This is a genomic window from Accumulibacter sp., assembly GCF_029255145.1.
GTDB lineage: Bacteria > Pseudomonadota > Gammaproteobacteria > Burkholderiales > Rhodocyclaceae > Accumulibacter.
This window is the reverse complement of record NZ_JAPUVQ010000100.1, coordinates 1-52,295: the sequence shown is the minus strand read 5'-3', so window position 1 is coordinate 52,295 and position 52,295 is coordinate 1. Positions and strand designations below refer to the sequence as shown.

Sequence of the window (52,295 nt, the reverse complement as noted above, 5' to 3'; positions counted from 1 at the left end):
TCCTTGCACTCCTAGCGACGCTTGGTCTATGCCATACGAAAATTATGGCCTTCGAAATAAAGTGCTACTCGCAATTCCGGAATTCTACCTACATTCCCGGCCGGGATCAGGAAATCTGAATTTATGTCAATGGCGCGTTACGTTGAGAGCATTGGTATCGGAGCCGGCGCCCGGCTCGGTCACTGCCATCGACTGGACGCGCAGCCTGCCGGCAGCGATCTCCGGCAGGTATCTTGCCTTCTGCGCCGAACTGCCGCTGCGCAGCAGCGTTCCCATGTTATACATCTGGCCATGCACCGCGGCGGCGTTGCCGCCGCTGCGATTGATCTCTTCCATGATCACGCTCGCCGCCGTCAGACCCAGGCCCGAGCCGCCGTACTCCTCGGGGATCATCGCCGACAGCCAGCCGCCGTCGATCAGCGCATCGGCAAAAGCCTCGGGATACGCGCGCTGCTCGTCGAGCTTGCGGAAGTACTCGTCCGGAAACCGGCGGCAGAGGTCGCGAACGGCATCGCGGATTTCCTGGTGTTCGTCTGGCGTGTCGAGCATGGCGTTCGGTTCGTATCCTTGGCTGTGTTCGGGCGGCAAGCGGCAGCGGTGCGCGCACGCTTGGCAAGCGTAGCAGGGCCTTGCCGTTTTACAAGTCGCTGACGATCGCTGGCTCTTCGCCTGGTGGCTGCCGGGCCGCCCCGGCTCGTGCCGGCTCCGTGCCGCGCGCCGCCACCGTATGCCATCTGCCCCATCTGCCCCATCACCGCACCCAGCCAGGGTGCCGACGCCGCGCAAGCAGCTGCCGCCTTCGTCGCACGCTGGCAATCCGCCGACGGTTCGGAACTGGCGAACTATCAGTTCTTCGTCAGCGACCTCTGCCAGCTGCTCAAGGTGCCCGCGCCCGACCCGGTGCGCGACGACACCCGCGACAACGCCAAGCCAGTCGGCGCTGGCGATCGACCACCCGGCAAGCGGGGGCGCTGCGCTGGTGTCCCGGTAAGCGTGACGCGCTGCCCTAGCAGATCGCCGCCGTCGCCAGCGCGCTGGCGGCAGCGCCCGCGCCACTGGCGGAATCCGACCTCGCCAAGCGCTTGATCGGTAAGCGAGCGTGGAAGAAGTGCCTATCGCAGATCGTCGCCACGCTGGAAGCGCTCGGGCGCGTCCGCCGCCAGGGAACGCTGCTGCTCAGCGCCGGCCAACCGCGCAGGACCAACCGGCACCCGCGCCGACGCGGGTAGCCCGGCGCGATCGTTCCGGCGTCGCGTTGGCGTACGCCCCTCACCGCGCGCGACACCCGATCCAGCGGATCGAGGGCGCCCGACGCCAACCTTGCCAGCGCCTCTACTGCAGCGCACCGGGTGACAGCGGCTTGCCGACCGGCAGCGGGCGGATGCCGACGGGCAGCTTGAATTCGGCGCCAGGGGTCAGGCTCTGCTCGCGCACGGAACCGGGTGATTTGGCCGTGCCGCGCAGCGGGGAGTTGTTCGGCAAGCTGAAGCCCAGGTGGTCAACATCGATCAGCGCCGACCGGTCGACCAAGCGGTTGCCGTCGTAACGGCCCGGCGCTTGCGGGACGAAAACACCTTGTCCGACCAGCAGGTTGTTGAGTGCCCAGACTTCGGTTCCCGGCGGCATCTTGTCGGCCCAGACCCGCAAGAAGCGACCGCCGGACCAATTGTTGATCAGCGTGTTGTGCGCCAGGTAGAGCGCATTGTCGGGCCAGCGCTGGCCTTCGGCGCCATAGGACACGAGATCCTGATTATCGGTCTTGTCACTCTGGCCGATGACGTTGCCGATCACCCAGGCGACGCCGCCGTTCGGGAACTCGAGTTCGTACGAAGCCCGGCCGTCGACCCCGTCGACGAGCATGTTGTAGAGGATCATGCTTTCCCGCGCACGCGACTTGATCAGGTGACCGCGAAAACCCTGCTGAAAGCGGCTGCCCTTGATGCTCAGCCTGGCGATCGTGCCGGCGTAAAGCAGGTGGTGCAGCGCACCGGCGTGCGTCGGCGCTTCGCCGAATTCGCTGTCCTCGACCTCGAGCACCGCGTCCGCGGCGTTGCCGGCCAGGATGCCCGTCTCGTTGTTGAAGAAGGCGCAGCGGACGACGCGCAAGTGACCATTCTCGAAGCGGATCCCGGCCCCATTGCCGTCCGGCACGCGCACTCCGCGGAACTCGATATTCTCGATCAGCATGTCTGCATGGCGCACCACCCACAGCGCCTTGCCCTCGGCGCTGTCGCCGTCGGCGATCAGAAGCGGACGCTGGCCGCTGCCCCTGATCGTCAGCCGGGCTTGCGTCCACACCACCGCTTGCTGCCTGTACTCGCCGGGCCGGATCTCGACGGTGTCGCCGTCGCGGGCGATACGCGCCGCCTCCTGGATGCTCCGGATCTGCTCCTGCGGACCGACGACGATGGTCTTGCCGCTGGCCGCAGCCGCCGGTGTCTTCTTCTCCAGGCTCCTGGTCTGCATCGCGCGCTTGGCTGCGGCCGGATCGTCGGCCGTTCCGGCTGCGCCAGCCGGGGCGTCTGCCGGCGTCGGGACCACCTCCAGCTGCCCGCGTTCGTTGCGGCGAATGGTGCCCAGTTCGGCGGGTGCCGAAGGCAGCTGATCGGCCAGCACGGCCATGGCCAGAGTGGCGAGACAACCCAGGGTCAGCGGGGTGGCAAGGCGGCGTCGGTAGCTCATTTCTTCCTCGGATCAAGAAGGCCGGGACTGGCCATGACTGGTGTTGACTGATCGAGCTGCCGCCAATGATCTCGGCGACGGCCATTCGGCGCGCTTGCCTGGCGCCTTCACAGCTTCGGGCTCGCCTCCCGGAAGCTACCCAATCGCGACCTGAGACGCAAGCGCTACGACAGCTCGACCTGCGCGCCGAGCTCGATCACCCGGTTGGGCGGAATCTTGAAGAAAGCGGTCGCCGGATCGGCGTTGCGGAACATCCAGGTAAACAGCACCTGCCGCCACTGGGCCATCCGCGAGCGCCGGGAAATCGGCATCGTGACGACCGTCTCGCGACCAAGGAAGAACGAGGTTTCCATCATCTCGAAGACCAGTCCGTGCCCGGCGCATTGTTCCATGGCTCGCGGCAGGTCGGGTTCGTCCTTGAAGCCGTAACGGACAAACACGCGATTGAAGCCTGCGGTCAGCGTTTCGACCCGTACGCGCTCGCTTTCGGCGATGCGCGGCACGTCTTCGACGTCGACATGCATCAGTACCACCCGCTCGTGCAGGACCTTGTTGTGATACAGGTTGTGCAACAGCGCCCGCGGTACCCCGTCGGGGGTGGCCGTGAGGAAGACCCCGGTGCCACCGACGCGGTGCGGTCCGCCGGTGGTCAGACTGGCAATGAACGCTTCGAGCGGGACCGTATCCTGCTTCAGCTTTTCGTAGAGCAGCCGGCGACCGAGCTTCCAGGTCGACAGCAGGAGATAGACCGACAAGCCCAGGGTCAGCGGGAACCAGCCGCCGTCGAGGACCTTGATCACGTTGGCCGAAAAGAAGGCAAAGTCCACCGCCACGAAGAACACCAGGAACAGCGCGGCGCGCGGCCAACTCCACTTCCACATCGCGTGCACCACGACGAAGGCAAGGATGGTATCGATCATCATCGTCAGGGTGACCGCAATGCCGTAGGCGGAAGCGAGATTCGACGACGAGCGAAAACCGAGCACGACGATGATCACCGCTCCGAGCAGCAGCCAGTTGATGTTCGGGACGTAGATCTGGCCTTTTTCGCGCTCGGAGGTGAAGTTGACCCGGATCCTCGGGCAATAGCCCAGCTGCATGGCCTGGCTGGTCAGCGAAAACGCACCGGAAATCACCGCCTGCGAGGCGATCACGGTGGCAACCGTGGACAACACCACCAGCGGTATCCGGAACACGTCACTCGGCACCATCAGAAAGAAGGGGTTCTCGACCGCTGTCGGGTCGGCCAGAAGCAGTGCTCCCTGCCCAAGGTAGTTGAGGTACAGCAGCGGAAACACGCAAGCAAACCAGGCCCACTTGATCGACCGGCGGCCAAAATGACCCATGTCCGCGTACAGCGCTTCGCCACCGGTGATCGCCAGCACCACCGAACCCAGCGCCAGAAAGGCCAGTCCCTGATGTTCGAAGATGAAGCTCAGCGCATACCAGGGATTGATCGCCAGCAGCACAGCAGGATGCTGGATCACATGCCACAGGCCGAGCGCCCCGAGGGTGGCGAACCAGAACAGCATCACCGGGCCGAAGAGCGCACCGACCGCCGCCGTGCCGTGCCGCTGAAAAACGAAAAGCGCCACCAGGATGGTGATCGTGATCGGCAGGACATAGGGATCGAACAGCGGGGTGACGACTTTCAGCCCCTCGATCGCCGCCAGGACCGACATCGCCGGCGTGATCACCGCGTCACCATAGAAGAGAGCGGCGCCGAAGATACCCAGCGCCGACATCATCCAGAGCACGCGCGGCGAAGCATTCGCGGTGCGCAAGGCCAGTGCGGTCAGCGCCATGATGCCGCCCTCGCCCTTGTTGTCGGCGCGGGTGATGAACAGCACGTATTTCAGCGAAACGGTAATGGTCAGCGCCCAGAACACCAGCGACAGAATGCCCAGAACACTGTCGGCATCGATCGGCAGCGGATGATGACCGCCGAAGACTTCCTTCATGGTGTACAGCGGACTGGTGCCGATGTCACCGAAGACCACTCCCATGGCCGCCAGCGCGGTCGCCGCCAGGCCCGACTTGTCGCCGTGTGGCGCATTCTCTGCACTCATCACCCCCCCTTGAGCAGCGTTGCCATCGCATCGTGCTCATCGTTCCCGACCCGACAGCGGATCCGCCCCTCGCCGCCGCCCTCCCGACTGCCGCAACGCAGCAGCGAAGGCGCGATTCTAGGCCCAATGCGGCGCTGCAACAAGGACAAAAGTCGACCGGACCTGCATTTCGAATTCTCTGCCACAGCATTGATCAGAAAAGGATTTCAAGCTGTTTCACGGGTAACAAACGACACCCGATAAACACCCATCGTCGGTGCCACAGTGTTAAACTCGCGCCCCTTATTTGTGTGCTAACTACCATTCGGGAGGCGACACCTTGAGCGAAGAAAACAAGCGGCTTGCACCAGAAGCACTGCAACAGGGCCTCGCCGACGTTCACCTTTCGGAGGTGCGTTCGCTGCTCTCGCTGCAGAAGCGCGTCGAAGAACTCGTCGAACCGCTGGTCCGCGAACAGGACTCCGCGGACCTCGATGAAGCCAGCATCGAGATTCGGCAGCAGTATCGCAGGGAACTTCGCCAGAAGTTCAAGCTGATGCCGCCCATGGAAGTCGCCTACATCCTCGAGTCGCTGGACCCCAATGAGCGCCTGGTGGTCTGGGATGAAGTCAAGGAAGGCGCCGACCCGATCCTGGCGATACTCTCGGACGACGTGCTCGAGGAACTGATCGACGACAGCCACTATCGCAACGAGAAGACGACGATCACCGCTTTTGAACTGCGTGACGGCCGTCTGAGCCAGATCGCGGTCAGCGGCCCGGATGATCTGCAGAACGTTAAGCCGATCTGGGTGGACCTGATCGCGCCGACGAAGAAGATCCGCACCTGGATCGGCAAGCGCTTCGACGTCGACTTGCCTGATCCCGGCAGCCTGACCGACCTCGAAGCAAGCGCGCGATTCTATGTTGACGACGAGGGACACACGCACCTGCACTCCGACTTCCTGCTCGACACCAAGGAGGAGTCGCGTAACGTCCCGGTCGCCCTGATCCTTCAGAACGATGTCTTGTTTACCATCCGTACCGAGGAGCTGCCGGTGTTTCGCTTGCAGCGGGCGCGGGCGCGCACCCGGCCCGGTTACGTGACCGATGGCAAGGACGTCCTGCTCGACCTCTATGCAGCCGACGTCGAGTACTCGGCCAACGCACTGGAGGATGTCTACGCCGAACTGGAGCGTGTCGGCCGGCAGGTGTTGCGCTCGCACATCACCGACCAGGAAGCGACCGAGATCCTGAGCGCGATTTCAGAAGCGGAGGACCTCAACGGCCGCACCCGGCGCAACGTGCTGGACACACGCCGGGCGCTGTCATTCCTGCTGCGTGGCCGCTTCCTTTCGGACTCGCAGCTGGCTGAAGGACGCGAGATTCTGCGCGACATCGAATCCCTGGACGGCCATACCGCGTTCCTCTTCAACAAGATCAACTTCCTGATGGACGCAACCGACAGCGCGATCAACATCAACCAGAACAAGGACATCAAGCGCCTGACGGTGCTCAGCGTGATTTTCATGCCGATCAACGTCCTGGCCGGCATGGGCGGCATGTCCGAGTTCTCGATGATGACCGAGGGCATTCCCTGGCAGCTCGCCTACTCGGCTTTCGTCGTCGGCATGGTCCTGGTCGGCAGCTTCATGTACTTCGGCGTGAAATATTTCGAGAAACGCAGAATTCAGAGCAACCGGGCAGCGCACCGCCGGACTGCCTGACGACCGCCCGGCTGCCCCGCCGAGGCCGCTCACCAGGCCTTGAAGACGCCATCGGCGGCGGCCACAGTCGCTGCCACATCGTCCTCGCCATGAGCAGCCGAAACGAAGCCCGCTTCAAAGGCTGACGGGGCGAAATAATGGCCGGCGTCGAGCATGCCGTGGAAGAAGCGCTTGAATGCCTGCTGGTCGCAAGCCATCGCCTCGGCGTAGTTCTCCGGGCACTCGGAACGGAAATACAGCCCGAACATGCCGCCCATCGCTTGCGCCGAAAACGGTACCCCATGTTTGCGCGCCGCCGCCAGCAGCCCATCGGTCAGCTGCCGGGTACGCTGCGCCAGGCGCTCGTAGAAGCCCGCCGCGCGCACCAGCCGAAGCGTCGCCAGGCCGGCGGCGACGGCCACCGGATTGCCGGACAAGGTCCCGGCCTGGTACACCGGCCCCAGCGGCGAGATCCTGGCCATGATTTCGCGGCGGCCGCCAAAGGCGCCAACCGGCATGCCGCCGCCGATTACCTTGCCGAGCGTCGTGAGATCCGGCCCAATCCCATAGATCCCTTGTGCGCCCTGGGCATCGACGCGAAAACCGCTCATCACCTCATCGAAAATCAGCACCGTGCCGTGCCGATCGCATTGTTCGCGCAGGGCCTGCAGGAAAGCGGCCTTGGGGGCGATCAGGTTCATGTTGCCGGCCACCGGTTCGACGATCACGGCGGCGATCTTCGCGCCGTGCTCGGCAAACGCCGCCTCGAGTCCGGGGATATCGTTATAGTCGAGAACCATGGTGTGTTTGGCGATGTCGGCGGGCACGCCAGCCGAACTGGGATTGCCGAGGGTGAGCATTCCCGAGCCGGCCTTGACCAGCAGACTGTCGGAATGACCGTGGTAACAGCCCTCGAACTTGATCAGCAGGTCGCGACCGGTATGGCCGCGCGCCAGGCGGATGGCACTCATCGTCGCCTCGGTCCCTGAACTGACCAGGCGCACCATCTCCAGCGAGGGCAACAGCTCGCAGAGCAGGTCGGCGAGTTCCACCTCGCTCTCGGTCGGCGCGCCGAATGAAAGCCCTCTGACCGCTGCGTCGCGAACGGCGGCAATCACCGCGGGATGGGCGTGGCCGAGAATCAGCGGCCCCCACGAGCCGACGTAATCGATGTAGGTCGTGCCGTCGGCGTCGGTGACGCGAGCACCCGTACCCTCGACGAAGAAGCGCGGCGTGCCGCCGACCGACCGAAACGCCCGTACCGGCGAGTTGACGCCACCCGGAATGTGTACCTGGGCGCGCTCAAAAAGTTGCTGATTGCGGGAGATCACGAGCACTTTCCTCGAATAGTTGTTGATAGGCGGCGGCTCGCGAGGCCACATCGGGAGCCGCGAACAGGTCGCTGACCACGGCCAGCAGGTCGGCGCCGGCAATCAGCAAGGGCGCCGCGTTCTCGACCGTGATACCGCCGATGGCGCAGGCCGGCAATTGCAGTTCAGCGCGGCAGCGGGCGAATAGCGACAACGGCGCACGCACGGCCAGCGGTTTGGTCGACGACGGATGCATCGCCCCGAATGCCACGTAGTCGGCACCGGCGACAGCAGCGCCACGGGCACGCTCGAAGTCGTCGTAGCACGACGCACCGAGTAGCGCGCCCGCGGGCAGCGCCCGTCGTGCCGCCGCGAGTTCGCCGTCGGCAGCGCCGAGGTGCACCCCGTCGGCATCGACCGCCAGTGCCAGAGCGAGATCGTCGTTGATCAGCAAGCGGGCACTGAACTGCCTGCAAAGGCTGCGCAAGGCGCGGGCGGTTTCGGCTCGGCGGGCAGCGTCCCGACCTTTGTCGCGAAACTGAACGAGTACCGTACCGCCCATCAAGGCAGCCCGCACCCGCTCCAGCAAGATGTTGGGCGCCAGACAGTCCGGCGTGATCGCGTACAGGCCACGCAGGCTGCGGACGGCGGCTTCAGCCATCGAGACGGCCACCACGCGCGCGGCGCATCTGGAAGAAACGATCGGGCAGATGTTGCCCCATTCCCGCACGGAACCCGGCAGCCAGTGCCAGCCAGGTGTACTCCTGGGCAGCGCGGGTCGCATCGCTCACCGGCAAGCCGATGGCCAGTTGCGCAGCCAGCGCCGACGCCAGGGTGCAGCCCGAACCATGGTAGGTGGCGGGCAGGCGGTCCCAGGCATCGCTACGAACCAGGCCGCCGCCGGCTCCGCCGTACAGGCGGTTGACCACCCGCGGCGAGCTGTCGTGCGTTCCGGTCAGCAACACGTAGGCGCAGCCGAACGACAGCAGGCGTTGCGCGCAATCGGCCAAGGTCGGATGGTCATCGTCATCAGCGTCGTCAACAGTGGCCAGTCGGCGCGCTTCGAGAGTATTCGGTGTCAGCACGGTGGTCAGCGGCAGCAGTATCTCGCGCAGGCCGGAAATCATCTCCTGATCGGCCAGTTCGTCGCCGCGTCCGGAGGCCAGCACCGGGTCGAGCACCAGCGGCACACCGGGATAATCGGCGAGGATCTCGGCGATTACCGCGAGGTTCTCGACGCTGCCCAGCAGACCAATCTTGAACGCCGCAACCGGCATGTCCTCCAGCAGAGTCCGCGCCTGATCCTCGACCCAGTCAGCATCGATCGCCAGGACGCTGGCGACGCCCACGGTATCCTGTACGGTCAACGCCGTGGTCACCGACAGCGGATGACAGCCGAGTGCGGCGATGGTCATCAGGTCGGCTTGCAGACCGGCGCCTCCAGACGGATCGCAGGCGGCGAAGGTCAGCACCATCGGCGGCGGCAATCGGGCGAGGTATTGGTTCATCAGCAACAGGCCGCTGTCCGGGAAGGTTTCCGTCAAGCAAAGAAAGTCTTGGCAGCAAGAGATGGGTTTGGCTAGAATCTAGCGGCTTTTAACCGATTCTAACCGAAAACAGACGGCAACCATGAACGCAGCGAACGAGCGCCAATACCGCACCTGGATGTGCCTTACCTGTGGCTTCATTTATGACGAAGCCGCTGGCCTGCCGGACGAGGGAATAGCCCCGGGCACACCCTGGCATGACATCCCGATCAACTGGACCTGCCCCGAATGCGGCGCGCGCAAGGAAGACTTCGAAATGGTCGAAATCTGAAGACAATGCGGTATAGTAGTGTCAGCAGGAAATCCTGCTGGATCAGGGACATTCGCAGAACAATAACCTGACACACCCTGGAGGAGACATTTGGCTGAAGCTGCAAACTTGCGCGGCGTCAAGGTCATGGTTATCGATGACAGCAATACCATCCGGCGCAGCGCGGAGATTTTCCTCGTTCAGGCCGGCTGCCAGGTTCTGCTGGCCGAAGATGGTTTTGACGCTTTGGCAAAAATCTCCGATCACCAGCCAGCCGTCATTTTCTGCGACATCGTCATGCCGCGACTCGACGGCTATCAGACTTGCGCGCTGATCAAGAAGAACCAGCGTTTCCGATCCACGCCGGTAATCATGCTGTCGTCAAAGGATGGCCTGTTTGACCGCGCCCGCGGCCGCATGGTCGGCTCGGACCAGTACCTGACCAAGCCTTTTACCAAAGACAGTCTCCTGCAGACGGTCGCCACCTTTGCGCCACCGCCAGCCTGAGGAAGCCAGCCCCGATGACCATCAAGAAAATCCTCGTCGTTGACGATTCGCCGACCGAACGTCACGTCATGAAGGCCTTGCTTACCAGCAGCGGTTATGAGGTGCTTACCGCGGAAAGCGGTGAAGAAGGCATCGCCACGGCCAAGCGCGAGCTACCGGACCTGATCCTGATGGACGTCGTCATGCCCGGCCTCAACGGCTACCAGGCGACCCGCACCTTGACTCGCGACGAAGCCACGCGGAACATCCCGGTCATCGTCTGCACCACCAAGGGACAGGAAACAGACAAGATCTGGGGCTTGCGCCAGGGCGCCCAGGATTATCTGGTCAAACCGGTCAACGGCCAGGAGCTGCTGGCCAAAATCGCAGCGCTGTGAACCGGTAGCAAGGGCATGACCAAGAAAATCAGCCTGCACGACTTTCAGTCGTACCTGGCGGCACGGCTGGCGGGTACCGGCAACCAGAGCGCGGCGGGGCTGCTCGGCATTCAGGCCGGGGCAAACGACTACTGGCTTCTTGACCTGGCGGACTCGGGCGAAATTGTCCCGCTCACCCCTCTGACCACCGTCCCGCTGACCAGGCCGTGGTTTGCCGGCATCGCCAACATTCGCGGCAACCTGTATTCGGCGGTCGACTTCTCGGCCTTTCTCGGCAAGGAAGCGACCCCGCAGAATGCCAGTTCGCGGCTGCTGTTGATCGGTACCCGCCATGGTAGCAACGCCGCCCTGCTGGTCACCCGCATGATCGGTCTGCGCAATGTCGAGGCCTTGAATTGCGAAGCGCCAGATCCGACGGCACCCGCCTGGGCACCTGAAGCGTACACCGACAACGAAGGACGTCGCTGGAAGAAACTCAAGGTGCGCGAGCTGCTGGCTGACGAAGCGTTCATGGACATTGGCGTGTGAGCCCCCGGCCCCGGACAGACGCTCGACGGCAACCAGTCACCCCGTAGATCCCGAGTAACCGGAGAAGCAAAATGACGTTCAAATCCAAGCTGCCGGGCTTCTTGTCCCGTACGACGGACCCGGCAGGTGAGACGTTGGTGGCTCGCACAATCATGGATCCAGACGAGCCGGAGAGCGACGGGGCGCCCCCGTTTGCCCCGCCTCTGCTCAGCCGTTATCCGGTTGCGAAACAACTACAGATTCTCGGTGGAGCGCTTCTGCTGATCATGCTGATCATCGCCATTGTCATTTACCGGGACGACCGCAAGTCGGCCTACGGCACTGCCTACATCGCCGCCACCGGAGACATGGGGATGCTGTCACAGCGGCTGGCGAAGGCGTCCAGCCTGGCCTTGCTCGGCAACCCGACGGCTTTCAAGCAACTGAGGGACTCGCGAGACAGCTTCGCAACGCAGCTTGACCGGCTGACCAACGGCGGCGAACTGGCCGGTACGGACGTCCCGGCCTCACCGGGCAGCGTCGAGCCACAATTGCTGGCCCTGACGCAAACCTGGGAGAAGACCGACAAGAACGCCGCTCGCCTGCTGGAAATGGAGAAGAACCTGATCTCACTCGGCAAGGACGTCGCCTCGATCAACGACAAGAACCCGCAACTGCTGGAACTCGCGGGACAGATCGCCGCGCTCAAGCTGCAGAGCAGCGCCGGCATTCGCGAGATTGCCGCCGCCAACCAGCTGGTCATGCTCACCCAGCGGATTGCAAAGAATGCCAATTCGCTGCTCGTCGGCGACGCCATCGACTCGGAAGTAGCCTTCTTGCTGGGCAAGGATACGAACACTTTTCGTGACACGCTGAAAGCGCTGACCAAGGGCAGCGAAGCGCAGCGGATCGCCGCGACGACCGACCCCGATACCCGACAGAAGCTCACCGAACTGGATGCCAGCTTCGCCGAGTACCACACCGCGGTAGGTGCCATCCTCGGCAACCTGCAGCGGCTGGTGATTGCCAAGCAGGCGGGTTCTCAGATCTTTCGCGACAGCGAACAACTGCTAGAGGCAACCGACCAGCTGACCCAGGCCTACCAGGGCACGGTCATGAAACGCACCGGCTACGGCTTCGCGCTGGCCGGTCTGATCCTGCTGGCCATCGCCCTGTTGCTGCTGCTGGCGAGAACCTATCTCGCGGAGAGCCGCCGCCAGGCCGAAACGGCCGAGCGCAGCCGGCGCGAGACGGAACTGGTCAACCGCCAGAATCAGGATGCGATCCTGCGTCTGATGAACGAACTCGGCGACCTCGCCGACGGCGACCTGACCGTCACCGCCACCGTTTCGGAAGACATCACAGGCGCCATCGCCGACTCGATCAACTACACCATCGAGGAACTCCGTCTCCTGGTCGGGCGCATCAACGACGCCGCCAACCGGGTAACCGTCGCCACCGGAATCGCCCAGCAGACATCCACCGAACTGCTCTCGGCGGCCGAGCGCCAGACCGCCGAAATCAAGTCGGCGGGCCAGTCGGTCCTGGCCATGTCGAGTTCGATGACCAACGTCTCGACCGACGCCAGGCAGTCGGCAACGGTTGCCCGCCAATCCCTGGCGGCAGCCGCCAAGGGAACACAAGCCGTCGAGGACTCGATCAAGGGCATGAACAAGATCCGCGACCAGATCCAGGAGACCTCGAAGCGAATCAAGCGGCTCGGCGAATCCTCGCAGGAAATCGGTGAAATCGTCGAGTTGATCTCGGACATCACCGAGCAAACCAACGTGCTGGCGCTGAATGCGGCCATTCAGGCGGCCTCGGCCGGCGAGGCCGGGCGCGGCTTCACGGTCGTCGCCGAGGAGGTACAGCGACTCGCTGAACGTTCTGGCGAAGCGACCAAGCAGATCGGTGCGATCGTCAGGACCATCCAGACCGACACTCAGGACACCGTCTCGGCGATGGAAGAGTCGACCCGTGGCGTGGTCGAGGGCGCCCGGCTTTCCGACGCGGCGGGGCAGGCTCTGGCCGAGATTGGTCAGGTGTCGAGCGAACTGACGGCGCTGATCGAAACCATCGCTGGCGCCACGCGTCAGCAATCGGAATCAGCGACCAGAGTGGCCCGCAAGATGCAGGAAATACTACTGGTCACCGGCCAGACCACGGCGGGCACCCAGAAGACGGCGACGGCAATTGGCGAGCTGGCCGGTCTGGCCACGGAGCTAAAGGGTTCGGTCGCCGGCTTCAAGGTGACCTGAACAGCCGCGGCTAGAGAGTGACCTGGAGAGGCCTTCCCGGATGAATGCACCGACGAACTTCGATATCGGCCCGCTGACCTGGGTCAAGAGCGAGATCGACCTCGCGCTGGAGCGCGCCGACAAAGCGCTGCAAGAGTTCGCCGCGAGCGCGATCGACGACAGCGTCGATCGCACCCAGGTCAGGTTCTGCCGCACCCACCTCCACCAGGTGCAGGGAGCACTGACCATCGTCGGTCTTGATGGCGTCACCCAGTATGCCGAAGCGCTGGAGTCGCTGCTTGAGGAGGTCGAACAGCAGCGCCTGCCGGCCACGCCCGAGGTCATTGACCTGGCGCGCCGCGCGATGGCCGATCTGCGCCACTATCTGGACGATCTGCTTGGCGGCCAGCCAAATCAGCCGCTACGGCTTTTGCCCCTCTACCGTGCGCTGCAGACGGCACGTGGGCAAGAACGTGTCACCCCGACGGACCTCTTTTTCCCCAACCTCCAGGTCCAGCCACCGCGTCGCGCTGGCGGTACGCCGAAGATCGGCCACGGCGAGCTTCAGCGGCGCCTGCGTCAGCAGCGGGCGCATTTCCAGCGCGGCCTGCTGTCGTGGTTGCGCGCTCCGCAAGACGGCGCCGGGGTGCCGGAAATGCTGGACGCCGTCAAGCGCATCGAAGCCATCCAGGAGCTGCCTTCGGCCCGCTCGTTCTGGTGGGTAGCGACCGCCTTCCTGTCGGCCCTCGCTGAACGCGTGCTGGCACCGGACGCCGATGCCCGGCAACTATGCACGCGCATCGACCTGCAGATACGCCGCCTGCTTGAAGGCTCGAACAACGTCGCCGAACGCCTGATGCGCGATGCGCTGTATCTCGTCGCCAGCGCCGACAGCGACCATCGTGCCGTGCGCCGCGTCAAGGAAGCGTACCAGTTGACGGCCCTGATGCCCGAGACCTCACCAGAGGCGCCGGTCGCGGTGGAGGCCGTCCGCCGCCGCTTGCGTGAGACCATTGCCGCCACCGAGGAATCCTGGAACAGGTTCTGCGCCGGCACGACACAGGCCCTGCCAAGCTTCCAGACCAATACCGTTGCGCTGTCGGCGGTGGTCGAGGACCTGGGTCACGCGGACTATCAGCGCCTCGTGCAGGCGATCGCCGAGGTGGCCAGCTTCCTCACCCGCACGCCGTCGGGACAAACGGAAGCGCTGGCCATGGAAACGGCCACCGCGATCCTCCTTGCGCAACACGCGCAGGGCAACATCCAGTACCTGGACAGCAGCTTCACGCATCAGGTCGAGGTGATGGTCGACCGGATTCGTGCATGCCTTGGCGGAAATCCACCGCCACCGGAGTCCGAACTGCCCTTGCTCGACGAAATGTCACGGCAGGTGCAGGAAAAACTGCTAATCAGCCAGGTTGCCAGGGAGATTCAGAGCAACCTGACGCAAATCGAACAGGTCCTTGATGGCTTTTTCCGTGATGTCGACAAGCAAACCGATCTGGACGGCCTGGAAAACCCGATCCGCCAGGTGATTGGTGCGCTGACGATGATGCGCCACGATGCAGCGGTTGCCGTTCTGCAACGGTGCGCGCAAGACATCAGAACCTTCGCGACACCGGACTACAAGCGGCAAGAGGCTGACTTCGAGCGCCTTGCCGAGCAGTTGTCGCTGATCGGATTCTTTGTCGACGCGCTGCAACACGGTGCGACCGACTTCGCGGCGTTCGTCGACAACATGCAGTCCGGCACCGCCCGGACATCGATCGGCAAGCCTCCGGCGGCCAGCGTGGAGAGGGAACTTGACCAGCGCAAACGAGCGCTGCACGCCTCGCTGGCGGACTTCAGGGTGCGAGCCGACGATGCACGCCTGCGCCAGGAAGTGCAGCACGGTCTCATGGCGCTGCAGAAGGACGCCGACCTGGTTGGCGACAAAGCGCTCGGCGAGCAGAGCAAACAGCTGCTCGCGACGCTGCTGGCCGGTGGCGATGCAAGCCGCCAGATCGATCAGACGATGGCCGTGCTCGTGCCGCGGGCGCCCGAGACACCGCAACCGTCGGCAGAAACGATCCAGCTCTCGCAGGCCAGCAGCGAAGAACTCGACGCAGAAATCCTCGAGATCTTCATCGAGGAAGCGGCCGAGGTCCTGGCGAGCATGAGTCGAAATTTCCAGCTGCTGCAATCGCAGCCGCACGACGTCGAGGTGCTGACCGCGCTGCGCCGCTCGGTGCATACGCTCAAGGGCAGCGGCCGGATGGTCGGCCTCAAGGATCTGGGCGAAGCGGCCTGGTCGGTCGAGCAACTGCTCAACCTCTGGCTGCGCCAGGAGCACGAGGTCACGCCAGCGATCCTCGAACTGCTCGGCCAGGCATGCGCCGTTTTTGTCGCCTGGGTGGAGTACCTGAAAACCGGCCACGGGCAGGCACCGGATGCAGCGGGCTTGATCGAGCTCGCCGAGGCGCTCAGACGCGGCAGCGAGAGCGTCGTCGACTTGCCGCTCGCAACCGAACAGGCGGCTGCGCAGGCCAGCGCCGCTGACTATGCAACCCGCATCGCCGAGACCGAGACGAAAACCGAAGGCGATGCTTCCGAGACCTTCGTGCGGCTGTCGATCGCACCAGCACTGGCCGAAATCTTCAACGAGGAAGCCGGGGGACACCTGGCTACCCTGCAGAGCGGGCTGCTGATCCTCGAAGCTGATCCCGCCGCCCCCACTGCACACGAAATGTATCGCGCCGCCCACACCCTGGGCGGCATCGCCGGAACGGTCGGCATAGAGGCCGTCAACCGACTCGGCGTAGCCCTCGAACGCGCGCTGTTACGGCGCAATCACACCGCCCATCCCAATCATCCAGAAGCGCTCGAAACCGTCCGCCAGGCAATTGCCGCCCTCGCCGTGATGCTGCATGACATCGCCGCCGACCAGCAACCCGAAGCAAGGCACTCACTGGTCGAGGCGCTTGAGGCACTGTACCCGGAGCAATTCGTCGAGCAGCCGGCGGCGCTCGCCGACGCCGACGACGAGCAAGAGCCGCTTGCGTCACAACCGTCGCTGCCGACCGCCGCGTCTTCACCGGCAGCAGTGCCGGCCGCCGGCGGGGTGGCGATCGCCATTCCGGAAATGCAGGACGAACTCGACGAGCAACTGCTGCCCCTGTTTCTGGAGGAAGCACTCGACCTCACCCAGAGCATCGCGACGCAATTGCGCTCGTGGCGCAACAACCCTTCCGACACCGACGTCGTTCGTCGCCTGGCGCGCCTGTTTCATACCCTAAAGGGCAGCGCTCGAATGGCCGGAGCGATGAACCTTGGCGAACTGACGCACGCCATCGAAACGCGCATGGCTGAAGCGCAGCAGGCGGGTGGCGCGCCGCTCGAACTGATTGACGATCTCGACAACGCCTTCGACGTCATCGTGCAGATCGTCGAACACCTGCAGCGCGGCGAGTCTGCGGACGCACCGGTCGAGGTATCCGACGCGACCGCTTCCGATCTGGCGGTGGAGCGCACGGGCGACGTCGACGCCCTCGGCACGGCCGCTGATCAGGGCGCCCCGCCGGCCCAGCCGGAGCAACACGACGCAGACGCCGAAGGCGCCGGACAGCGCGCGCTGCTGCGTGTACGCGCCGACCTGATCGATCGCCTGGTCAACGAAGCCGGCGAATTGTCGATTGCGCGTTCCCGGATCGAAGGCGAGATGCGCGCCATCAAGGGTTCCTTGCTCGACCTGACCGAGAACGTAATCCGCCTGCGCCGGCAGTTGCGCGATATTGAACTGCAGGCCGAATTGCAGATGCAGTCGCGCACCGCGCTCGCCGATGATCGCCGCCAGGCCGACTTCGATCCCCTGGAATTCGATCGCTTCACGCGTTTTCAGGAGCTGACACGGATGATGGCCGAGTCGGTCAACGACGTGGCTACCGTACAGCAGAATCTGTTGAAGAATCTGGACGACGCCAACGCCGCGATCCTCGCCCAGTCTCGTCTGAACCGCGAAGTTCAGCAGGAGCTGATGTCGGTACGCATGGTGCCGTTCGCCAGCATCGCCGATCGTCTCTACCGGATCGTTCGGCAGGCCGGCAAGGAGCTTGGCAAGCGCGCCAATCTGGAAATCAGCGGTGCTCAGTTGCAGCTCGACCGAACCGTTCTCGACAAGATGCTGGCACCGCTTGAACACATGCTCCGTAACGCCATTGCGCACGGACTGGAAGACGCCCCGGTTCGTCTGGCCAAGGGCAAGCCGGAAATTGGCGAACTGTCGCTGACGCTGACCCAGGAGGGCAACGAGGTCATTGTCTCTTTTGCCGACGATGGCGCCGGCCTCGACCTGCAACGGTTGCGCGAACGAGGCCTGGCGGCCGGCCTGCTGACCAGGAACGAAGCCGCCGACGAAGCGCAGGTGATCGAGATGATTTTCGCCCCCGGGATCTCGACCGCCAGCGGCGTGTCGCGCCTGGCTGGCCGGGGAATCGGCATGGACGTCCTAAAGAGCGCGGTGACCAGCCTTGGCGGGCGGATCGAAGTTCTCTCTCGCCCCGACCAGGGGACCACCTTCCGCCTCTACCTGCCGCTGACTCTAGCAGTAACCAAAGCCTTGCTGGTTCGCTCTGGCCACCGCCAGTACGCAATCCCCGCAGCGATGATCGAGCAGGTGCTGGATCTCAAGGAAAAGGGGCTGACCCGAATCCGCGAGGCGGGAGTCGCCGTATGGACCAACAACCAGTATCCATTCCACTACCTGCCGCACCTTCTCGGTGACCCGCGGGCACTACCGGAAAGACACCACCAGTACTGGGTCCTGCTGCTGCGCAGCGGTACCCGCCGAATTGCCGTGCAGGTCGATGAGGTCCTGGGCAATCAGGAAATCGTGGTCAAGAACATCGGACCACAACTGGCCCGGGTCATCGGCGTGGCCGGCGCAACCGTTCTCGGCAATGGGCAGGTCCTGCTGATCCTGAATCCGGTTGCTCTGGGTAGTCGCCCACGCACCGCACCGACGGTCTCGCCGGTGCCGACGGTGCGCCAGGCGACGGCGGCCGACACGGTCACCGCCACCCTGCCGACGGTGATGATCGTCGACGACTCGCTGACCGTGCGCAAGATCACCAGTCGCCTGCTGGCGCGCGAACGATACCAGGTGATGACCGCCAAGGACGGCGTCGATGCGCTGGAACAACTGGTCGCAGTGATCCCCGACGTGCTGCTGGTAGACATCGAGATGCCGCGCATGGACGGCTTCGAGTTCACCAGGAACGTGCGCGCGGACAAACGCCTGCACCGTGTTCCGATCATCATGATCACCTCGCGCACCGCCGACAAGCACCGTCAGTACGCGCAGGAACTTGGCGTCAACAACTACCTGGGCAAGCCGTATCAGGAAGATGAACTGCTACGGCTGGTAGCGGAACACGTCAGGGCGCAGCGAGGCGCTTGACGACGGCGTAGCGTTGCAGGGTTCGCAGCCTCGCCTGCTGATGATCGACCAGCGGTGCTGGTGTGTCGCGCCCGATACGCACCCCGGAGGCGAGTTGCTCGGACACGCTCATGCGCCATGGAGCGTGAATGAACTTGTCGGGAACCCTGGCCAGTTCCGGCAGATAGCGGCGGATGAACCTGCCGGCGGGGTCGAAGCGCTCAGACTGCGTCACCGGGTTGAAGATGCGAAAGTATGGTTGCGCATCGCAGCCCGTTGACGCCACCCATTGCCAACCGCCGTTATTGGCCGACAGATCGAAATCGTTGAGCTGACGCGCGAAGTAGGCTTCGCCGCGCCGCCAGTCGATGCCGAGATCCTTGATCAGGAATGAGGCGGCGAGCATGCGCAGGCGGTTATGCATGTAACCGCTACGGTTTAGCTGGCGCATCGCCGCGTCGACCAGCGGGTAGCCGGTGCGTCCGTCACACCAGGCGGAGAAGACCTCGTCCGCCGCCGGCCCCTGCTCCCAGTCGATGGCATCGTACGCCGGCTTGAAGGCGCGCTCGGTAACATGTGGAAAACGATCGAGAATCATGAAGTAGAAGTCGCGCCAGATCAGCTCGGAAAGCCAGCTTGCCGCCCCCCCGCCGGGCACGCTCAGGGCGCCGGCGGCGAGGACCTTGGCCACCAGATTGCGAATCGACACGGTTCCGAAGCGCAGGTGAACCGACAGATAGGACACCCCCTTGACGGCCGGAAAATCACGCTGCTCGCGGTAGCGCGAAAGGCGTCCCAGGAAGTCGGCCAGCAGTTGCCGACCGCCCGACATCCCGGGCACGATACCGAGCGCTCGCAGGTCGGTCGCGGCAAAGCCGAGTTCCGCCAACCCCGGAACGCCCTTGGCGGCCGGTACCGTTGCCAGTGTCCCTGACCGCCCTTCGTACGGCCGCCAGTCGTCCTCACCGAGCCGCTTCAGCCACGCCTTCTGGTACGGCGTGAAGACGGTATACGGACGTCCGGCCCCGGTCAGCACCTCTGCGCCATCAAGCGTCGCCTGATCCTTGAAGGACTCGAAGGCGATTCCATCTGCCGCCAGCGCTGCGCTGACCACTGCATCGCGTCGCTTGGCCAGTGGCTCGTAATCGCGATTGGCGAACACCGCCGCTACGCCAAGTGCCTTCGCCAGTGCGGGAAGCTCTCTGGCCGCCCAACCCTGGCGTACCAGCAAGGCACCACCACGCCGGCGTAGCGCGGCATCCAGCTCGACCAACGATTCGCGAATGAATTCCACCCGGCGATCGCTGCGGCTCTCCAGCCCATCGAGGATCTCGTGATCGAAGACGAAGGCACAATAGACCCGCCGCGCGCGTCGCTGCGCCTCGCCAAGCGCGGCGTGATCGAAATCACGCAGATCGCGCCGAAACCAGACCAGAATCGAATCAACCATGGATTAGCTTTGTGTCCTTTGCCGCCGCCGATTAAAATGAGACCATGCAGAGTATCAACCTCACCGACCATTTTCTCATTGCCATGCCGGCAATGGCCGATCCGTATTTCGCCAGGACGCTGGTCTATATCGCCGAGCACAACGAGCGCGGCGCCTTGGGGGTAATCGTCAATCGGCCGATCGACATGAGCCTGGGGACGCTGCTCGACAAGATCGAAGTGCCCCTCGAGGCCGAGGGCTTTGCCAACCTCCCGGTCCTTTTCGGTGGCCCGGTGCAGACCGATCGTGGCTTCGTGCTGCACCGGCCAGTCGGCCACTGGCAGTCGACGCTGGTGGTCAACCGGCACGTCGGACTGACCAGCTCGCGCGACATCCTGCAGGCGGTCGCCCAGCGTGGACAGCCACACGATGTGATGGTCACTCTGGGCTACTCGGGCTGGTCGGCCGGCCAGCTCGAACACGAACTGGCACAGAACGCCTGGCTGACGGTAGCGGCGGAACTGCCGATTCTCTTCGAACTGCCCTACGAAGAGAGGCTGGCGTCGGCGCTCGACCTACTTGGCGTGAACCTGACCAATCTTGCCGATCAGGTCGGCCATGCGTGAGCCGGCCGGAAATCCGGCCGGCTCAGTCCTCGCTTTCGACTTCGGAGAAAAGCGCATCGGTGTCGCGGTCGGCGACTGGCAACTGCGGCAGGCCCACCCCTTGACCACCATCCACGGTGAAGCCAACGTCGCGCGCTTCGCCGCCATCGCCGCTCTGGTCCAGGAATGGCAAGCGAAGACGCTGGTCGTCGGACGGCCCCTGACGCTCGACGGCGCGGCACACGCCATGACCGCTCGCTGCGAGCGCTTCGCCAGGCAACTGCACGGCCGCTTCGGACTCGGTGTCGATTATGCCGAAGAGCGTCTTTCCTCGAGCGAAGCGCAGGAACGACTGCGGGCCTCGGGACACAGCTCCCGCAGCGCCAGAAAGCACCTGGACGCCGTCGCTGCGCAATTGATCCTGCAGAGCTATTTTGACAGCCAACCCGCAACCCAACCCGCAAGAGCTGATGACCGCCCAACCGACCCCCGCCATTGAACTCCCCGACGCCAACGCCCAATGTATCGAACTCGCCGCACTGATCCGTCCGCGGCTTCGCCCGGATACCGTCCTGGTCGGTATTCATAGCGGTGGCGTCTGGGTCGCCCGGCGACTGCGTGAGCTGCTGCAGCTGCGCAACGAAATCGGCCTGATCGACGTCTCCTTCTACCGCGACGATTACGGCGAGAAAGGTCTTCACCCGCGAGTCAAGCCGACGTCGATTCCCTTCGATGTCGAAGGCCGGCCACTGATCCTGGTAGACGATGTGCTGTACACCGGCCGGACGACGCGCGCGGCGATCAACGAACTGTTCGACTATGGCCGCCCGGCCAGCATCCAGCTCGCGGTTCTTGCCGATCGCGGCCAGCGTCAGCTGCCGATCTGCGCCGACTTCTGCACCTGGCGAGTCGATCTCGAGCCGTCGCAGGAACTGGAACTCTCGGTGCCTGCCAGCGGCCAGCTACAGTGGAGTCTCGCCGAGCATGCGTAACCCCCAACTCAACGCCAATGGCGAACTGACCCACCTGCTGTCGATCGAGGGACTGCCGCGCGCGGTGCTCACGCAAATCCTGGACACCGCGTCGAGCTTTATCGAGGTGTCCGACCGCGACGTCAAGAAAGTACCCTTGTTGCGCGGCAAGAGCGTCTTCAACGTCTTCTTCGAGAATTCCACCCGCACCCGAACGACCTTTGAAATCGCCGCCAAGCGCCTGTCGGCGGACGTCATCAACCTCGACGTGACGCGTTCCTCGACCGCCAAGGGAGAGACCCTGCTCGACACCGTCGACAACCTCGTTGCCATGCACGCCGACATGTTTGTCGTGCGGCACGCGGCCAGCGGTGCCCCGCACCTGATCGCCGACCATCTGCGCCGCGTCGGACGCAACGACGTGCATGTGGTCAACGCCGGCGACGGACGGCACGCACACCCGACGCAGGGTCTGCTCGACATGTACACCATCCGGCATTACAAGAAGGAGTTCACCAGTCTGGTGGTCGCCGTGGTCGGCGACATCCTGCACTCACGCGTCGCGCGCTCGGACATCAACGCCCTGGGCACGCTCGGCGCCGCCGAAATCCGCGCTGTTGGCCCGCAGACCCTGCTGCCGACGGCGATCGAAAGAATGGGCGTGCGGGTCTGCCATGACCTGCGCGAAGGACTCCGCGACTGCGATGTAGTTATCATGCTGCGCCTGCAGAACGAGCGTATGAACGGTGCACTGCTGCCTTCGGCGCGCGAATACTTCCACTGTTACGGACTGACGCCGGCGATGCTGGCGCTGGCCAGACCGGACGCCATAGTGATGCACCCCGGGCCGATGAATCGCGGCGTCGAAATCGACTCGGATGTCGCCGACGGACCGCAAGCGGTGATCCTGCCGCAGGTGACCTTCGGGATTGCCGTGCGCATGGCGGTGATGGGCATCCTGGCCGGGAACTGAGCGATGAACAAGCAAAACCTGCAGATCCAGAATGCCCGGCTGGTCGATCCCGCCAGCGGCCTCGATGCCCACCTCGACCTGTTCCTTGCCGACGGACGTATCGCCGCGGTCGGCCAGCCACCTGCGGGCTTCTCGGCCGACCGCAGCATCGACGCGGCCGGGCTGATCGTCTGTCCCGGGCTGGTCGATCTATCCACCCGCCTGGGCAGCATCGAGCCGGAGCTCGGCGCCGCGGTATCTGGCGGCGTCACTTCGCTGGCCTGCCCGCCGGACACCAAACCGCCACTCGACGAACCGGGACTGGTCGAGCGTCTGGTCCGGCGTAGCGAAACACTGGGTCTGGCACGCGTCTATCCGATCGGCGCGCTGACCCAGGAACTGGCCGGCCAGCGACTCGCCGAAATGAACAGCCTGGCGCGTGCCGGCTGCATCGGTTTTTCGCAGGCCAACCAGTCGATCGATACGCAGTTGCTGCTGCGCGCCATGCGGTACGCCGCCACTTTCGGCTACGCGGTTCGTCTGCGGCCGCAAGATCAGTTTCTCGCTCGTGGCGGCGTCGCCCACGATGGCGAGGTCGCCGCCAGACTGGGGCTGACCGGCGTGCCGGTATCGGCCGAAACCGTCGCCACCGCGACCGCCCTTCTCCTGGCGTCCGAAACCGGCGTCCGCCTGCACCTTTCCCGCCTGTCGTCGGCCGCCGGCGTCGCCTTGGTCCGCCAGGCCAAGCATTCGGGCATGCAGGTCAGCTGCGACGTGTCGATCCACCACCTGCACCTTTCCGAGATGGACGTCGGCTACTTCGACAGCAACGCCCGCTTCGATCCGCCACTGCGCGCTTCAAGCGATCGCGATGCGCTCCGCGCAGCCGCCCGGGAAGGACTGGCGGCGATTTGTTCGGACCATACGCCGGTCGACGCCGACGGCAAGCAGGTGCCGTTTGCCGAAGCCCTGCCCGGCGCCACCGGCCTTGAGCTGTTACTGCCCCTGACACTGCTGTGGGCCGAGCAATCTGAGCTGCCACTGGCCACCGCGCTGGCCCGCGTGACCTGTGATCCGGCAGCCATCCTCGGCATCGACGCCGGTTCCCTGCGCATCGGCAGTCCGGCCGACGTCTGCGTCTTCGACCCCGCCGAATCGTGGCGGGTCACCGCGGAGTCCCTGCGTAGCCAAGGAAAGAATACCCCCTACCTGGGTTACGAAGTGAGCGGCAGGGTGCGCATGACGCTGGTCGGCGGGCGAATCGTTTTCGAGGCCTGAAAACGGCGCATCTCCCTGCCCGCCCAGTACCACGTCGAAAGCGGAAAATCATCGGCGTAGACGCGGCGCTTGCTCACTCCCCGAGCAGGCGCCGTGGCGCGTCGGCAGGCGCGCCACTCACCGCCAGAACCTTGCGTCGCGCCTTCTGGCCGCTTTTCAGCACCACCGCCGACCTCGGCAGAGCGAGCCGCTGGGCGACAAATTCGATCAGGGCCGCATTCGCGCGACCGTCGATCGCTGGCGCCGCGAGGCGGATCTTGAGCGCATCGCCGTGTTCGCCAGCAACTTCCGTTTTCTTCGCAGCGGGCTGGACGTACACCGTCAGGATGATAGAAGCGGCCGCTTCGCGCAGCCAGTCGGCCACCGCTTACAGGAACATCAGCAGCAGTTGCGCGAGGACGATGGCGATCAGCGGCGACAAGTCTATCGCACCGACGGTCGGAACCACGCGCTGAATCGGGCGCAGGAAGGGCCGCGTAAGCTGCGCAACGGGCTGACTCAAGGGCGAGTACGGACTGACCCACGACAGGACCGCCTGCACCAGTAGCGCACCGATCAGCAAGTAGATGCTGAAGCGCAAGGTCGCCAGCAGCGCTGACCACAACAGGAGCGGCAGCAGCGACGCCGCCGGCCAGGCTTCCATGCTGCCTTGAACTGACGTGGCGGCGACCGTGAGGATCAGTTGCAGCAGATACGCTGGCAAGAGGCTCGCCAAGTCCAGGCCGAACAGCCCCGGCAGCGCCTTGCGCAGGGGCTTGACCAGCCAGTTGGTCAAGTCGACCACGAAGGTGCCGACCTGATTGTTGAAGGACACACGAAAAGCCTGCATGTAGAAGCGCAGCAGCAGCGCGAAGGTCAGAAAACCGGTCAACGCCTGCAGCAGGAACAAACCCGCCTGGGCGACCATCAACTGTCCTTTCCGAGCAACTCGCCGAGTTCGCGGCTGCGCGTATTCGCAGCCAGTACGCCGGCGATGAAGCCCACGCGCACACCCAGTTCCTCCATGGTGCGCAGGGCCGCTTCGGTGGTCCCCCCTTTGGAAGTGACGCGTTCGCGCAGTACCGCCGCCGCCTCGTCCGACTGTACCGCCAGCTTGGCGGCGCCGAGCACCGTTTCGATCGATAGCTGACGGGCCTGGGCGGGGGTCAGGTTAAGGTCGATGGCAGCCTGCTGCAGCGCCTCGATGAACAGGAATACGTAGGCCGGGCCACTCCCGGAGATGGCTGTCACCGCGTCCATCTGCGCCTCATCGGCGACCCACAGCGTACTGCCGACAGCCTGCAGGATGCGCTCGGCACCGAGGCGTTCGGCCATCGACACCGCCGGCAGGGCACATAGACCGGTGATCCCGCAGCCGATCAGCGCCGGCGTATTGGGCATCGCCCGGACGATCTTGCCGTAACCGCCCAGCCAGCGCGAAATGTCGCTCAGGCGCAGGCCGGCCGCAATGCTGATGATCAGTTGCTGCTTGAGACGCGCCGGCAGCGACTCGCAGGCGTCGCGCATCTGCTGTGGTTTCACCGACAGCAGCAGCGCATCGCAGTCCAGCGCCGCGGCTGTCGGCGCCTCATAGCAGCGCACCCCGTACACCAGCCGCAGCTTGGCGCGTCCCTGCGCGCCAAGCTCGATGACCGCGATGTCGGCCGTCGCAAAACCGGTCTTCACCAAGCCACCGATCAGGGCGTTGGCCATATTGCCGCCGCCCAGGAAAGTAATTCTCATGCTCTGTTTCTCTCGCCAAAAATCGCTGTACCGACGCGCACCACCGTCGACCCCTCGGCAATTGCTGCCTCCAGGTCATGCGACATGCCCATCGAAAGTGTATCAAGCAATAGGCCATCGGCCTGCAGTTGTTCGGAAAGTTCCCGTAGACGGCGAAACGGGCGCCGCTGCTCACGAAAATCGTCGGCGGGCGCCGGAATGGTCATCAGGCCGCGCAGGCGCAGCTTCGGCAGAACGGCAACCGCTTGCGCCAGCGCTGGCGCTTCGGCAAGTGAAACGCCACCCTTGCTGGCCTCGCAGCTGACATTCACCTGCAGGCAGACCGACAGCGGCGGCAGCGACGCCGGGCGTTGCTCGGAGAGGCGTTCGGCGACCCGCAAGCGATCGACGGAGTGCACCCAGCTGAAAGTCTCGGCCAGCACCCGCGTCTTGTTGCTTTGCAGGGAGCCGATGAAATGCCAGTCCAGCCCCAGCGTCCGCAGCTCGACCACTTTTTCCAGGGCCTCCTGGACAAAGCTCTCGCCAAAGGCCCTCTGTCCGGCCGTCGCCGCGTCGCGAACGCGGGCTGCGGGCCAGGTCTTGCTGACCGCGAGCAGAAGAACGTCAGCGGGATCCCGTCCGTACAGCCGCGCCGCGCGGGCGATTCGCACGAGAACGGCTTGCAGCTTGGCGGGAAGTGTGGTCATAATCAGGCGTTGCGCAGGTTGCCGAGAGTATAGCACCGCGCCCCGCCCCCGCCCTAGGACCGAACCGGATGGACATCACCGAACTGCTGGCCTTCAGTGTCAAGAACAAGGCTTCCGACCTCCACCTGTCGTCGGGCCTGCCACCGATGATCCGGGTAAATGGCGACGTGCGCCGCATCAACCTGCCAGCAATGGAGCACAAGGACGTCCATGCCATGGTGTACGACATCATGAGCGACGGCCAGCGCAAGCAGTACGAAGACACCAGGGAGTGCGATTTCTCGTTCGAGATCCCCAATCTGGCGCGCTTCCGGGTCAACGCCTTCGTCCAGAATCGCGGGGCCAGTGCGGTCTTCCGAACAATTCCTTCGAAGGTGCTGACGCTTGAAGAGCTCAACTGCCCGAAGATCTTCAAGGACATCTCGGAGTATCCCCGCGGCATTGTGCTGGTCACCGGCCCGACCGGCTCGGGCAAGTCGACCACCCTGGCGGCGATGGTCAATCACGTCAATGAGAACATGTACGGTCACATCCTCACCGTCGAGGACCCGATCGAATTCGTCCACCAGTCGAAAAAGAGCCTGATCAACCAGCGCGAAATCGGCACCCACACGCTGTCGTTCCAGAACGCCCTGCGCTCGGCGCTGCGCGAGGATCCGGACGTCATCCTGGTCGGCGAACTGCGTGATCTCGAAACAATACGCCTAGCGCTGACCGGCGCCGAGACCGGCCACCTGGTGTTCGCTACCCTGCACACCTCCAGCGCCGCCAAGACCATCGACCGGGTCATCGACGTGTTCCCGGCGGCCGAGAAAGAAATGGTTCGATCGATGCTTTCCGAGTCACTGCGCGCGGTGATTTCGCAAACACTGCTCAAGACCAAGGATGGTCTCGGACGCATAGCCGCTCACGAGATCATGATCGGCACCCCGGCAATCCGCAACCTGATCCGCGAGAACAAGGTTGCCCAGATGTACTCCGCGCTGCAGACAGGACAGCAGCATGGCATGCAGACGCTCGACCAGACGCTGGTGGAGCTCGTCAAGCGCAACATGGTGTCGGTCGCCGAAGCCCGCAGCAAGGCTGCCAGCAAGGACGCCTTCCCCGGCATCTAGACTCGCCCGGCGAGCAGGAGAAACAGCATGGAGCACGATCAAGCGCTAAAGTTCATGCACGAACTGCTACGCCTGATGACCCAGAGGAACGGTTCCGACCTCTTCATCACCGCGCATTTTCCGCCGGCGATCAAGATCGACGGGAAAGTCATGCCGGTATCGAACCAGCCGCTGTTGCCGCAGCACTCGGCCGAGTTGGCGCGCTCGATCATGAACGACCGGCAAGCCACCGAGTTCGAGGAAAAGAAGGAGTGCAACTTTGCCATCTCGCCTTCCGGGATCGGCCGCTTCCGCGTCAACGCAATGGTGCAGCAGGGTCGTGTCGCGGTGGTCTGCCGGACGATCAACCTGCTGGTGCCAACGCTCGACGATCTCGCTTTGCCGCCGGTCCTCAAGGACATTGCCCTGACCAGCCGCGGCCTGGTCATTTTCGTTGGCGGCACCGGTACCGGCAAGACCACCTCGCTGGCCGCGCTGGTCGATCACCGCAACCGTAACAGTCACGGCCACATCATCACCATCGAGGACCCGATCGAATTCGTTCATGAACACAAGAAGTGCATCATCACCCAACGCGAAATCGGCGTCGACACGGACTCCTGGGAAGTGGCGCTGAAGAACACCCTGCGGCAGGCACCAAACGTGATCATGATGGGCGAAATCCGCGACCGGGCGACCATGGATTACGCCGTCGCCTTTGCCGAAACCGGGCATCTGTGCCTGGCCACCCTGCATGCCAACAGCAGCAACCAGGCGATCGACCGAATCATCAACTTCTTCCCCGAGGAACGCCGCCACCAGTTGCTGATGGACCTCTCGCTGAACCTGCGGGCGCTGGTCTCGCAGCGCCTGCTGCCGAAGAAGGACGGCAAGGGACGAGTGCCGGCGATCGAGGTACTGCTCAATTCGCCGCTGATCTCGGACCTCATCTTCAAGGGCCAGGTGCAGGAAATCAAGGATGTGATGAAGCGCTCTCGCGAACTCGGAATGCAGACTTTCGACCAGGCTCTGTTTGATCTCTACGAAGCGGGTCAGATCACCTACCCGGACGCACTGCGCAATGCCGATTCGCTCAACGACCTGAGGCTGCAGATCAAGCTGCACGGCAAGGAGTCGCACGACAGGGACCTCAGCGCCGGCATCGGCCACCTGGGCATCGTCTAGCGGGCGACCGAGCCTCCAGCCGCCAAGCTGAGCCGGCCGGCCGTGACGGTGACGGCGCGCAACTACGAAGCGTCGGCCGCAGCCTTGCCGCGGTTGCTGCCGGCGACCATTCTGAATTCGTAGAGACGGCAATCAAGAGCGCCGTTGAACAGAGGCGTCTTCTTGCTAGGGGTCAGGCGGACCAGTTTCGGCAGGCGACTGTCGGCGCTGATCAGGAAGCAGTTCCAGCCAGCAAAGCGGCGCTTCAGGGCATGTCCCAGCAAGGGATAGAAAGCCGCCAGCTCGTCATCGCTGGACACGCGCTCGCCGTAAGGCGGATTGCTGACCAGCACGCCATGCGCAGCCGGCGCGTCGATCTCGAGCAAATCACCGGAGCCCAGCTTGACTGCCGGCAGCAGCCCAGCGCGATCGAGGTTGGCCAGCGCGGCGCGAACCGCTACCGGCGAAATGTCGCTGCCAAAGATCGCTGCGTTCTGAACCGGCTTCTCGGCTGCTTGCGCGGTGTCGAGCAGGCCCTTCCAGGCCAGCGGATCGAAATTGCGCAGGCCTTGAAAGGCGAACTCACGCCTGCTACCCGGGGCACGGCCGAGCGCGATCTGTGCCGCCTCAAGTAGAAAGGTGCCGCTACCGCACATCGGGTCCAGCAGCGCCGTGCCAGGCTGCCAGCCGCTGAGGCGCAGGATGCCGGCCGCCAAGTTTTCCCGCAGGGGCGCTTCAACGGTTTTCTGGCGAAAACCACGCTGGTAGAGTGGCGCCCCGGAGGTATCAAGGTACAGCGTGCACTCGTCGCTGCTGATGAAGCCCCGAATGCGTACGTCCGGCTGCCGCGTATCGACGCTTGGCCGCCGCCCGAAATCGCGGCGGAAGCGATCACAGATGGCGTCCTTGATGCGCAGGGTGACGAAATCGATACTCTTCAGCGGACTTTTCACCGCGTTGACGTCGACCCGGATGGTCTGCTCCGGAACGAACCACTTAGGCCAGGACGTCTCAAACGTCAGCCGATAGATGTCTTCCTCCTTGACATAAGGAGCGTGCGCCACCCGGCACAAGATGCGCGTGGCGATCCGCGAGTGGAGGTTGGCGCGGTAACAAGCGGGCCACTCGGCGACGAAATGCACGCCACCCGAGGTCTGCCTCAGATCACCAGCACCAGCCGCCGCCAGATCTTCAAGCAGCAAGGTTTCGAGGCCGCGCGGACAACTTGCAAAGAACATTTCCACCTTTGTCTCCCGATGGGCGTGGACTAGAACGGCTTGACGACGACCAAGTAAGTCACGGCCAGCAGGAGCACTACCGGCAGTTCATTGAACCAGCGAAACCAGACGTGACCGCGCGCCTGTCTACCGGTCTGGAAGTCGCGCAGCAACCGCCCGCAGTACGCGTGATAGGCGACCAGCACGACCACCAGCGCGGTCTTGGCGTGCAGCCAGCCACCCGAGAACCCGTAGCCCAGCCACAGCCATAGCCCGAGGGCGACCGCCAGAAAGCCGATCGGGGTCATGAATCGATAGAGCTTGCCGGCCATCAGCAGCAGCCGATCTCTTTCGGCAGCGCTGGCGGACTCGACCATCGCCAGATTGACGAAAATGCGTGGCAGGTAGAAAAGGCCGGCAAACCAGCTGACCACCATCCACAGATGCAGAACCTTGACTACGAGCACAAACTCTTCCTTTCGCTCACTGCCGCCGCCACGCCATCCTCGACCCGTGGAAAGCGCAACCTGGCCCGGAGTTCCTTCTTGATGCGCTGGTTATCCAATCGGCGCGATTCACTCATGAACGACAACTGCAACGGCGACAGTTGCCTTTGTGCCTCAACGCGCGACAAGCGGGGCACTCGCGGCAGGCCAAAACGATCGGCCACCAGGTCGAAGTAGGTGCCCATGGTGATCTCCGAATCGTCTGTCGCGTTGTAGCTGCGGTTGCTGCGCCCGTAGCGGAGCGCCGCGCAGGCGATCATCGCCAGGTCTTCTGCGTGCACATGATTGGTGTACACGTCGTCCGCATCGCGCAGCGCTGCGGTGCCCTGCCGCACGCGCTCCAGCGGCAAACGGTCGGCCGCGTAGATGCCTGGTGCGCGCAGAATGCTGACCACCACACCGCGGCGGCCGAAGGCCCGCAACTGGCGCTCGGCGTCAACCCGGCGGTGGGCGCGAGCGGTGGCCGGGCGAACAGCGCGGGTCTCGTCGATCCGCTCGCCGGCGCAGTCCCCATAGACGCCGGTGGTGCTTATATAGACGATTCGCTGTGGTAGACTCAAACCGCGACCCAGCGCGGCGAGCAGCGATCGGGTCCGGGTATCGTGCCAGTCGCTGGCGCAACCTGTCCGCGTCGCGGCGGGCGGCGCCAGATGGACGACGATCTCGGCCAGGCCGGCGATCCGCTGCAGGCTGCGTGCCTGGTCCAGATCAGCAAGGACCGGACGGGCGCCCCGGTTGCGCCAGAAAGCGAGTTGCTCCGGATCGCGTACCAGTGCGAAGACGCGGTAGTGGCCGAGCAGGTGTGGCAGCAAACGGCGGGCAATATCTCCACAGCCGACGATCAAAAGTTTTTGCACCGCGCAATTTTACCGGAATCGGACATCAGCGGAGATTCAATGGCGTTTCAGGTCAGCATTCAGCCGAGCCAGCACGTTTTTCAGGCCAGACCCGACGAGACGATTCTCGAAGCAGCGCTGCGGCAAGGACTGACTCTTCCCTATGGCTGCCGGGACGGCGTTTGCGGCTCGTGCCGGGGCAAGGTGTTGAGCGGGGAGGTCGAGCACGGCAAGGCGAACCTTGATGCCCTCAGCGAAGCCGAGCGTGCCGATGGCCTGGCGCTATTCTGTTGCGCCATGGCCCGAAGCGACCTGAGCATCGAGAGCAAGGAAGTTCGCTCGCTGGCGGACATTCCAGTCAAGACCCTCCCCGCACGCGTGCAGAAACTGACCCTGGCTGCCCCGGACGTAATGCTCATCGAGCTGAGGCTGCCCGCCAACGAGCGCCTGCAGTTTCTCGCTGGGCAGTACGTGGAGATCCTGCTCACTCAAGGCAAGCGCCGGGCATTTTCGATTGCCAATGCGCCGCATGAAGATGCCTTACTGCAATTGCATGTCCGACACACGCCCGGCGGGCAGTTCACCGGCCACGTTTTCAAGACCATGAAGGAACGCGACATCCTGCGCCTGCGCGGCCCGCAGGGCAGCTTCTTTCTACGTTCGGAGTCGGTAAAGCCGATGCTGCTGGTCGCTGGTGGCACTGGCTTCGCACCGGTCAAGGCGATGGTCCAACAGGCGATCAGAGAAGAAAGCACGCGGCCGATGTATGTCTATTGGGGTGGACGTACGCGTGCTGACCTCTACCTGCTGCAATTGGCCGAGACCTGGCCCACCGAGCATGGCCAGCTCCGATTCGTTCCCGTGCTCTCGGAGCCGCGTGGCGACCGGGACTGGCGAGGCAGAACCGGCCTCGTTCACCAGGCCGCGATGGCTGACCACCCGGACCTGACGGGCTTTCAGGCCTACGTCTGCGGTTCTCCGGCAATGGTCGCCGCCGCCAGGCGGGACTTCCTGCTACGCTGCCGCTTGCCGGCCGAGGAATTCTTCGCCGACTCTTTCGACTTCGCGGCCGACACCCTAGCGGCAATCGACACGCTCACACCTTCGGACGCAACCGTCAGCCACCATGAATAGAATCGTCATGTCCCGCCAGCCTCTGCTCAATCGCCAAAGCAGGGTCATCGCCAGTCGCCTGACGCTCCATCTGCAACAGGGCGCGAGCATGCACGATGCGGCCAATACGCTCAGTGCGCTGGACGACATCTGGCCGCGCAGTCAAAAGCCGATCTTCATCAGTTGCGGCCGCGCTGCCTGCGACGCAGGCCTGCTCGACTGGTCGGCGCCCGAGAACGCCGCGATCGAGTTGGCAGCGGCGACGCTGCTCGGTCCGAATGGCCCTGACCTGATCGGTGCCTTGCAGACCTGGCAGCCGACCGTGTGCCTCGTTTTTGATCCCAAGGCAGCGCAGGCGTTGGCGGTCGACGTGCCGTTCCGCTTCATCGGCTTTGATGCCAGGCACTTCACCGTCGGGCAACTCAAGCTGCTGGCAACGCGAACCAAGTCCTACGGGATGGGAATCGCCTTCAACATCGAGACCGCCGAGGATTTCCGCGCGTGTGTCGACACGGGAATCACTGCCGCCGCGGGGTGGTTTTTCACGAAGCCGAGCAAAGTCCCGGCGAAAACGCTCAATCCGGCCCAAACCAACATCGTACGGGTGCTCAACCTGGTACGCAAGAATGCCGACGTGCAGGACATAGAGGCCGCCCTGAAGCACGACGTCGCGATGTCGTACAAGCTCCTGCGCTACATCAATTCCGCCGGTTTTGGCCTTTCCTGCGAGATCCAGTCCTTTCGCCATGCGGTAAGCATGCTCGGCTACGACAAGCTCAATCGCTGGCTGTCACTGCTGCTGGCTACTGCCGGCAAGGATCCGATGGCGCCGGCACTGATCTACACGGCACTGCTGCGAGCGCGACTGATGGAGTTGCTGGCAGTCGGCCTGGTCGACAAGTCGGAGTACGACAACCTGTTCATCACCGGCGCGTTCTCCTTGCTCGATACACTGCTGGGGGTCGGCATGGAGCAGGCACTCGACGCGATGCGCTTGCCCGACCCGATTTGCGACGCCCTGCTTGGCAATGGCGGCCGCTATCAGCCCTTCCTCGAACTGGCGCTGTCCAGCGAGGGGGAGGCGGGAGAGGTCATCGCCGAGCAGGCGAGCATGCTCGGGTTGACCGCCGATCAGTTCAACCGGGCGCAGCTGCAGGCTCTGTCCTTCGCCGAGGCGATGGAGCTGTAGCTGTAGCTGTGAGGCGGAAGCTGCGCCTACTCGCCGAGATAGGCGGCGCGCACCTTGGGATCGGCAAGCAGCTTTTTCGACTCGTCGGTCACCGTGATTTCGCCGCTTTCCATGACATAGCCGCGCTGACTGACCTCTAGTGCCAGTTTGGCGTTCTGCTCGACGAGCAGAATGGTCATCCCCTCGCTGGCCACGGTACGAATCACCTCGAAGATCTTCTGGACCATGATCGGCGCGAGACCCATCGACGGCTCATCGAGCAGCATCATCCTTGGCTTGCTCATCAACGCACGGCCGATCGCCAGCATCTGCTGCTCGCCGCCTGAGAGGGTGCCCGCCATTTGCTGCGCGCGCTCCTTGAGGCGAGGGAAATGGCCCAGCACATGCTCCAGATCGTGATTGACCGCGGCGTTGTCATTGCGGGCGTAGGCACCCATGCGCAGGTTCTCGAGGCAACTCATGCGCGGGAAGACGCCGCGGCCTTCCGGAACCAGCGCAATCCCTTCGCCAACCAGTCGATGCGCTGGCAAGGACAGCAGCTCATTGCCGCGATAGCGGATGCTGCCGCCCGCTGGCTCGAGCAAGCGCGCCAGCGCGCGCAGGGTGCTGCTCTTGCCAGCGCCGTTGGCGCCGATCAAAGCGACCATCTCACCCTCGTTGACATGAAAGGTGATCCCGCGAACGGCCTGGATACCCCCGTAGGAAACGCGCAAACCGGTAACTTCGAGCATGACTTGTCCGTTCTCTTCAGGCGACCGAGCCGCCGAGGTAAGCCTCGATGACCCGCGCATCCTTCTGGACCACCGACGGCACGTCCTCGCAGATCTTCTCGCCGTAGTCGAGCACCGCTACCCGTCCGCACAGACCCATCACCAGCTTGACATCGTGCTCGATCAGCAACACCGTCACGCCATCCCGACAGATCCCCTCGACCAGCAAGCGCAATGCTTCGGTCTCGGTGCCATTCATGCCGGCGGCCGGCTCGTCGAGCGCCAGCAGCTTCGGTTCCGTGGCCAGCGCACGGGCAATCTCGAGGCGGCGCTGATCACCGTACGACAGGTGCTTGGCATAGTCATGCGCCCGATCCTGAATGCCGACGTAATGCAGCAACTCGTCGGCTCGGCGCGTAATCGCCGCTTCCTCGGCGAGGGTCGCCCGGTTGCGGGTAATGGCGCCAACGACATTCGCATGGGTACGCAAGTGCCGGCCGACCATCACATTCTCGATTGCGGTCATATTGCCGAACAGGCGAATGTTCTGGAAGGTCCGGGCGATCCCGACCTCAGCCGCCTTGTGCGGGGCGTCGGCGGCCAGTTTGACGCCGTCGAAGATGAAATGCCCGCTCTCGTTCTTGTACAGGCCAGTGAGACAGTTGAAGAAGGTGGTCTTGCCGGCACCGTTCGGCCCGATCAGGCCGTAGATCTCACCCCGGCGAATGGTCAAGGAAACATCGTGCAAGGCTTTGACACCGCCGAAATGCTTGGCAACCTCGTGCGCTTCGAGGAGAATCTGCTGTTGTTCGCTCATCGTCAGTTTGCACTCTCGGCGAGTTCGCGGCGGCGTTGCGACGACGGCCACAAGCCCGCCGGTCGGAAACGCATCACCAGCACCAGCGCCAAGCCGAAGATCAGCATCCGCAGGCTCTCCGGATCGACTATGCTGCGCCCGAAGATCGCGTCTTGCAGCGGCTCGATGCCATAGCGCAAGGCCTCGGGAAGAGCGGTCAGCAGGACGGCACCGAGAATGACCCCGGGAATATGTCCCATGCCACCGAGAACGACCATCGCCAGAATCGTGATCGATTCCATCAGCGAGAAGCTCTCGGGGCTGACGAAACCCTGCATCGCGGAAAAAACGCCTCCGGCGATACCACCGAAGGAAGCTCCCATGGCAAAGGCCAGCAGCTTGATGTTCCGGGTATTGATGCCGCAGGCCTTGGCGGCAACCTCGTCCTCGCGGATCGCCTGCCAGGCACGGCCGATCCGCGAATCCTGCAGCCGCACATTGACAAAAATCACCAGGATCGCCAGCGCCACCAGGAAGAAGTAGTACTTCTGCGGCCCGGTGACGGCCACGCCAAGGATCGTGCTGGTCTCGGCAAACGAAAAACCGCCAATCCTGATCGGGTCGATGAGGGTGATCCCCTGTGCGCCGTTGGTGACATTGATCGGCGCGTTCAGGTTGTTCAGGAAGATGCGGATGATCTCGCCAAACCCCAGCGTGACGATCGCCAGATAGTCGCCACGCAACTTGAGTGTCGGGGCTCCGAGCAGCATCCCGAAGATGCACGCGATGGCCGCGCCGAGTGGCAAGATCACCCAGAAGGGAAGGTGCAGACCGAAGTGCGGCGAGGCCAGCAAGGCATAGACATAGGCTCCAACCGCGTAAAAGGCGACGTAACCCAGGTCGAGCAATCCTGCATAGCCGACGACGATATTCAGGCCAAGCGCCAGGAAGATGTACAGGATCGCGAAGTTCGCAATACGCACCCAGGCCTGGCCACCGAGGGCGGCAACAAACGGGACCGCCACCAGGACCGCGGCAATCAACAGCACGCCGAGCCAATGCCGCTGCCACGGAACAGATTTTCTGACCTGGTCGTTCATGCGCGATCTCCCTCACGCTCGCCAAACAGACCCGAAGGACGGAACATCAGAACGACGATCAGAACAATGAACGCGAAGATGTCCTGGTAGTGGCTGCCAAGGAAATCGCCAGTCAACTGGCCAATATAGCCCGCGCCGAGGGCCTCGATCACGCCAAGCAACAAACCACCGGCCATCGCCCCCGCGAGGTTGCCGATGCCGCCCAGGACAGCCGCCGTGAAAGCTTTCAGACCGAGCATGAAACCCATCTGATAGTGCGCAATTTCATAATACGAGCCGACCATGCAGCCAGCGACCGCACCCAGCGCGGAGCCGATGACGAAGGCCATGGCGATGACACGATTGATATCGACTCCCATCAGCATCGCCACCTGCGGCTGCTGGGCCGTCGCGCGCATGGCCATGCCGATGCGCGTACGGTGTACCAGATAGATCAAGCCGAGCATCACCAGCGCCGCAAGTGAAACGATGGCCACCTGCACGTTGGTGAACGTTGCTCCTCCGAACGCATAAATGTGCTTCTCGATCATCGGCGGGAAAGTGATGTAATTCCTGCCCCAGATGATCATCGCCACATTCTGCAGGACCATCGACATGCCGATCGCGGTGATCAATGGAGTCAGTCTCGGCGCACCCCGCAGCGGGCGATAAGCGACGCGTTCGAGCGACCACCCGAGCGCCATGCAGACCAGCACCGAAACCAGCAGGCCGAAGCCAAGGATCAGGAGCGGTGGCATCCCGGAGCCGGCCAGAGAAACGATGACCGTAAAGGCGACCATCGTACCGATCATCACCACCTCGCCATGGGCAAAGTTGATCAGGCCGATGATCCCGTAGACCATCGTGTAACCTAGGGCGACCAGCGCGTAGACGGCGCCCAGAGTGAGGCCGTTGATCAGCTGCTGGAGAAGAGTGTCCATGGTCTAGCTTTCCGCAACAAGGTGCTTATGGCGAACCAGCGGTTCCGACTGATGGCGCCTGGCAGCGGCTGTGCGGGCGCCACGCCCGGCTCGTGCTGAGCGGCTGCGGATGCAGAAAAAGCAGGAGAGCGGCACCAAACGGTGCCGCTCTTCAGGCAGATGCCCGCTTACTTCTTTTCTTCCGTGGCAGGTGCCGCGGGTGCGGGTGCAGCCGCCGGCATCGGGGCCGCCGCTGCGGTGGCACCGCCTTCGCTCTTCAGCGTGACCAGCTTGCCATCCTTGATCTCGAAGACAGTGATGGCACCGTTCTTGATATCGCCTTTGTCATCAAACTCGATCTTGCCCGTGACCCCGTTGTAGGCGGTCTTGGCGACTTCTGGCAGATACTTGGCCGGGTCAACCGAGTTGGCGCGTTTCATGGCGTCGATCAAAACCATCACTGCGTCATAGCTGTACGGCGAATAGATCTGGATCGGGCCGTACTTGCTGGTGAAGTCGGCAACGAACTTCTGCCCGTTCGGGAGCTTGTCGACGGGCAGTCCTGCTTGCGTGCAGATCACCCCTTCGGACGCCGGTCCGGCGAGCTTGATCAGCTCCGGCGAGCAACCGCCGTCACCGGTGGTGAACTTGGCCTTGATACCCAGCTCCTTCATCTGCTTGAGCATCGGGCCGCCCACCGCGTCCATCCCGCCAAGGAAGATCACATCGGGATTCTTGGCCTTGATCTTGGTCAGGATGGCTTTGAAATCGACCGCTTTGTCATTGGTGAACTCGCGGGCGACTACCGTCGCGCCGTTGGCGACTGCAGCCTTCTCGACCTCGTCCGCCAGTCCCTGACCATACGCCGTACGGTCGTCGATGATGGCGATTTTCTTGGCGCCCATGTCCTTGGCGGCGTAGGTGCCGACCACTGACCCCTGCTGAACGTCGTTAGCCATCACCCGGAATGCGGTCTTGAAACCCTGCTGGGTGTACTTCGGATTGGTTGCCGACGGCGAAATCTGCGGGAAACCGGCCTGATTGTAGATGGCCGACGCGGGAATGGTGGTACCTGAGTTCAGGTGGCCGACGACACCGGCGACATGTGCATCAACCAGCTTCTGAGCCACAACAGTGCCGGTCTTCGGGTCAGCCTGATCGTCCTCGCCAAGCAACTCGAAGGTGACAAGCTTGCCATCGATGACGATTTTTTGCGCGTTGGCGTCGTCGACGGCCAAGCGAGCACCATTCTCGTTGTCCTTGCCAAGGTGGGCAATCGGCCCGGTAAGTGGCGCCACGTGGCCAATCTTGACGACCATCGTCGGCTGCGCAGCGGGCGCAGCGGCGACCGGCGCCGGTGCCGCCGCCTTGGGTTCTTCCTTCTTTCCACAACCAATCACCGCCACAGACGCGGCCAGCGCGAGGAGTACACCGGGAATACGTAGGTCGTTCATGGTTTTATCTCCGATATCTTATTTGGATTGGGCTAGCGAACGGCCGATTGTCGGAGCACATCCGTGCATTGTCAACATGCATAGTTGCTTTCAAGATGCATACGTGAGCCTGCTCGACCGCCCGGAAACTAAAAACCGGCCAAAGGGCCGGTTCCTGCAAGCAACGTCACTTCATGCTGAGGATCCACTTGACCAGCTTGCTGGCCTCATCGGGCGTGACTTTGTTTGGCGGCATCGGCACCGGACCCCAAACGCCCTTGCTGCCCTCCATGACATGCTTGACCAGCATGGCTTCGTCCTTGGCCGTGTACTTCTTGGCGACATCCTTGTACGACGGGCCAACGACCTTCTTGTCGGCGTTGTGGCAGTTCAGGCACCCCTTGGCTTTGGCCAGGGCTTCGGCATCGTCGGCCGCCTGGACAGCGCCGGCAAACATCACGCCGGCAGCAGCCAGCAAGCTTGCGTAGATTGCTTTCATGTTCTTACTCCGTTCAGAAATATGGTTTGGAACGTCGCGATATTATTTCAGTTTGTCCCGCTTGCAAAGCCTGTTGATGCGCGCTGTCCGCAGAGAAAGCGGAACCGGCATAACGCACCGACCGCGTCGCCCGTTGACGACACCCTTGCCAGCCCGTGCCCCGATCAACGACGGCCCGATGACACGAGGAGGGTGCCAGCAGCGATGAAAAAGCTGCCGAACAGGCGATTTTGCATCCGCAAGGCGCGCGGCGCCTGCAAGCAGCGGCGCAAACGCCACACCAGCAGCGCATAGCCGGACATTATCAGGGTGTCCACGGCACACATGGTCGTCCCGATCAGCACCCACTGCGACCACTGCGGAGCAGCGGGATCGACAAACTGCGGCACCAGCGCAGCAATGAAGAGGATCGCTTTGGGATTGCTCAGATTCACCAGCAGCCCCTGCACAAAAAGGCCGCCCGAAGGCCCCGACGGAGCAACTGCCCGATCGATCGCCGTAACCGGCGCGCGCCATTTCTGGATGCCGAGCCAGATCAGATAGCCGGCCCCCGCGATCCTGACCAGGTCGAAGGCCAGCGCCGAAGTGGCGAGCAGTGCGCCGAGCCCGGCGGCGACCACCGTCAACTGGATCAGCAAGGCCGCCTGCAAACCGATTATGGCCCGCAACGCGACCCAGTAACCGTACTGCAAGCCGGCACTCATGCTGGTCACCGCTCCCGGGCCGGGAGTGACCGAGATCAGGACCGCCGCCAGCAGGAAGCCAAGCCAGAGATCGAAAGGCATCGCCATCGCCGATCATCGCCTCCTCAGTTGCGCCAGGTCACGCACCGCGCCGGTCGCCGCCGAGGTAGCCATCAGCGCATACGCCTGCAGCGCCCGCGAAACGACCCGCTGGCGAGCAGCTGCCGGCTGCCAGGCCGACCCACCGCGGGCGTCCATCGCGGCCCGACGCCTGGCCATCTCGGACTCGGCGACCGCCAGATTGATCCGCCGACCCGGAATGTCGATCTCGATCAGGTCGCCCTCCTCGACCAGGCCAATCGCGCCGCCTTCGGCCGCCTCCGGCGAGGCGTGCCCGATCGACAAGCCTGAGGTGCCGCCGGAAAAGCGGCCATCGGTCAGCAAGGCGCAGACTTTCCCCAGCTCCTTGGACTTCAGGTAGGACGTCGGGTAGAGCATTTCCTGCATGCCGGGGCCGCCTTTCGGCCCTTCGTAGCGGATGACCACCACGTCTCCAGCCGCCACCTGATCGCCAAGAATCGCCTGCACGGCGTCATCCTGACTCTCGAACACCCGCGCCTTGCCGGTGAACACCCAGATGCTTTCATCCACGCCAGCGGTCTTCACGATGCAGCCGTCGGTCGCCAGATTGCCATACAGCACGGCCAGGCCACCATCCTGCGAATAGGCATTGGCCAGACTGCGAATGCAGCCGTGCGCCCGATCCAGATCGAGTTCGGCGTAACGCCGGTTCTGCGAAAAAGCCGTCTGCGTCGGGATGCCGCCTGGCGCCGCCCTGAAGAAGTCGACCAGTTCCGGCGCCTCGCTGCGCATCACGTCCCAGCTGTCGATCGCCTCGCCGAGCGTCCTGGCGTGCACCGTCGGCTGGCCGCGATGAATCAGGCCGGCGCGGTCGAGCTCGCCGAGAATGGCGAATATGCCGCCAGCACGGTGCACGTCCTCGATATGATAATCGGGCGTCGCCGGCGCCACCTTGGCCAGACAGGGCACCTTGCGCGAGACGCGGTCGATGTCGTCCATGGTGAAGCTCACCCCGCCCTCCTGCGCCGCGGCCAGGAGATGCAGAACGGTATTGGTCGACCCGCCCATCGACACGTCGAGCGTCATCGCATTCTCGAAGGACTCGAAGCTGCCAATCGCACGCGGCAGCACCGAAGCATCGTCCTGCTCGTAATAACGGCGGCACAGATCGACGATCTGGCGGCCGGCCCTGAGAAAGAGCGCCTTGCGGTCGGCGTGGGTAGCGAGCACGGTACCGTTGCCGGGGAGCGAGAAACCCAGCGCCTCGGTCAGGCAGTTCATCGAGTTGGCGGTAAACATTCCCGAACACGAACCGCAGGTCGGGCAAGCCGAGCGTTCGAAGGCGTCGACTTCCTCGTCGGAGCAATTGCTGTCGCCGCCCTTGACCATCGCATCGACGAGGTCGATGGCGATCACCTTGCCGCCCCAGTCGACCTTGCCGGCCTCCATCGGGCCGCCGGAAACAAAGATCGTCGGGATATTCACCCGCATCGCCGCCATCAGCATTCCCGGGGTGATCTTGTCGCAGTTCGAGATGCAGACCATCGCGTCGGCGCAGTGTCCGTTGACCATGTACTCGACGGAATCGGCGATCAGGTCGCGCGAGGGCAGCGAATACAGCATGCCGTCGTGCCCCATGGCGATGCCGTCGTCGATGGCGATGGTATTGAACTCCTTGGCGACGCCACCAGCAGCCTCGATTTCGCGCGCCACCAGTTGGCCCAGGTCCTTGAGGTGCACATGTCCCGGAACGAACTGCGTAAACGAATTGACGACGGCGATGATCGGCTTGCCGAAATCGCCGTCCTTCATGCCGGTGGCGCGCCACAGGGCGCGCGCTCCAGCCATGTTGCGACCGTGGGTCGAGGTGCGGGAACGATAGTGGGGCATGGCCAATCTCCAGTTCAGAACACGCCCGGGGGGCGCGATATAATCCGGATTCTATCCGAAAGCGTCAGGTGTTCGTGCCGTGTTGACCCATCCGCAGTTCGACCCCGTTGCCCTTTCGCTCGGCCCACTGAAGGTACACTGGTACGGCCTGATGTACCTGGCGGCCTTTCTCCAGTTCTGGTGGCTTGGTCGGCACCGCATCCTGACGCAGCCGCAGTTGTCGAACTCGGGCTGGACCGTGCGCCAGCTCGACGACCTGCTGTTCTATGGCGTCCTGGGCGTGATCGCCGGCGGCCGTCTGGGCGAAGTGCTGTTCTACCAACCAGGCTACTACCTGGCGCATCCGTTGCAGATTCTCGCCGTCTGGCAGGGCGGCATGTCATTTCACGGCGGCTTCCTCGGCGTCCTCGTGGCAATGTGGCTGTACGCGCGCAAGACCGGCAAGACCTGGCTCGAAATCACCGACTTCATCGCTCCCCTGGTGCCGCTCGGCCTGGCCACCGGACGCCTGGGCAACTTCATCAACGGCGAGCTGTGGGGTCGGACCGCTGACCCCGCGCTGCCGTGGGCGATGGTTTTCCCCTGGGTGGACGATTTGCCCCGCCACCCCTCGCAGATCTACCAGGCCGGGCTCGAAGGCGTCGCCCTGTTCGGTCTCCTGTGGCTGTATTCCAGCCGTTCGCGGCCGCGTGGTGCCGTTTCTGGTGCCTTCCTCATCGGCTACGGCAGCCTGCGCTGGGTCGCCGAGTATTTCCGCACACCCGATGATGGTATCCTTGGCCTCTCTTACACCGTCAGCATGGGGCAGTGGCTGTCGCTGCCGATGGTCATCGCTGGCATCGCTTTTGTCGTTCTCGCCCATCGCCAACGCTTCTGAATCCCGAATCGGGAGCGCCGCTTGTCGCGGGACGGAGGAGATAGAAATGTCGGAAGGATTTGTTGTCCGCGGGCTGCGCCGGGTGCGCAAACTGCTCGCCGAAGGTACTGGTCCACGCGAACTCGAAGGCAAGCACCTGGGGCGCGTTCGTGATCTGCTCAACGAATGCGCCAGCGGCGTCGGCGGCGAAGTCTCGGTCAGGCAGCGCGCGGCCCTGCTGGCCGAAACCTATCACCAGCTCAACGACGACGGTCGCGCCACTTTCCTGACCCTCATTGCCCAGCAGTTCGGGCCAGACCCGGAACTGGTCAACCAGGCGCACGCCGACTACCAGGCGGCAATCGGCGGCGATGGGCAATGGCAGGCCGAGTCGGCGCTACGCAACGCCATGCGCTCGTCGCGACTGCGCATCCTGACGCAATTCAATGCCTTGCCGCAGGGTGTCAAATTCCTGGTCGATCTGCGTGCCGACCTGCTGCGCTTCCTGGACAAGGATCCGGCGCTGCGATCACTGGACCGGGAACTCGAGTCCCGTCTGAGCGCCTGGTTCGACGTCGGATTCCTCGAACTGCAGCGCATCACCTGGAACTCGCCGGCGGCGCTGCTGGAAAAGCTGATCCAGTACGAGGCCGTGCATGAAATCCGCTCGTGGAGCGACCTGAAGAACCGGCTTGACTCCGATCGTCGTTGCTACGCCTTCTTCCATCCACGGATGCCGATGGAGCCGCTGATTTTCGTCGAGGTCGCGCTGACCGATCACTTGGCCGACAATGTCCAGACGCTGCTCGACGAGCATGCGCCGGTGTTCGATGCGCAACGCGCCAGCACGGCGATTTTCTATTCGATTTCCAACACGCAAGCCGGCCTGCGCGGCGTGTCATTCGGCAATTTCCTGCTCAAGCGGGTGGTCGACGACCTCAAGCGGGATTACCCGCGTCTGGTCAGCTTCGCGACGCTGTCGCCGCTGCCGACCTTCCGGCGCTGGGCCGAGAAGAACCCCGAAGCCTGGCGAAACGCTTTCAGCGATTCGGACCTGGAGCGGATCAAACGCCGCCTGCTGCCGGAGATGACGCCGATTGCGAGCACCGGCGACCTCGCCAGACTACTCACTGTTGCCCACTGGATCAAGGACGAACGCCTGGCGCGCGCCCTGCAGCACGGATTGACCCGTCTGGCGGCACGCTATCTGCTGACCGCCAGCAAGGGTAGTCAGCCTTACGACCCCGTCGCCCGCTTCCATCTGGGCAACGGCGCGCGCATCGAACGTCTCAATTATCTGGCCGACACCTCGACCCGCGGCGACCGGCAATCCTACGGACTGATGGTGAATTATGTATACGACCCTGATACCATCGAAGAAAACGTCGAAGCTTTTTCCCGCGGTGGCGAGATTGCGGCCGCTACCGCGCTACGTCGTTCTGCTCGCGACTGAGCTTGCGCAGCCAGAACATTTCCCCTCCCTGCCACAGAGAAAGAACCCTTCATGAGCCAACGCCCCTTCAAAGTCCTCGGTATCCAGCAAATCGCCATCGGCGGCCCCGACAAGATGAAAATGCGCAAGCTGTGGATCGACATGCTTGGCCTCGAAATCACCGGCAACTTCGTCAGCGAACGCGAAAACGTCGACGAAGACATCGCCGCGATCGGCTCCGGCCCGTTCAAGGTCGAAGTCGACCTGATGCAACCGGTCGACCCGGAGAAAAAGCCCGCGGTGCATGCCACGCCGCTCAATCACATCGGTCTGTGGATCGACGACCTGCCAAGCGCCGTTGAATGGCTGACAGCCAACGGCGTCCGCTTCGCGCCGGGAGGCATCCGCAAGGGCGCCGCGGGCTTTGACATCACCTTCCTGCATCCGAAAGCCAATGCCGAGTTCCCGATCGCCGGCGAAGGCGTGTTGATCGAACTGGTGCAGGCACCACCGGCAGTCGTCGAAGCCTTCGCCAAAGTCGGCTGAACGAAGGACGACCCTCAGCGAGCGGCGTTTCAGACCAGCCGACAACGGCAGACCGAAGCTTCTACGAGCGCCAAGCCCCGGGGCCGGCGCTCTTTTTTTCCCCAGCCATCATGCGACCGCGACCCGCCATCGCCAGAATCCGAACGACGCTGGGCAATACGGCACCGCCGCCCGCCCTCACCAGTGGCGAACCGCGCCGGCATGCCCCTCCGTACCACACCAGCCCCCAACTGCCCGGATCGCCTACACCGGCCCGGCCTGCCGAGTGACGGCTGCTTCATCGACAATTGCGGGGGCGCTCGCGATTTCCTGCACGTTTTGTGCGCACGGCTGTTCATTTTTGCGGAACAATGAACGATAATTGCCGGCCCAGGCTATTCTGGCGCAGAGAGGACGAGAAACATGCCAACCAGTGCCACCGCCTCCGGCTACCTGCCGGATCGACCGTCAGTGCGTCTCAATAAGTCCCCGCGTCTCGCTCGCTCGTTTACCAAGCCGTAAGCTGCGCGGTCAAGCCGCGTGGAGAGCGGTGGCAGCCGCCGTTGCCGTCTTCCGCGGCAATTGTTCTCGTGTCGCTGGCAAGCAAGCCAACATATCGCATCGACGGCAGTCCATTGCCAGCACGCGTTTTTACCAAAGCCAATTTTTTGGCCACACCAAGGAGGCATCAATGAGCGAAGCAAAACCCGCGCAAGAGGAAGTCGCGCCAGAGAACGCGCAAGACAAGGCTGCAAACGTGACCGACGGGACAACCGCGCCTTCGGAGGCTACGCCACCAGCCAAGGGCACGAACAAGCCGGCTGCCAAAGCGGCAAGCAAGAGCGACGAAGCAAAATCGGCCGACAAGAAGGAACCCGAAAAGACCAAGGAGCCAAAGGCGGCGAAAGAAAAAGGTGGCGAGCCGAAGGCAGAGCCGGCCTCGCCCAAGACCCAGAACAAGGAGACCGAAAGCGTTCTCAGCACGCGCAAGCGGCCACTCAAGACGAAGGATTATGAGAGGACGCTGGCCAAGCTGCAGGTCGAACTCGTCAAGCTGCAGGAATGGATCAAGTTCAAGAAGCTGAAAGTGGTTGTCCTGTTCGAGGGACGCGATGCCGCCGGCAAGGGCGGAACGATCAAGCGGATTACCGAGAGCCTCAGCCCGCGGGTCACCCGGGTCGCCGCGCTGCCGGCGCCGACCGACCGGGAAACGACCCAGTGGTATTTCCAGCGCTACGTACAGCACCTGCCCGCTGGCGGCGAAATGGTCCTCTTCGATCGCAGCTGGTATAACCGCGCCGGCGTCGAACGGGTGATGGGTTTTTGCACCGACGAGGAATACCGCGAGTTTCTGCGCAGTTGCCCGGAGTTCGAGCGCATGCTCGTACGCAGCGGCATCATCCTGATCAAGTACTGGTTCTCGGTCAGCAACGAGGAGCAGGAGCGTCGTTTCCAGAAACGGATATTCCATCCGGAGAAGCACTGGAAGCTCAGCCCGATGGACCTGCAGTCGCGCGCGCGCTGGGTCGAGTATTCGAGGGCGAAGGACAACATGTTCGCCCACACCGACATCAAGCAAGCGCCGTGGTATGTGGTCGACGGCGACGACAAGAAACGTGCCCGCCTGAACGTGATCACGCATCTGCTGAGCATGATCGACTACGAAGACCTCACACCCGAGCCGATCGTCCTGCCGCCGCGGCAGGCAGAAATCGGCTACGTGCGGCCGCCGATGTCGGACCAGACCTTCATCCCCGAAGTGTATTGAGGTTCGAGCGGACAGGATTTGATCAGGACTGTGCTGCGCTTGTCCACTGGCGAGGCACAGTCAAACCAGAAAACCCCGCTGGCCGGGGTTTTTTTTCGTCAGCGTGCTGCGTACGCATGGCCGACCGGGAATGACACCCGTGCGATACCATCTGCCACCCTTTCGTGCCGATCGCTGCACGCACCGCCTATCATCGACAAACGATCCCCACAGGCGAACGGCGAAGCAGCGAGCGAATCGCCGACGCGCCGCCTGAAAGCCAGCACGCGAGACCTCTATCTCCCCGGGAAATCACGCCAAAAATGCCACTGCACATCGCAACCCCACTGCTCAAGTCCCCGGCGCTGAGCGCTGCCGGGCGTTGTTCGGCCTGGCTGAAACTGGAAGCGCTGCAGCCGCCGGGATCCTTCAAAATCAGGGGCATCGGTGCCGCCTGCGAGGAGTACGGCCGGCGCGGCGCACGCCGTCTGGTTTCGTCTTCGGGCGGCAACGCCGGGCTGGCGGTGGCCTATGCGGGCCGCCGCCTGGGGCTGCCGGTCACCGTCGTCGTACCCCAAACAACGTCCAGGAAGGCGCAAGACCTGTTGCGGCTGGAACGGGCCGAAATCGTCGTCCATGGCGACTCCTGGCACGAGGCCAACCTCCTGGCTTTGTCGATACTTGAGGAGTCCGACGCCTTCCTTCACCCGTTCGACGATCCCTTGCTGTGGCACGGTCACGCCACCATGATCGACGAGGTGGCCGGCTCGGGTCTCCGGCCGGACGCCATCGTCTTGTCGGTCGGCGGCGGCGGACTGCTCTGCGGCGTGCTCGAAGGCCTGCACCGCAACGGTCTCGGAGACGTCCCGGTGATTGCCGTCGAGACCGCAGGCGCGGCATCTTTCAACCGCTCGGTGCATGCAGGGCAGCTGGTCGAACTCGAAAAGATCACCAGCATCGCCACCTCACTCGGCGCCAAGCGCGTCTGTGACCGAGCATTTCAGTGGTCCAGGGAACATCCGATTGACAGCCTGGTCGTTTCCGACCGTGCTGCCCTCGACGCCTGCGAGCGCTTTCTCGGCGATCACCGACTGCTGGTCGAGCCGGCCTGTGGTGCCAGCCTGGCCCTGGCGTATGCAGCATCGCCGGTCCTCGAAAGCTTTGCCAAGGTGTTGTTCATTGTTTGTGGCGGCGCAACGACGACCATCGATCAGATCCGCGACTGGCTGGCGCAGCAGGGATGACCGCCGCGATCGGACGAGCTGATCGGCGTGCGCATGGGCAATAGCCACCGTGCCTGCCCGGGAGACGCCTGGTGCACGCGAGAAGTCAGGAACGCCGCTTATAATCGTCCCGTTAGCACGTGATGGCATCGCCGTCGGCGCCTGCCTGACCACCAACCCATCCGAAAAGATCGACACATGCGTTCGACTACCAGCAACCCCGACAAGGACTTCCCGCTGCGCGAGGACATCCGGCTGCTTGGCCGGATTCTCGGCGACACCGTACACCAGCAGGAAGGCAGCGAGGTCTTCAAAGTCGTCGAGCGAATCCGCCAGAATTCGGTGCGTTCCGATCGCGACCTGGATCAAGGCGCGCGAGCCGAGCTGGAGTCAATTCTCAGCAAGCTGCCACGCGACAGCATGCTCGCCGTCATTCGCTCGTTCACCTATTTCCTGCACCTGGCGAATATCGCCGAGGACGAGCACCACGTCCGCCGGCGTCGCGCGCACGAGATGATCGCGTCGCCGCCGCGCGATGGCAGTCTGGCGCTTGCCCTGACGCGGCTGCAGGACGCCGGCGTCAGCAGCGAAGCCTTGCGCAACTGCCTCGAACACGCGCTGATCTCGCCGGTCCTGACGGCGCATCCGACCGAGGTCAGTCGAAAGAGCATTCTGCACTGCCAGCACCAGGTCAGGGGCCTGCTCGACGACCGCGACCGGCTGCGCCTGACGCCGGGCGAACTGGCCGAGAACGAGGTCGCGCTGCGTCGCGCGGTGCTCACCCTGTGGCGAACGCGGATGGTACGGTCGACCCGCCTGGCGGTCATCGACGAGGTCAAGAACGGCATCAGCTACTTCGATGAGACGTTCTTCGTCGAACTGCCACGACTCTACTGCCAGCTCGAAGACCAGCTCGGCGAGGCATTCCCCGATCGTCAGTGGTCGCTGCCCAGCTTCTTCAAGGTCGGTTCGTGGATCGGCGGTGACCGTGACGGCAATCCCTTCGTCACCGCCGAGATCCTGCGTGAAACGCTGCGCCGGCAATCGATCGCCGCTTTCGACTTCTACCTGGGCGAGATCCACGCGCTCGGGCGCGAGCTGCCGCTGTCGCACACCCTGGTGCCGGTATCCGAAGAGCTCGCGGCACTTGCCGAAGCGTCGCCGGACAACGCCCCGCAGCGCCTCGACGAACCCTACCGGCGGGCGCTGACCGGGATCTATGCACGACTTGCCGCGACCTCCAGCAGCCTCGACCAGCACGAATCGCCCGAGCACGCGGTCGGCCCCGCCGAAGCCTACGCCGCTCCCGGCGAGATCGTCGCCGACCTGCAGGTGCTGGTCGATTCGCTGGCCGCCAACGGCGCCGAACTGGTCGCCGGCGGCCGCCTGCGCCGCCTGCTGCGCGCCGTCGACGTCTTCGGTTTCCACCTGGCACCGATCGACCTGCGCCAGAACTCGGAGGTGCACGCGCGTACCGTCGGCGAACTGCTGGCCCGCGCCGGACGCTGCGGCGACTACGCGGACCTCGACGAGGTGGCGCGGATCGCGCTGCTGGCCGAGGAAGTCGGCAGTGTGCGACCGCTGTACTCGCCGTACATCGACTATTCGGCCGAAACGGTCGGCGAACTGGCGATCTTCTTCGCCGCTCGCGAACTGCGCCAGCGCTATGGCGCCGCCGCCTTGCCGAACTGCATCATTTCGAAGACCGACGGCGTTTCCGATCTGCTCGAAGTCGCGCTGCTGCTCAAGGAAGCCGGCCTGCTGGTTCCCGGCGCAACGCCGCAACTGGCGCTGAACATCATCCCGCTGTTTGAAACCATCGACGACCTGCAGCGCGCGCCGGTGGTCATGCAGGGGCTGTTCGCGCTGCCGGCCTACCGGGCACTGGTGGCGTCGCGCCAGGACCAGCACGAGGTCATGCTCGGCTATTCCGACAGCAACAAGGACGGCGGCTTCCTGACCTCCGGCTGGGAACTGTACAAGGCCGAAATCGGCCTGACCCGGATCTTTGCCGAGCACGGCATTCGCCTGCGCCTGTTCCACGGCCGTGGCGGCAGCGTCGGCCGCGGCGGCGGTCCGAGCTACGACGCCATCCTGGCGCAGCCGGCCGGAGCCGTCGCCGGGCAGATCCGGATCACCGAACAGGGCGAAGTGATCGCCTCGAAGTACGCCAACCCGGAAGTCGGCCGCCGCAACCTCGAGATCCTCGCTGCCGCGACGCTCGAAGAGACCCTCCTTGCCGCCGACCGCGACAGCCTCCCGACGAGCGAATTCCATCAGGCCATGGAAGAACTGTCGACGCTGGCCTATCGCGCCTATCGCCAACTGGTCTACGAAACCCCGGGATTCACCCGCTACTTCCGCGAGTCGACGCCAATCCTCGAAATCGCCACCCTCAACATCGGCAGCCGTCCGGCGTCGCGCACCGCTTCCGAGCGGATCGAGGACCTGCGGGCGATTCCCTGGGTGTTCTCCTGGGCGCAGTGCCGGCTGATGCTGCCCGGCTGGTACGGCTTCGGCAGCGCCGTCAAGCGCTGGCGCGACGGGCAGCCGGACGGACTGGCGCTGCTCCAGGAGATGCACCGGCGCTGGCCGTTCTTCCGGACGCTGCTGTCCAACATGGACATGGTCCTCGCCAAGTCGGACCTGGCGATCGCCTCGCGTTATGCCGAACTGGTCAGCGATGCGGAACTGCGGAAGACGACCTTCGCGCGGATTCGCGAGGAATGGCATCTGACCCGCGCGGCGCTGCTGGCGATCAACGGCCAGAACGAACTGCTGGCAGACAATCCGCTGCTGCAACGTTCGATGCGCAACCGTTTTCCGTACATCGACCTGCTCAACCATCTGCAGGTCGAGCTGCTGCACCGGCTGCGCGCCGGCGACGACGACATCCGCCTGCAGCGCGGCAGCCTGATCACCATCAACGGCATCGCCGCGGGACTGCGCAACAGCGGCTGAGACAATCAACCGGAGCGGCGCTGCTGATCGGCGGGACGAGACCAAGGCGTTTGCCGGGTCGCCCCGGAACGGCATTGACGCTCACCGCCCGCCCGCGCCAACTCGCCCGACTGCCGTTCGCCTGGCGCACGCCTGGAGCACGCCTGGAGCACACCTGGCACCTGCTTTACCCAACGCGCGCCGCCGCGTCTTTACCTGTCTTTGCAAACGCCGACGGCGCTTAACCGGCCAGAGCCGATAATGTCGGCCTGCTATCGAAGAAGGCCCTTCATGCCTGCGCCCCCCATCCGCCCGACACTCTACCCGACGCTGGCCACGGCGGCGGCGCGAACCGACGAAGCCCGCGCCAGTCTGACCGGCAACGAGGCGAAGCCCCTGCCGACCATCGATGGCAGCCGTAGCGTGATCCGCAGCGCGACCCGCGGCGACCTGCAGCTAGCGCAGCTGGCCGCGCGCAAAACCCGCACGGTTGCCGTCGACGCTGCCGGGGAGATCGACCTCTTCGGGCGCGTGCGGCGCAGCGCCAACAACGCCGAATGCCGGTGCATTGCCTTGCAGCGCGACCGCGTGCCGGACCGGATCTTCCCTTACAAAGCCCTGGGCGGCGGCTGGCAAGCCGGCGCCGGAGACGCCTCGTGAAACGCTCACACCGCCTTGTCGCCTTGCTGGTCGCCGCCGTTCTGGTGCTTGGTGGCGCCTTCCATCTCACCCGCCAAGGCAGCACCAACGCCCAGGCCAGCGCCGCCACCCCGTCCAAGCGTAGCGCGCTGGCGGTCAGCACCGTTGTGCCGCAACAGCTTGCGTGGTCGCAGCAGCTGAACGTCAGCGGTGGCGTCTTCCCCTGGCAGGAGGCGGTGATCGCCGCCGAAACCAGCGGCCTGCGCGTCGTCCAGGTGGCGGTGGACGTTGGCAGCGTCGTTCGCCGCGGCCAGTTGCTCGCCGAACTGTCGCGCGACAGCGTCGAGGCCAGCCTGGCCCAGCAACAGGCTAACGTGGCCAAGGCCAGGGCGGCGCTCGCCGAAGCCACGGCCAACGGCGACCGGGCGCGCCGGGTCAAGGGCACCGGTGTCTTCTCCGAGCAGTTGATCAACCAGTACCTGACCGCCGAGCAGAGCGCCAGTGCGTCTGTCGCGGCGGCGAGCGCGGCGCTCAAGAGCGAGCGCGTCCGGCTCGACCAAACGCGCATCGTCGCCCCCGACGACGGCGTCATCAGCAGCCGCAGCGCCACGCTGGGCAGTGTCGTGCAAGCCGGCAACGAGCTGTTTCGCCTGCTCCGCGGCAACCGTCTGGAGTGGCGTGCCGAAGTCTCCGCCGAGCAACTGCCGCGCGTATCGCCGGGCCAGACCGCCCGCCTGCGGCTGGCCGACGGTTCGCCGGTCAGCGGCCGGGTACGCATGCTGGCGCCGACGCTGGACCCCGCCACCCGCAAGGCGCTGATCTATATCGACCTGCCCGCCGACAGCGCTGCCCGCGCCGGCATGTTCGCCAGCGGCGAGATCGTCACCGGCAGCACCACCGCGACCGTACTGCCCTCGTCGGCGGTCATTCTGCGCGACGGTCACAGCTACGTTTTCCAGCTCGGTGCGCAGGACGCGGTCACGCAAGTCAAGGTCGAGATCGGCCGGCGGCAGGGAAGCCAGGTCGAAATCCTCACACTGCTTCCTGCCGACGCACGCATAGTCGCCAGTGGCGGCGCATTCCTCAACGACGGCGACGTGGTTCGCGTCGAGGCCGCTCCAGCCGCCGAGGCGGCGAAATGAACTTCTCCGCCTGGTCGATCCGCAACCCGGTTCCCGCGCTGCTGCTGTTCGTCCTGCTGACTTTTCTCGGGATCAGCAGCTTCCGTTCGCTCGGCATCCAGAACTTCCCCGACATCGAACTGCCGACGATCACCATCGCCGCGACCTACGAGGGCGTCGCACCGGCGCAGATGGAAACCGAGGTGGCGCGCAAGATCGAGGATCAGGTCGCGTCGCTCGGTGGCATCGAACACATCACCACCACCCTCACCGACGGTTCGGCGTCGATCAAGGTCGCTTTCAACATCGACAAGAACGCCGAGGTCGCACTCAACGAAGTGCGCAATGCGATCGACACGGTGCGCGCCGACCTGCC

46 protein-coding genes and 1 pseudogene are annotated in these 52,295 nt (G+C 64.0%); 25 read left to right on the top strand and 22 right to left on the bottom strand.

Going from position 1 to position 52,295, the window contains the following annotated elements:
* Positions 1 to 153: 153 nt before the first annotated feature.
* The 3 genes and pseudogenes from Q1L50_RS10320 to Q1L50_RS10310 form a co-directional block, all read right to left on the bottom strand.
* Positions 154 to 549, bottom strand: a pseudogene (locus Q1L50_RS10320) (acyl-CoA dehydrogenase family protein); the annotation flags it as partial.
* 783 nt (positions 550 to 1,332) lie between these two features.
* Positions 1,333 to 2,682 carry a hypothetical protein gene (locus Q1L50_RS10315; RefSeq protein WP_300338180.1) on the bottom strand — a complete coding sequence of 450 codons (1,350 nt, stop codon included), beginning with the start codon at positions 2,680 to 2,682 and terminating at the stop codon, positions 1,333 to 1,335.
* A gap of 164 nt (positions 2,683 to 2,846) precedes the next feature.
* On the bottom strand, positions 2,847 to 4,751 hold the full coding sequence (locus tag Q1L50_RS10310) for a potassium transporter Kup (RefSeq protein ID WP_300338178.1): 1,905 nt from the start codon (positions 4,749 to 4,751) through the stop codon (positions 2,847 to 2,849).
* Between the two features lie 319 nt (positions 4,752 to 5,070).
* Here Q1L50_RS10310 and Q1L50_RS10305 point away from each other — a divergent pair, with 319 nt between their 5' ends.
* Positions 5,071 to 6,456, top strand: coding sequence for a CorA family divalent cation transporter (locus tag Q1L50_RS10305; protein ID WP_300338175.1), 1,386 nt, complete (start codon positions 5,071 to 5,073; stop codon positions 6,454 to 6,456).
* A 29-nt stretch (positions 6,457 to 6,485) separates the two neighbouring features.
* Here Q1L50_RS10305 and hemL read toward each other — a convergent pair whose 3' ends face one another.
* Genes hemL through Q1L50_RS10290 form a run of 3 tightly spaced genes read right to left on the bottom strand, consistent with a single transcriptional unit; the run spans position 6,486 to position 9,253 of the window.
* The gene (hemL, locus tag Q1L50_RS10300) at positions 6,486 to 7,766 is read right to left on the bottom strand and encodes a glutamate-1-semialdehyde 2,1-aminomutase (protein WP_300338172.1); all 1,281 of its coding nucleotides are present in this window, start codon (positions 7,764 to 7,766) and stop codon (positions 6,486 to 6,488) included.
* Positions 7,738 to 8,406 carry a thiamine phosphate synthase gene (gene thiE, locus Q1L50_RS10295; protein ID WP_300338171.1) on the bottom strand — a complete coding sequence of 223 codons (669 nt, stop codon included), beginning with the start codon at positions 8,404 to 8,406 and terminating at the stop codon, positions 7,738 to 7,740. The genes hemL and thiE overlap by 29 nt, the downstream gene beginning before the upstream one ends.
* Positions 8,399 to 9,253 (bottom strand): hydroxymethylpyrimidine/phosphomethylpyrimidine kinase, encoded by an 855-nt coding sequence (locus tag Q1L50_RS10290; protein ID WP_300338183.1) that lies wholly within the window; start codon positions 9,251 to 9,253, stop codon positions 8,399 to 8,401. The genes thiE and Q1L50_RS10290 overlap by 8 nt, the downstream gene beginning before the upstream one ends.
* Positions 9,254 to 9,374: 121 nt before the next feature.
* On the opposite strand from Q1L50_RS10290, the gene Q1L50_RS10285 reads away from it, so the two are divergent.
* The 6 genes from Q1L50_RS10285 to Q1L50_RS10260 all read left to right on the top strand — a co-directional run bounded on the left by Q1L50_RS10285 (position 9,375) and on the right by Q1L50_RS10260 (position 18,604).
* Positions 9,375 to 9,563, top strand: coding sequence for a rubredoxin (locus tag Q1L50_RS10285; protein ID WP_300338168.1), 189 nt, complete (start codon positions 9,375 to 9,377; stop codon positions 9,561 to 9,563).
* A gap of 90 nt (positions 9,564 to 9,653) precedes the next feature.
* On the top strand, positions 9,654 to 10,049 hold the full coding sequence (locus Q1L50_RS10280) for a response regulator (RefSeq protein WP_300338166.1): 396 nt from the start codon (positions 9,654 to 9,656) through the stop codon (positions 10,047 to 10,049).
* Positions 10,050 to 10,063: 14 nt separating this feature from the next.
* Entirely contained in the window at positions 10,064 to 10,426 is a 363-nt protein-coding gene (locus Q1L50_RS10275) for a response regulator (RefSeq protein ID WP_300338164.1), read from the top strand.
* A gap of 15 nt (positions 10,427 to 10,441) precedes the next feature.
* Positions 10,442 to 10,954, top strand: coding sequence for a chemotaxis protein CheW (locus tag Q1L50_RS10270; RefSeq protein ID WP_300338161.1), 513 nt, complete (start codon positions 10,442 to 10,444; stop codon positions 10,952 to 10,954).
* A gap of 137 nt (positions 10,955 to 11,091) precedes the next feature.
* Positions 11,092 to 13,191 carry a methyl-accepting chemotaxis protein gene (locus Q1L50_RS10265; protein ID WP_300338159.1) on the top strand — a complete coding sequence of 700 codons (2,100 nt, stop codon included), beginning with the start codon at positions 11,092 to 11,094 and terminating at the stop codon, positions 13,189 to 13,191.
* A 40-nt stretch (positions 13,192 to 13,231) separates the two neighbouring features.
* On the top strand, positions 13,232 to 18,604 hold the full coding sequence (locus Q1L50_RS10260; protein WP_300338156.1) for an Hpt domain-containing protein: 5,373 nt from the start codon (positions 13,232 to 13,234) through the stop codon (positions 18,602 to 18,604).
* On the opposite strand, the gene Q1L50_RS10255 is transcribed toward Q1L50_RS10260, so the two are convergent.
* Positions 18,582 to 20,033, bottom strand: a complete 1,452-nt coding sequence (locus tag Q1L50_RS10255; RefSeq protein ID WP_300338154.1) for a deoxyribodipyrimidine photo-lyase — start codon at positions 20,031 to 20,033, stop codon at positions 18,582 to 18,584. The two genes, Q1L50_RS10260 and Q1L50_RS10255, sit on opposite strands and share 23 nt — an antisense overlap.
* A gap of 44 nt (positions 20,034 to 20,077) precedes the next feature.
* On the opposite strand from Q1L50_RS10255, the gene Q1L50_RS10250 reads away from it, so the two are divergent.
* The 5 genes from Q1L50_RS10250 to Q1L50_RS10230 are packed head-to-tail and all read left to right on the top strand — an operon-like array spanning position 20,078 to position 23,818.
* Complete coding sequence (locus Q1L50_RS10250; RefSeq protein WP_300338151.1) at positions 20,078 to 20,638, top strand: YqgE/AlgH family protein; 561 nt, start codon at positions 20,078 to 20,080, stop codon at positions 20,636 to 20,638.
* Entirely contained in the window at positions 20,631 to 21,116 is a 486-nt protein-coding gene (ruvX, locus tag Q1L50_RS10245) for a Holliday junction resolvase RuvX (protein ID WP_300338148.1), read from the top strand. The genes Q1L50_RS10250 and ruvX overlap by 8 nt, the downstream gene beginning before the upstream one ends.
* Positions 21,088 to 21,609: a bifunctional pyr operon transcriptional regulator/uracil phosphoribosyltransferase PyrR gene (gene pyrR, locus Q1L50_RS10240; protein WP_300338145.1), complete on the top strand. Its 522-nt coding sequence runs from the start codon at positions 21,088 to 21,090 to the stop codon at positions 21,607 to 21,609. Before ruvX ends, pyrR begins: the two co-directional genes overlap by 29 nt.
* Positions 21,602 to 22,561, top strand: a complete 960-nt coding sequence (locus Q1L50_RS10235; RefSeq protein WP_300338142.1) for an aspartate carbamoyltransferase catalytic subunit — start codon at positions 21,602 to 21,604, stop codon at positions 22,559 to 22,561. Before pyrR ends, Q1L50_RS10235 begins: the two co-directional genes overlap by 8 nt.
* 3 nt (positions 22,562 to 22,564) lie before the next feature.
* Complete coding sequence (locus tag Q1L50_RS10230; protein ID WP_300338139.1) at positions 22,565 to 23,818, top strand: dihydroorotase; 1,254 nt, start codon at positions 22,565 to 22,567, stop codon at positions 23,816 to 23,818.
* Positions 23,819 to 23,891: 73 nt separating this feature from the next.
* On the opposite strand, the gene Q1L50_RS10225 is transcribed toward Q1L50_RS10230, so the two are convergent.
* The 4 genes from Q1L50_RS10225 to Q1L50_RS10210 are packed head-to-tail and all read right to left on the bottom strand — an operon-like array spanning position 23,892 to position 26,226.
* On the bottom strand, positions 23,892 to 24,182 hold the full coding sequence (locus Q1L50_RS10225; RefSeq protein WP_300338137.1) for a DUF167 domain-containing protein: 291 nt from the start codon (positions 24,180 to 24,182) through the stop codon (positions 23,892 to 23,894).
* A gap of 3 nt (positions 24,183 to 24,185) precedes the next feature.
* Positions 24,186 to 24,725, bottom strand: coding sequence for a YggT family protein (locus Q1L50_RS10220; protein WP_300338135.1), 540 nt, complete (start codon positions 24,723 to 24,725; stop codon positions 24,186 to 24,188).
* The gene (gene proC, locus Q1L50_RS10215) at positions 24,725 to 25,540 is read right to left on the bottom strand and encodes a pyrroline-5-carboxylate reductase (protein ID WP_300338132.1); all 816 of its coding nucleotides are present in this window, start codon (positions 25,538 to 25,540) and stop codon (positions 24,725 to 24,727) included. The genes Q1L50_RS10220 and proC overlap by 1 nt, the downstream gene beginning before the upstream one ends.
* Positions 25,537 to 26,226, bottom strand: a complete 690-nt coding sequence (locus Q1L50_RS10210; protein WP_300338129.1) for a YggS family pyridoxal phosphate-dependent enzyme — start codon at positions 26,224 to 26,226, stop codon at positions 25,537 to 25,539. Before Q1L50_RS10210 ends, proC begins: the two co-directional genes overlap by 4 nt.
* A 68-nt stretch (positions 26,227 to 26,294) precedes the next feature.
* Here Q1L50_RS10210 and Q1L50_RS10205 point away from each other — a divergent pair, with 68 nt between their 5' ends.
* Both Q1L50_RS10205 and Q1L50_RS10200 read left to right on the top strand, forming a co-directional pair.
* Positions 26,295 to 27,341 (top strand): type IV pilus twitching motility protein PilT, encoded by a 1,047-nt coding sequence (locus tag Q1L50_RS10205; protein WP_300338127.1) that lies wholly within the window; start codon positions 26,295 to 26,297, stop codon positions 27,339 to 27,341.
* 27 nt (positions 27,342 to 27,368) lie between these two features.
* Positions 27,369 to 28,505: a PilT/PilU family type 4a pilus ATPase gene (locus Q1L50_RS10200; protein WP_300338124.1), complete on the top strand. Its 1,137-nt coding sequence runs from the start codon at positions 27,369 to 27,371 to the stop codon at positions 28,503 to 28,505.
* Between the two features lie 62 nt (positions 28,506 to 28,567).
* Here Q1L50_RS10200 and Q1L50_RS10195 read toward each other — a convergent pair whose 3' ends face one another.
* The 3 genes from Q1L50_RS10195 to Q1L50_RS10185 are packed head-to-tail and all read right to left on the bottom strand — an operon-like array spanning position 28,568 to position 31,064.
* Positions 28,568 to 29,722: a THUMP domain-containing protein gene (locus Q1L50_RS10195; RefSeq protein ID WP_300338122.1), complete on the bottom strand. Its 1,155-nt coding sequence runs from the start codon at positions 29,720 to 29,722 to the stop codon at positions 28,568 to 28,570.
* A gap of 29 nt (positions 29,723 to 29,751) precedes the next feature.
* On the bottom strand, positions 29,752 to 30,168 hold the full coding sequence (locus Q1L50_RS10190) for a CopD family protein (protein ID WP_300338120.1): 417 nt from the start codon (positions 30,166 to 30,168) through the stop codon (positions 29,752 to 29,754).
* The gene (locus Q1L50_RS10185) at positions 30,159 to 31,064 is read right to left on the bottom strand and encodes an SDR family oxidoreductase (RefSeq protein ID WP_300338117.1); all 906 of its coding nucleotides are present in this window, start codon (positions 31,062 to 31,064) and stop codon (positions 30,159 to 30,161) included. Before Q1L50_RS10185 ends, Q1L50_RS10190 begins: the two co-directional genes overlap by 10 nt.
* Positions 31,065 to 31,103: 39 nt before the next feature.
* Here Q1L50_RS10185 and Q1L50_RS10180 point away from each other — a divergent pair, with 39 nt between their 5' ends.
* The gene (locus Q1L50_RS10180) at positions 31,104 to 32,177 is read left to right on the top strand and encodes a CDP-6-deoxy-delta-3,4-glucoseen reductase (RefSeq protein ID WP_300338115.1); all 1,074 of its coding nucleotides are present in this window, start codon (positions 31,104 to 31,106) and stop codon (positions 32,175 to 32,177) included.
* A 7-nt stretch (positions 32,178 to 32,184) separates the two neighbouring features.
* On the top strand, positions 32,185 to 33,345 hold the full coding sequence (locus Q1L50_RS10175) for an HDOD domain-containing protein (protein WP_300338113.1): 1,161 nt from the start codon (positions 32,185 to 32,187) through the stop codon (positions 33,343 to 33,345).
* A 26-nt stretch (positions 33,346 to 33,371) separates the two neighbouring features.
* Here Q1L50_RS10175 and Q1L50_RS10170 read toward each other — a convergent pair whose 3' ends face one another.
* The 8 genes from Q1L50_RS10170 to ilvD all read right to left on the bottom strand — a co-directional run bounded on the left by Q1L50_RS10170 (position 33,372) and on the right by ilvD (position 41,436).
* Positions 33,372 to 34,076: an ABC transporter ATP-binding protein gene (locus tag Q1L50_RS10170; protein WP_300338110.1), complete on the bottom strand. Its 705-nt coding sequence runs from the start codon at positions 34,074 to 34,076 to the stop codon at positions 33,372 to 33,374.
* A 16-nt stretch (positions 34,077 to 34,092) separates the two neighbouring features.
* Complete coding sequence (locus tag Q1L50_RS10165; RefSeq protein ID WP_300338107.1) at positions 34,093 to 34,872, bottom strand: ABC transporter ATP-binding protein; 780 nt, start codon at positions 34,870 to 34,872, stop codon at positions 34,093 to 34,095.
* A 2-nt stretch (positions 34,873 to 34,874) separates the two neighbouring features.
* Complete coding sequence (locus tag Q1L50_RS10160; RefSeq protein ID WP_300338104.1) at positions 34,875 to 35,951, bottom strand: ABC transporter ATP-binding protein; 1,077 nt, start codon at positions 35,949 to 35,951, stop codon at positions 34,875 to 34,877.
* Positions 35,948 to 36,871 (bottom strand): branched-chain amino acid ABC transporter permease, encoded by a 924-nt coding sequence (locus Q1L50_RS10155; RefSeq protein ID WP_300338102.1) that lies wholly within the window; start codon positions 36,869 to 36,871, stop codon positions 35,948 to 35,950. Before Q1L50_RS10155 ends, Q1L50_RS10160 begins: the two co-directional genes overlap by 4 nt.
* Before the next feature lie 167 nt (positions 36,872 to 37,038).
* Positions 37,039 to 38,304 (bottom strand): branched-chain amino acid ABC transporter substrate-binding protein, encoded by a 1,266-nt coding sequence (locus tag Q1L50_RS10150; protein WP_300338100.1) that lies wholly within the window; start codon positions 38,302 to 38,304, stop codon positions 37,039 to 37,041.
* Positions 38,305 to 38,470: 166 nt separating this feature from the next.
* Entirely contained in the window at positions 38,471 to 38,782 is a 312-nt protein-coding gene (locus Q1L50_RS10145) for a c-type cytochrome (protein ID WP_300338098.1), read from the bottom strand.
* A 164-nt stretch (positions 38,783 to 38,946) separates the two neighbouring features.
* Complete coding sequence (gene rhtB / locus Q1L50_RS10140; RefSeq protein ID WP_300338097.1) at positions 38,947 to 39,567, bottom strand: homoserine/homoserine lactone efflux protein; 621 nt, start codon at positions 39,565 to 39,567, stop codon at positions 38,947 to 38,949.
* A 12-nt stretch (positions 39,568 to 39,579) separates the two neighbouring features.
* The gene (ilvD, locus tag Q1L50_RS10135) at positions 39,580 to 41,436 is read right to left on the bottom strand and encodes a dihydroxy-acid dehydratase (protein WP_300338094.1); all 1,857 of its coding nucleotides are present in this window, start codon (positions 41,434 to 41,436) and stop codon (positions 39,580 to 39,582) included.
* A gap of 79 nt (positions 41,437 to 41,515) precedes the next feature.
* Between ilvD and lgt the strand changes: the two genes are divergently transcribed.
* The 9 genes from lgt to Q1L50_RS10090 all read left to right on the top strand — a co-directional run.
* The gene (lgt, locus tag Q1L50_RS10130; RefSeq protein WP_300338091.1) at positions 41,516 to 42,313 is read left to right on the top strand and encodes a prolipoprotein diacylglyceryl transferase; all 798 of its coding nucleotides are present in this window, start codon (positions 41,516 to 41,518) and stop codon (positions 42,311 to 42,313) included.
* Between the two features lie 46 nt (positions 42,314 to 42,359).
* On the top strand, positions 42,360 to 43,745 hold the full coding sequence (locus tag Q1L50_RS10125) for a malonyl-CoA decarboxylase (RefSeq protein WP_300338089.1): 1,386 nt from the start codon (positions 42,360 to 42,362) through the stop codon (positions 43,743 to 43,745).
* Positions 43,746 to 43,796: 51 nt separating this feature from the next.
* Positions 43,797 to 44,270 (top strand): VOC family protein, encoded by a 474-nt coding sequence (locus tag Q1L50_RS10120; protein WP_300338087.1) that lies wholly within the window; start codon positions 43,797 to 43,799, stop codon positions 44,268 to 44,270.
* A gap of 670 nt (positions 44,271 to 44,940) precedes the next feature.
* On the top strand, positions 44,941 to 46,017 hold the full coding sequence (ppk2, locus tag Q1L50_RS10115) for a polyphosphate kinase 2 (RefSeq protein ID WP_300338085.1): 1,077 nt from the start codon (positions 44,941 to 44,943) through the stop codon (positions 46,015 to 46,017).
* A 302-nt stretch (positions 46,018 to 46,319) separates the two neighbouring features.
* A complete protein-coding gene (locus tag Q1L50_RS10110) occupies positions 46,320 to 47,240 on the top strand; it encodes a pyridoxal-phosphate dependent enzyme (RefSeq protein ID WP_300338083.1) in 921 nt (306 codons plus the stop codon).
* Positions 47,241 to 47,417: 177 nt separating this feature from the next.
* Complete coding sequence (gene ppc / locus Q1L50_RS10105; protein ID WP_300338081.1) at positions 47,418 to 50,180, top strand: phosphoenolpyruvate carboxylase; 2,763 nt, start codon at positions 47,418 to 47,420, stop codon at positions 50,178 to 50,180.
* A gap of 270 nt (positions 50,181 to 50,450) precedes the next feature.
* Positions 50,451 to 50,819 (top strand): hypothetical protein, encoded by a 369-nt coding sequence (locus Q1L50_RS10100; protein ID WP_300338078.1) that lies wholly within the window; start codon positions 50,451 to 50,453, stop codon positions 50,817 to 50,819.
* Positions 50,816 to 51,940, top strand: a complete 1,125-nt coding sequence (locus Q1L50_RS10095) for an efflux RND transporter periplasmic adaptor subunit (protein ID WP_300338077.1) — start codon at positions 50,816 to 50,818, stop codon at positions 51,938 to 51,940. The genes Q1L50_RS10100 and Q1L50_RS10095 overlap by 4 nt, the downstream gene beginning before the upstream one ends.
* On the top strand, positions 51,937 to 52,295 hold a 359-nt coding region (locus Q1L50_RS10090; protein WP_300338076.1), incomplete at its 3' end, for an efflux RND transporter permease subunit. The genes Q1L50_RS10095 and Q1L50_RS10090, both read left to right, overlap by 4 nt.

Coding starts and splice junctions, on each gene's coding strand:
- Q1L50_RS10315 (WP_300338180.1), bottom strand. CDS start 2,682: ATGAGCTACCGACGCCGCCTTGCCACCCCGCTGACCCTGGGTTGTCTC.
- Q1L50_RS10310 (WP_300338178.1), bottom strand. CDS start 4,751: ATGAGTGCAGAGAATGCGCCACACGGCGACAAGTCGGGCCTGGCGGCG.
- thiE (WP_300338171.1), bottom strand. CDS start 8,406: ATGGCTGAAGCCGCCGTCCGCAGCCTGCGTGGCCTGTACGCGATCACG.
- Q1L50_RS10290 (WP_300338183.1), bottom strand. CDS start 9,253: ATGAACCAATACCTCGCCCGATTGCCGCCGCCGATGGTGCTGACCTTC.
- Q1L50_RS10285 (WP_300338168.1), top strand. CDS start 9,375: ATGAACGCAGCGAACGAGCGCCAATACCGCACCTGGATGTGCCTTACC.
- Q1L50_RS10275 (WP_300338164.1), top strand. CDS start 10,064: ATGACCATCAAGAAAATCCTCGTCGTTGACGATTCGCCGACCGAACGT.
- Q1L50_RS10270 (WP_300338161.1), top strand. CDS start 10,442: ATGACCAAGAAAATCAGCCTGCACGACTTTCAGTCGTACCTGGCGGCA.
- Q1L50_RS10260 (WP_300338156.1), top strand. CDS start 13,232: ATGAATGCACCGACGAACTTCGATATCGGCCCGCTGACCTGGGTCAAG.
- Q1L50_RS10255 (WP_300338154.1), bottom strand. CDS start 20,033: ATGGTTGATTCGATTCTGGTCTGGTTTCGGCGCGATCTGCGTGATTTC.
- Q1L50_RS10250 (WP_300338151.1), top strand. CDS start 20,078: ATGCAGAGTATCAACCTCACCGACCATTTTCTCATTGCCATGCCGGCA.
- ruvX (WP_300338148.1), top strand. CDS start 20,631: ATGCGTGAGCCGGCCGGAAATCCGGCCGGCTCAGTCCTCGCTTTCGAC.
- pyrR (WP_300338145.1), top strand. CDS start 21,088: ATGACCGCCCAACCGACCCCCGCCATTGAACTCCCCGACGCCAACGCC.
- Q1L50_RS10235 (WP_300338142.1), top strand. CDS start 21,602: ATGCGTAACCCCCAACTCAACGCCAATGGCGAACTGACCCACCTGCTG.
- Q1L50_RS10230 (WP_300338139.1), top strand. CDS start 22,565: ATGAACAAGCAAAACCTGCAGATCCAGAATGCCCGGCTGGTCGATCCC.
- Q1L50_RS10220 (WP_300338135.1), bottom strand. CDS start 24,725: ATGGTCGCCCAGGCGGGTTTGTTCCTGCTGCAGGCGTTGACCGGTTTT.
- proC (WP_300338132.1), bottom strand. CDS start 25,540: ATGAGAATTACTTTCCTGGGCGGCGGCAATATGGCCAACGCCCTGATC.
- Q1L50_RS10210 (WP_300338129.1), bottom strand. CDS start 26,226: ATGACCACACTTCCCGCCAAGCTGCAAGCCGTTCTCGTGCGAATCGCC.
- Q1L50_RS10205 (WP_300338127.1), top strand. CDS start 26,295: ATGGACATCACCGAACTGCTGGCCTTCAGTGTCAAGAACAAGGCTTCC.
- Q1L50_RS10200 (WP_300338124.1), top strand. CDS start 27,369: ATGGAGCACGATCAAGCGCTAAAGTTCATGCACGAACTGCTACGCCTG.
- Q1L50_RS10195 (WP_300338122.1), bottom strand. CDS start 29,722: ATGTTCTTTGCAAGTTGTCCGCGCGGCCTCGAAACCTTGCTGCTTGAA.
- Q1L50_RS10180 (WP_300338115.1), top strand. CDS start 31,104: ATGGCGTTTCAGGTCAGCATTCAGCCGAGCCAGCACGTTTTTCAGGCC.
- Q1L50_RS10175 (WP_300338113.1), top strand. CDS start 32,185: ATGTCCCGCCAGCCTCTGCTCAATCGCCAAAGCAGGGTCATCGCCAGT.
- Q1L50_RS10170 (WP_300338110.1), bottom strand. CDS start 34,076: ATGCTCGAAGTTACCGGTTTGCGCGTTTCCTACGGGGGTATCCAGGCC.
- Q1L50_RS10165 (WP_300338107.1), bottom strand. CDS start 34,872: ATGAGCGAACAACAGCAGATTCTCCTCGAAGCGCACGAGGTTGCCAAG.
- Q1L50_RS10160 (WP_300338104.1), bottom strand. CDS start 35,951: ATGAACGACCAGGTCAGAAAATCTGTTCCGTGGCAGCGGCATTGGCTC.
- Q1L50_RS10155 (WP_300338102.1), bottom strand. CDS start 36,871: ATGGACACTCTTCTCCAGCAGCTGATCAACGGCCTCACTCTGGGCGCC.
- Q1L50_RS10150 (WP_300338100.1), bottom strand. CDS start 38,304: ATGAACGACCTACGTATTCCCGGTGTACTCCTCGCGCTGGCCGCGTCT.
- Q1L50_RS10145 (WP_300338098.1), bottom strand. CDS start 38,782: ATGAAAGCAATCTACGCAAGCTTGCTGGCTGCTGCCGGCGTGATGTTT.
- rhtB (WP_300338097.1), bottom strand. CDS start 39,567: ATGCCTTTCGATCTCTGGCTTGGCTTCCTGCTGGCGGCGGTCCTGATC.
- ilvD (WP_300338094.1), bottom strand. CDS start 41,436: ATGCCCCACTATCGTTCCCGCACCTCGACCCACGGTCGCAACATGGCT.
- Q1L50_RS10125 (WP_300338089.1), top strand. CDS start 42,360: ATGTCGGAAGGATTTGTTGTCCGCGGGCTGCGCCGGGTGCGCAAACTG.
- Q1L50_RS10120 (WP_300338087.1), top strand. CDS start 43,797: ATGAGCCAACGCCCCTTCAAAGTCCTCGGTATCCAGCAAATCGCCATC.
- ppk2 (WP_300338085.1), top strand. CDS start 44,941: ATGAGCGAAGCAAAACCCGCGCAAGAGGAAGTCGCGCCAGAGAACGCG.
- Q1L50_RS10110 (WP_300338083.1), top strand. CDS start 46,320: ATGCCACTGCACATCGCAACCCCACTGCTCAAGTCCCCGGCGCTGAGC.
- ppc (WP_300338081.1), top strand. CDS start 47,418: ATGCGTTCGACTACCAGCAACCCCGACAAGGACTTCCCGCTGCGCGAG.
- Q1L50_RS10100 (WP_300338078.1), top strand. CDS start 50,451: ATGCCTGCGCCCCCCATCCGCCCGACACTCTACCCGACGCTGGCCACG.